Source organism: Streptomyces sp. NPDC043680 (assembly GCF_056436685.1).
Map to the genome: position 1 here is coordinate 1 of NZ_JBWKCE010000019.1, position 56,151 is coordinate 56,151.

Here is a 56,151-nt window from a genome sequence, read left to right on the forward strand (position 1 = left end):
CGTCGACGCCTACCTCCGCCGCATCCGCGCCAAGCTGGGCATCAACAACACGGCCGAGCTGACCCGCCTGGCCATCTCCATGGGGCTGTGACACCCGGCCACTCCACCGGAACCACCAGGCCTACCACTGCCAGCGCAACTCGGGCCGATAGGGGCTGCACGCTTTCAGACCGAGCCCGGGGTTCAGCATCGCCAGGTCGTCCTGATGCAGGCAGCGGCCGCCCGATCCGATCCTTCCGTCGGCGTCACGCCACCACGTCTGGGCGCTCGACCCGCTGCACGGTGACAGGCTGACCTGCGTGGAAGCGGTGAGACAGGCCCCGGACCCGGCGGCCCGAACGGTGGCGCCCACGAACGCCCACCGCTGGGCCGGCCCGCCGTCGCAGTCCGCCGTCGTGACGGCACCGTCCGCAGGGCGGCGGCGGTCCTGCGCAAGGCAACGCTCGACCGCGACCTTCGTATTCGTGCGGCCTATCGCCGACACGATCTCGCCGGGACGGGCCTGCCGATGCGTCCTGCGGTGTTCCCTCGCGATCCACCGGCGAAAATCCTGGCTGAGGGTGAGTCCGGCCGGGCAGGGAGCCGTGAAACATCCCGTGTACCTGAGGTACGCGTCGTAGACGGCTTCCTTGTCGCGCCGCTGTTGGGCAGTGAGATTGGCCGGAAGCAGCGAGAGGCCGTAGCCGACGTAGGAGGCGACGGTCGGGCGGGTGCGAGCGAGGAAGGCGGCCTTCCGGAAGAACCGCCCTGTCATCTCGTGATCGCTGTGATCGGCCGGATTCGGCGGGCCGACCCCGAAGGTGGCACTGTCGTAGTCGAGCGTCAGGATGCGTTCGGCCTTCCGGAGGGAGAGGACGTCGGAGAGCACCGAGGTCAGCTCTTCCCTGGTGTAGGGCTTCGCTCCGTCCACCGGCTTGATCGTGGCGATCTGCCCGCGAAACAGCTTCAGCAGGCTCTGGCCGGCGTACCGCGTGCTCCCGGCGCCCTTCGCAAACCCGTCGGGCAGCCGGAGGAAGACGAGCCGTACGTCGGGGCGGCCGTCCAGGACGAAGGACACGAGGCGGTGGCCCCGTACGGTGAGATCGCTGCGGTGCCAGCGGTCGGGGACACCCGCCATCGTGGCGTAGGACGCCTGTAAGCCCTCTTCGCGTCGTCGTACGTAGGGGTCCTCGGTGAACGAGCGCCCAGCGTCCCCGGCGGTCAGGTAGACGGTGCCGACGGAGCACCGGTGACGGATCAGCCGCTGGACTTCGGGGTTGATGAAGAGCAGGTCATCGTCCTGGTGTGCCACACCGATCAACGTCGGTCGGCATTCGGTGCCCGGCTCCACACCTCTCCGGGCTCCGGTCTGCTGCCCACCGTAGGCATGCGCGACGTCCAACTGGAGGAACGAAGCGATTCCACTCAGCACGATGCCCAAGGTCAGGGGAAGCGCCCGCCAACGGCGCCACCACTCGCGGGGGATGCGGCGCACCGCCTGCGGTGGGGAGCTCGCTCCGAGACCCGGTGCGGAGGCCGGGGCTTTCCCCCTACCCGCGCGTATCCGGCTGTCGACCGACTCCGACCCTGACCTCACCTCGGACCCCTTCGGCGGACTCGTCCGTCCCTGCGCCTGCGCGCCTGCGCCCCGCGCCGGTAAGCGGGCGCGCAAGCTCTCGGTGTGCTGTGCCCGATGCTAGGGGCGAGTGCGGCGTGCCAGCGACACGGGCGGGCCGATCGGTGGATCGGCGAGGAGCCGGCGTCGACGCCGACGGCGCCGCCTGCCCCTGATCAGCGGCATCTGGTAGGCCGTCGAATATTTCCGTGCCATGGCGTCGGGGGAAGTGGAGACTCACCCCATGGACATCAAGGCGTTCCGGGACGCGGTGAGTGGCTGGGCGAACGGCGGTCCCGGTGGGGCGGCGAGGGACCTGGCGGTGCGGCTGGGGTTGCGGACGGCGGTGCTGCTGGAAGGACCGAGCGACCTGGCGGCCGTCGAGGCGCTGGCCGTACGCCGTGGCCGGGACCTTGCCGCCGAGGGGGTGTGCGTCGTGTCGATGGGCGGGGCGATGAGCGTCGGCCGCTACGCCGGCCTCCTCGGGCCGCCCGGCCTCGGATTGCACCTGGCGGGGCTGTGCGACGAGCGCGAGCAGCCCTTCTACGACCGCGGCCTGAAACGGGCTCGGGCGCCTCACCAGGGCTTCTTCGTATGCGTGGCGGACCTGGAGGACGAGCTCATCCGCGCGCTCGGCACGGCGGCCGTCGAGGAGATCGTCCGGGCCGAGGGCGATCTCCGGGCCTGGCAGACCTTCCTGTGCCAGCCCGCGCACCAAGGTCGGCCGCGGCAACAGCAGTTGCGGCGTTTCCTCGGCACGAAGAAGGGACGCAAGATCCGCTACGGTCGCCTGCTCGTCGAGGCCCTCGGTCCCGGACAGGTACCGGCCCCGCTCGACGATCTCCTCGTGAGCCTGTGAAGCCCCTCGGCTGAAGGCCCTCGTCGTCGCAGCGGCCGCCGCGCGGCGCGACGTTCGCCAACTCCCGGCGCTCCCCCGGGGTCAGGGCTTGGAGGTGGTGACAGTCCGGAGACGCCGATGGCGGGTATCGACAGGGTGGCTGCCTGGATCTTCGCCATGGAGGCGGCGGTCAGGTCCGCATGCCCAGTGGGAGCCGTCAACAGGACGGCGAGGGCAGCACTGGCGAGCGCCAGTGGCCCGCTGCGCGTGCAGCGTGGGAGGCGGTCATGGGGGTGTCCGAGGGTCTGCCGGGTTCTTGTACGGGGCACTCCGGCCGGTCGGCTCTTCCCGCGTGCCACAGGGCGGGACGCACGGCAGCCGGACACGACCCCCTTACGCGCCCGGTGTTCACGGCGCGGTGAGCGGGTCCCGGGCCGCGGTGTGCGACTCCCCGGTGAACGCGATGCCCGTGAGGTGGCCGCGGGAAGACCGGTCCAGCAGTACGACGGAGGCCGCCTCGGGCACGGCGTCACGGCCGCGGTCGGCCAGCGCGGCGAACAGCCGCTCGAGTCCCCGGACGTGCCCGGCGAAGGTCCGGCGGGAGACGTGGCGGCCGCGGGACCGCTGCCCCGACAGCGCGGCGGCGGGTCCGACGTCTATGAGGACCAGGTGGACGCCGCCGGTGCGGCCCGCGCGGAGCGCCGCCGCGCGCAGCCATGTGCGCATCCACGCACGGCTTCCGCAGTCGTGCACGAGGAGGGGCTCGCCGCACGCCACTGCCGCCCTCAGCCAGGTGAAGTGCCGCAGCCGGGCCCACGGCCGGTACACCGCGTAGGGCAGCCATGCCGGCATGCGGGACTCGCACTGCACATGGGTGACCCGCGGCTCGACGACCCGCACGCCCGCAGCCCGCGACCAGCGCTCCAGCAGCGTGCTCTTGCCGCTGCCCGGCAGACCCGAGACGACCACGACGGCGCCGGGGGGATACACGACCGTGCGCGCGGGGACCGGGAGCACGCCGCGCAGGTCGACCAGCCCGCGGGGGCGGAGTTCACCCGCGGCGGCAACGGTCCCCGCGGAGGGCAGTGGTGCACGCAGCGCAGGCCCCGGTCCCTGCGCGGGGGCGCAGCTGCGGACGGGGCTTCCCGCCGGCTCTCCCGCGGCGCGCAGCGGCTGCTTCGCCGTGCTGTCCCGTTGCGCGGACTGGAGGCCGGTTATCCGGTCGGCGGGCGGAGTGGGAGGGACATCCCGGTTTCGATCGATCACCCGGTGAACGCTATCGGCCCGCGAGGCCGGCGCCGGCTGCGAAGAGGCGGGCGCAGCGCTGCGTCATCTCCGCCGGGGTCTGCTCCGGGTGTTTGGCCCACCAGCGGACGAGGGTGGCGACCAGGTCCCGCCAGACGTACTTGAGGGCGTCGGCGTCCAGCGGGTCGGTGGATCCGGCCGTGCGCAGCAGTTCGGCGGTGCCACCGGCCGCGAGGTCGTCGATGGCCGCCCAGTACTCCGCAGCCCGGCGTGCGGCCTCGCCGCCCGACGGCAGGGAGGTGTCGTACAGCACGAACCACGCCTCCCGCTGCCCCTCCAGCGCGGTGAAGATGCTGTCCAGTACGCGCAACGGGGTGTGCGGCGTGGTCCCGTCCGGCCCCATCGCCGTCCGGATCCCGTCCAGGAGCCGGTCCCCGACGGGGACCAGGCAGGCCAGGTACAGGTCCTCCTTCGTTCCGAAGTACTGGTGCAGCAGCGTCTTGGTGACACCCACGCGCGCGGCGATCGCGGGGAGCGACGCAGCCGCGTAACCGCGAGTGCCGAACTCCTGCGTGGCGGCCTCCAACATCTGCCGGCGGCGGTGCTCCCGGGGAACTCCCTTGGTGCCGACCTTCGTAGGGGGGGTTGCCATGGACAGATATTATCAGTAGGTAATTTACCTCAAGGTAAATTACTGCGAACCCTGGAGCCCTCCATGGCCGGCACCCCCACGCAGCCGACGTCCCGCACCCGCTCCTGGTGGGGCTGGGGTTGGACCGACGCACAACCCGACGACGCGGAATGCACCGCCATGGGCGCCCTGCTCCCCGGCACCCTCAGCCGCCCGCTCCCGCTGCCCCGCATCCGCGACCTGGCCATCGCAAGTCCCGCCGTCGAACCCCCGCGGAGCCTCGCCGGCCTGGTCAGCGACGAGCCCCGTGACCGCGCCGCGCACGCCATGGGAAAGGCGTACCGCGACGTGGCGCGGGCCCTTCGGGGGCGGCCCGGCCGCATCCCCGACCTCGTCGCCCGCCCGACGGACGAGCGCGGCGTCGCCGACCTGCTGGACTGGGCCGGCGACCGGCAGGTCGCCGTCATCCCGTACGGCGGGGGCTCCTCGGTCACGGGGGGCGTGGAATACCGCGGCGACGCCCACCGGGCGGTGATGTCCCTCGACCTGACCGCCATGGGACGCGTCCTGGAGGTCGACGCCGAGGGGCGGGCGGCACGGATCCAGGCCGGTACCCTCGGGCCGAGCCTGGAGGACCAGCTTCGGCCCCACGGCCTCACCCTGAGGCACTTCCCGCAGAGCTTCGAGTTCTCCACGCTCGGGGGCTGGCTCGCCACCCGGGCCGGCGGGCACTACGCCACCGGCCGCACACACATCGACGACTTCGTGCAATCGCTGCGCGTCGTCACCCCGGTCGGCGCGAGCAGTTCGTGGCGGCTGCCCGCCTCGGGGGCGGGCCCCTCCCCCGACCGCCTGTTCCTGGGCTCCGAAGGGGCCCTCGGCGTCATCACCGAGGCATGGGTCCGCCTCCAGGAACGCCCGCGCTTCAAGGCTTCCGCCGCGGTCGCCTTCGCCGACTTCCACGACGCGCTGCGGGCGGTGCGCACCCTCGCGCAGTCCGACCTCTCCCCCGCCAACTGCCGTCTCCTGGACGCCGGCGAGGCCGCGCTGTCGGGCTCGGCGCAGGATGGCTCCGCCGTACTGGTGCTGGGGTTCGAGTCGGCGGACGAACCGGTGGCTTCCCGGCTCGAACGGGCGGTCGACCTGGCCCGCTCACACGGCGGCCGGTACGGGGGGAGCGCCGGCCCGGACGGCTCCCCGGCAGGCGACGCGGCCGTGAGCGCCTGGCGCTCGGCCTTCCTGCGCATGCCGTACCTCCGCGACGGCCTGGCCAGGATGGGTGCCGTCGCGGAGACCTTCGAGACGGCGGCCACCTGGGACCGGATCCCCGCCCTGATCGAAGCGGTGCGCACCGAGATCGGCGAGGCGGCGCTGAAGGCCACGGGTCACCCCGCGACCGTCAACTGCCGTCTGACGCACGTGTATCCGGACGGCGCGGCACCCTACTTCACCGTCCTGGCAGCCGGCCGCGCCGGTGACGAGGTGGCCCTCTGGGACGACCTCAAGGCCGTCGCGGGCGAGGTCCTGCACCGCCACCGGGCCACCATCACCCACCACCACGCCGTGGGCCGGGACCACCGGCCCGGCTACGACCGCCAGCGCCCCGAACCCTTCGCCCTCGCACTGCGGGCCGCGAAGGGGGCGCTCGATCCGCGGGGCATCCTCAACCCGGGTGTGCTCGTGGACTGACCGCAACCGCGACAGCGGGTCCCCTGTTACGGCCGAACGAGCCACCGCACGATCTCGGGGGCCGCCGTCAGCGGCAGCGCATGATGGGACACCCCGGGGAGTACGTCGATCCGCGCGCCCGGCAGCATCGCGCGTGCGGCCCGCGCCGCCCGGGCGGCGTCGTGGCAGTGGGCATCGGCGGCGAACAGCGCCTGCACCGGCAGCTCCCCGAGGCCGCGGAGGTCGGGGCGCGGTCCGGTGACGGGCCGGGCCGTGGGGAAGCGGGCCGTCTCGTCCTGGAGCCGCAGCCACTGTGGGTCCAGGGCCGCCCCGCCGGTCTCCCACGCCAGGAAGCCCCGGATCCGGGCGGGGGTGGGCCGCACCAGCATGGGCAGGGCCCGCAGTACGTATCCGGGCCGGAGCCCGGTGAACACCCGGGTCGGGTCGAGCAGAACCAGCCGGGTGAGCCGCCCGGGGCGCCGGGCCGCGTAGTGTGCGGCGATCCACGCCCCGTACGAGTGCCCGCCGAGGGCGACGGGGCCGCCGCCGAGCCCGTCGAGCACCGCGTCCAGCCACCGCACGACGTCCTCGACGGCCCGCAGCGGCCGCCCGGCCGCCGGCACGCTGAGCCCGGGATCCCCGACCAGGTCCACGGCGTGCAGCCGGTACGCCTCGGTGGCGGCGACCGCGCCCCACACGGCGGAGGTCGCCCCGCCGCCGGGGAGCAGCACGAGGGGCGGGGCGTCCGCGGCTCCGCTGCTGTTGACGCGGGTGATGCCGTACGGCGTGGGCAGCCTGGTCGCTTCCACCGGGCCGGGCCACTGCTGCAGGACGGCCTCGTAAGCGGCGCGGAAGGAGGCGGGCACAGCGGACTCGGACGTGACAGGCATGGCACACATGGCCGCCCCCAATCCCTCGACAGGCGATAATCTCGCTCAGCGAGAGATATTAGGCGGAGGCGATGTGGACGACAACACGGCAGACGGCACCATGGAACTGGTGCACCTCCTGCGCGCCGTGAGCGTGGAATTCGGGCTGCGGCAGGCGGAGTTCGCCGCCCGCAACGACATGCACCCGACCGATGTACGGGCCTTGATCTGCCTGTTGGACGCCGCCCGCGCGGGCGAACCCGCCACTCCGGGCCTGCTCGGGACCCGGCTCGGCCTCAACTCGGCCGGGACGACGGCCGTCATCGACCGGCTGGAGCGGCTGGGGCACATCGCGCGCCTGCGCGACGAGCAGGACCGCCGCCGCGTCCTGCTCGGCGTCGAACCGCAGGCGGTGCGCCTGGGCTGGGAGTTCTTCGGCCCGCTGATCGAGGGGGTGCTCGACGTCCTGCACGGGTTCACCCCCACCGAACGGGAGACGGTCCGCCGCTTCCTGTCGGCGACCCACACGGCCCTTGCTCCGCAGCCGGAACCGTGATGCGGGGCCTGGCGCACTTCCGGAAGCGGCCAGGGACCGGCATGAACGAGGCCCGCCCACAGGGACGGCGTCACGGGCGAAGCCCCGCAGGGCTCGGATGCGTGCTGTCGTTGCGGTGAAGACTCGTGTCAAGGCCTGCCTGGCGTGCCGGTCTTCTTCACTGACGGCGGTTGTACGCGGTTGTTCGAACATGACGTGCATCCTGCAAGGCCGCGGTGACCTGATCGAGCTCACCTCGCCCGAGCCGCCGACCGCTGCGTGAATGCCCGCCCGTCCTCCCGGCCGGTCACCCGCCCTCCCCGCCCGGCGGGGCGGCCGGGAGGGTGAGGGTGAACACCGCCCCCCCTTCGGGGCCGTGGCCGGTGGCGGTGAGGGTGGCTGCCAGCCGGGTGGCCAGGCGGTGGGCGATGGCCAGGCCCAGCCCGCTGCCGACCGGCCGCTCCGCGCGGTAGCGCTCGTGCAGCGCCCCCCGTTCGAAGGCCACCGCCACGTCGTCATCCGTCAGTCCCGGTCCGCCGTCACGGACCTCGATGCGCATACCGCCGCCCGGGACCGCCGCGAGGGCCAGGACCACCGGCCGGCCCGCCGGAGTGATCCGCAGGGCGTTCGCCAGCAGGCAGTCGGCGAGCTGCCGGACCCGGAAGCCGTCGGTCCGTACGGGCCGGGAAGGCACACCCGCCGCGGGCGGTTGCCACCGGAAGACGACCCCGTGCCGGGAGCACCGGTCCCGCCACACCTCGGCCGCCTGCTCCAGGAGCGCGACCAGGTCGGTGTCGGCCGGTTCCAGCCGGAAGTCGTCGGCTTCCAGCCGGGCCAGGTCGAGCAGGTCCGACAGGAAGCGGTCCAGCCGCTGCGCCTCGGTGACCAGCACCCTGCCCGTCTCGGCAACCCGGCCCGCGGGGATCACGTCGTCGGCCAGGGCCTCCGCGTAGCCGCGCATCGTGGTGAGCGGGGTTCGGATCTCGTGGGAGATGGAGAGCAGGAACTCGCGGCGGCCTTCCTCGCTGCGCAGCAGGGCCCGGTCCAGGACGGCCATGGCGCGGTTGAGCTCCACCACCTCGGCGGGCCCGCCGCCCCGCTCGCCGCCAGGTACGCCGCCCGCCCTGTCCTCCCGTACCGCGTCCGGTCCCGTCGCCGCGATGCCGCGCCGGCCGTCGGCCAGGCGGCGCGCGATCTCGGCGGCGCGGGTCAGCGGGCGGGTGATGCGGCGCGCCAGCAGCAGCCCGGCGCAGGCCGCCCCGACCAGCCCGGCGCACAGCGGAAGGACGAGGCTCCGCCGAATGCGCGCGGCGGCCTCGTCCACCTCGGCCATCGGCTTGGCGAGCACCACCCCGCCCGCCCCGAACGTCCGCCCCTCGACAATGACCTGCTCCCCGCCGAGGGTCCCGGTCGCCGACAGCGGCCGGCGCGTGAGCAGCCGGTCCCGCTGTGCGTTCGTGACCGCTGCCGAGGCCGGACCGTGGAGCGTGCCCGACGCATCGAGGACGGCGAGGCGCAGCCCGTTGGAGCCGGCGATCAGCTGCTCCCCCTCCACCAGCAGCACGGACAGCCGCGGGATCCGGCTCAGTGCGGTGGCCTGCCGGGCGAGCCGGCCGCGCTCCTGGGCCTCCGCACTGCCCCGGGCGGTGTACCAGGCGGTGAGCCCGCTCATCAGTACGGCGACCAGGGCGATCAGCCCCGCGAACAGGACCAGTTCCCGCGCGAGGGTGCCCCGTCGTCGGGGCCGTCGCCCGGGGCCGGCGGCGCTCACGCGGTCTCCTCGGCCGCCGCGCTGTAGCCGACTCCCCGGACGGTCCTGATCGGTCCGGCGTCGCCGAGTTTGGCGCGGATCTGGGAGACGTACACGTCGACCACGCGCTGGTCGCGGTGGGCCGAGTCGCCCCACACCTGGTCCAGCAGCTGGGTACGGGTGAACACCTGCCCGCGGTGTTCGAGCAGGAAGGCGAGCAGGTTGAGTTCCAGGGCGGTGAACTCCACCGCAACGCCGTCGACATGGACGGTGTGCCGGGCGGGGTCGACCCGCAGCCGCCCCACCGTGTGCACGGCCGGAGCCGTCGCGGGGCGGCCCCCGCGGCGGAGCACGGCGTTGACGCGGGCCACGAGCTCACCGGGCGAGAACGGCTTCGTCAGGTAGTCGTCGGCGCCGAGCTCCAGCCCCAGGATCCGGTCCGCCTCGTCACCGCGGGCCGTGACCAGCAGGACAGGGGTCCAGTCGTCCCGCTCGCGCAGCCGGCGGCACAGCGTCACCCCGTCCATGCCGGGCAGCCCGACGTCCAGTACGACCGCCGCCGGCGCGAGCCGTGCCACCGCGTCCAGACCTGCGGGGCCGTCCTCGACCGTCTCCGTCCGGTAACCGTGCCGCTCCAGGTACAGCCGCTGCAGCGCGGCGATGTTCGGGTCGTCCTCCACGATGAGGACGAGCCCCTTGCGGGTGTTCATGACGACTCCGGTGACCTGTGCGCGGAGCGGAGCCGCGGAGTGCGGGCGGGGGACGCGACCCATGCTAGCCAGCCGGCGCCCCACGTCCGGGGTGCGCGGCCCGCCGCCCGTGCGGCCTCACACAGCCCTAACAATCCCCTCATGGTGGCCGGGCAATCAGCGGCCATGATCGGTGCCGGGTGCCGCGTGCCACCGACGGCACACGCGCGCCCCGCCGTACCCCGTTCCCTTCCTCTTCGTACCGATCCCCGGCAAGGACTCCCGCGATGAAACCCAGTGACCAGGCCGCACCACCCGGCTCCGCCCCGGGCGGGCTGCTGTACAGGACCGGCCGGGCCTGCGCCCGCCGCCCCTGGCTCGTGATCGCCGTCTGGCTCCTCGCGCTGCTGGCGGCCGTCGGGGCCGACCGGGCCTGGGGCGGGCAGTACCAGGACGACTTCGCCCTGCCCGGCACCGCGGTGCAGACCGGCGCGGACCTGCTCGACGCCCACGGCGGCCCGGCCCACCGCGGAGTCCCGGCGCAGGTCGTTCTCTCGGCCGGCGGGGAAGGCCTGGCCGGGCACCGGGATGCCGTGGAAGACGCGGGGCAGCGGCTCGCCGCCCTGCCCGGGGTGATCGGCGTCGCCGACCCGCTCGCCACTCCCGCCGCCGTGACCGGGGACGGCCGCACCGGCTACTACACCGTCCGCTTCGACTCGAACCCGGCTCAGTTCGACACGTCCTACCTGGAACGGGTCGACGCCGCCGTCGAGCCGCTGCGGGCCGGCGGGGTCACCGTCGAGTACGGCGGACCGCTCGGCAAACTCGCCGCCCCGGCCGGCGCCGACCGGGCGTCCGAGGTCATCGGCATCGCCACGGCCGTGATCGTCCTGCTGCTGGGCTTCGGCAGTGTGGCGGCCGCCGGGTTCCCCCTGATCAGTGCCGTAGTCGGACTGCTGGCCGGGCTGGCGGGACTCGGCCTGCTCGCCGCCGGGTTCGACTTCGCCGCCGTATCGCCCACCCTCGCGGTGATGATGGGCCTCGGCGTCGGGCTGGACTACTCGCTGTTCCTGGTCACCCGGCACCGCAAGCTGCTGCACACCCTGCCCGACCCGGCCGACGCAGCCGGCCGTACGGTTGCCACCAGCGGCCGGGCCGTGCTGGTCGCCGCGCTGACCGTGACCGCGGCCCTGGCCGGACTGTTCGCCTCGGGCGTCGGCTTCATCGGCATGCTGGGCGTCGCCGCGGGCACCACCGTACTGACCGGCGCGCTGGCCGCGCTCACCCTGACGCCCGCCCTGCTGGGCCTGGCCGGCCGGCGTATCGACCGGCTCCGCGTCCGTACCCCCGTCGACGAACCCGGCGACGAACCCGGCGGCGAGCCGGGCGGCGACGGCGACATCTGGCAGCGCTGGGCCGCCGCCGTCGGGCGCCGGCCCTGGACCTTCCTGCTGCTGGGTGCCGCCGTGCTCGCGCTGCTCTCCGTACCGGCCGCGTCCATGCGGCTCGGCCACGTCGACGCCGGCGCCTCGCCCGTCACGGCCACCGAACGCCGGGCGTACGACCTGCTCGCCGACGGATTCGGTCCTGGCGCGAACGGACCCCTCACCGTCGTGGTCACCCTCGACAAGGCCGGCGCCGCCCCCGACCAACGCACGGAGCTCGCCGGGCGGCTCCAGCAGGCACTCACCGACACCCCGGGCGTGGCGTCGGCCACCCCGCCCGCCCCCACCCCGGACGGCACCCTGCTCGTCTCCACCGTCGTACCCGACAGCGCCCCGCAGGACCGGGCCACCGCCGACCTGCTGCACCGGCTGGCGGAGGAGACCTTGCCCGGCGCGCTCGACCCGTACCACGCCACCGGCTACCTCACCGGGCAGAGCGCCGCCCAGCAGACCTTCCGCGACGTGCTCGCCGACCGCCTGCCGCTGGTCGTCGGCCTCGTGGTCGCCGCCGCGTTCGTCCTCCTGCTGGTCGTGTTCCGCAGCCCGCTGATCGCGCTGAAGGCGGCCCTGCTCAACCTGCTCTCGATCGGCGCCTCGTTCGGCGTCGTCGTCGCCGTCTTCCAGTGGGGCTGGGGATCCCCGCTGTTCGGCGTGGACGAGACCGTGCCCGTCGAGTCGTACGTGCCGATGATGATGTTCGCCATCGTCTTCGGACTGTCCATGGACTACGAGGTGTTCCTGCTGGCGCGGATCCGGGAGTACTGGCTGGCGGGCCGCGACAGCCAGGCCGCTGTCGCCGCCGGCCTGGCGTCCACCGCCCGCGTCATCAGCTGTGCGGCGCTGATCATGACCAGCGTCTTCCTCGCCTTCCTCCTCTCGGCGAACCCGGTGGTCAAGATGCTCGCCCTGGGCCTCGGCGTCAGCGTGGTGCTCGACGCCACCGTGGTCCGGCTGCTCCTGGTTCCGGCCACGATGCACCTCCTCGGCCGTGCGAACTGGTGGATTCCCGCCTGGCTGGACCGGATCCTGCCGCACCTCGACCCGGAGGGCGGCCACCCGGAGGAATCCCGGCCCGGCGACCGGACGCGGGAGGTACGGGCATGAGCCGGGCCACCACCGCAGGCGCCGGCGGGCGCCCCCGCACCGCGGCCGCCGGACCCGCGGCGGGCGCTCCGCCGTCGCGCTCCCGGCGCGGGACATGGCGGGCCCGGATCCTCGCCGGGGTCCTGGGCACTGCGCTCCTGGCCGGCGGCGCCGAAGCCGCCGCGACCGCGGTCGTCGAGAACGGCATCGAGGACGCCCTGCGACCACGCCTGGGGCGGACCGAGGCGGACCTCGCGGGGTCGGGCCTGCTGGCGCTGGCCCGGGGACGGGCCGGCCGCGTGACCGTCACCGGGGACGATGCGGCACTCGGCCGGGTGACCGGGGCCTCGGTACGGCTGGGCCTGGACGGAGTCCCGCTGGGCGGGGGCGGCAGGAAGGCCGTGGACGCCGTCCACGGCCGGATCACCGTACCGACCGAGGCCGTCCGCACCTGGCTCACGACGGGGGAACCGTCCCTGCCCGTCAGCGAGGTGACCACCGATCCGGCGACCGGCGTCCTGCACCTCGGGCTCGGGCCCAGCGGCGCCCTCGGCATCGCCGTCCGTCCGCAACTGAACGACGGACGCGTCGAGTTCACCCTGGATGCGGCCACCCTGATGGGCTCGCCAGCCCCGGAGCGGCTCACCCGGGGGATCCGCGACCGGCTGGCCGCCCGGCCGGGGGCCCAGGCCCCGGCGCCGGCCCTGAAGCCCACATCGGTACGGGTCACGGACCGGGGCATCGAGGCCGTCGTCGACGCTCGTCATGTCAGCCTCGCCGCAACAGCGGGTCCCTTGCGGCCGTGACCTCGCTTCGAGCGCCCCCAGAAATAGTAGCCATGGACATAGTATCCATGTACTGTATCCGTTGTGAGTACAGCACCTGAGGGCGCCACGGCGGGATTCCTGGTCTGGCGCTTGTCGATGAAGTGGCGGGTGGCCGTCGACCGGGCGGTCGCGCCGCTGGGCCTGACCCATGCCCAGTACGCGGTGATGGCCTCGCTCCACGGCATGCGGCGCTCCGGGCTGCAGCCCAGTCAGCGTCAGCTCGCGGACACCACCGGGCTCGAACCTTTGTACGTCTCCAAGCTCTCCCGCGCCCTGGAGACCGCCGGACTCGTCGCCCGCACCCGGGACCCGAACGACCCGCGCGCCATGCGGCTGTCACTCACCGAGCAGGGGTGCGACGTCACAGGCCGTGCGGTCAGGGTGGTCCAGGGGCTACTGGACCAGTTGCTGGAGCCGCTCGGAGGACAGGCCAGCCCGCGCACGCGGCAGTTCACCCGCGAGCTGGCGACCCTGCTCGATGCACCTCTTGATCCACACACCGAGAGCGAGAAGGAGCAGTCATGACCACCACCGCACCCCCGGTCAACGCCCGTGTCATCGCCCTGGCCCACCATGCCGGGCGCGCCCTCGCGGAGGGCGTGTTGGCCCGCCACGGCGTCACGTTCCACCAGAGCGTGACGCTCCGGGCCGTCGTGGTCGCAGGCGAGTCCATCGGCCGCGAGGAGCTCGTCGCCGAGGTCACCGGCTCGCTGAAGACCGACGAGTCGTTCGTACGCGGCGTCATGGCGGAGCTGACGGCCGCGAAGCTGGTGGAAGAGGACCCGGCGCAGGCGTCCCGGCTCCGGCCCACGGACGCCGGACGGGACCTGTACGCGACCACGGCCGCTGCGACCGCCGAGATCGCCGCCCGGCTGTACGCCGGCATTCCGGCCGAGGACCTGGCGGTCGCGGGTCGCGTGTTGGCACTGGTCACGGAGCGGGCGAACGTCGAGTTGGCCGGCGCCTGAGGTCCGGTCCGGCCCTGCACGGCCACACCGGGCGCCACCCCGGCGGAACCGCGTGCGGCAGCGGCCCGGGTATGCGCCTGGGCTGAGAGGGCGCGGAGCCCTCGGGCGGGGCGTTCAGCGCACGACCTTGATGCCGAAGTGGCCGCCGCACTGCCGGCCCAGGCCGAAGCCGATGGCCGAGTGCCTGTGGGCGTCCATCTCCATCCCGCGGGCACACACCAGCGGGCCGAGGTCGAGGATGTCGGTCCGGCCGTAGGTCTTCAGCAGCTCGGTGACCTGCTTCTTGGCGTCCGCGTGGTCGCCGGCGACGAACATGGTGTGGTCGCCGCCCCCGACGGCCTGCGGGTTGACGACGGTGTCCTGTTCCTGCTGACGAAGGACTTGACCACCTTCGCCTCGGGCAGGGCCCGCTGGATCTGCTCGCCGAGGCTGTCGGTGTCACACGGATCGAGCTTCGGCATGGTCCCCCACGGCGTCGGCCACGGATGCTCGACCTCGGGGTCGCAGATGAAGGGGACGGCGTAGTCGACGAGCACCTTGCCGGCGAGGGAGTCGCTGATGCCGGTCAGCGCGGTGACGGCGTTGCGCCCGTCGATGCCGTTGACGACAAGCTCGTCGGCGGCGGCCGCGGCCTCGCGGAAGGTGCCCGGGGTGATGCCGGGGTGGTCAGCGGCAGGACCGGTTGACCCACCGGGTCCCGGCCCAACCCAACCCTCCCTACGGCCAGTGGCTCGTCGGGCTCACCGCACGGCCGAGGTCCACCCCTGGCGGTGGAGGCGGTCGAAGCCGTCCAGGAGGAGGTCCAGGGCGAACTCGAACTCGAACTGGTCGTCGCAGCCCGGGCCGATGACCGAGCCGTCGTCGTGGGCCACCGCCGCGGCCAGCTCCATGACGTGCGGGTACGGGCTCGGACCGGCCGGGGCGGGCGCCGCAGCGGGACCCGCCGGGGCGTCGAACAGCTCCTGGGTGAAGCCCAGGACCCGGCTGCCCAGGGCGTGCATGACGTGATGCGTCAGGTCGATGGAGAGCCCCCCGGCCCGGAACATGCCGATCACCGAGTCCAGGTACGCGAGGACGGCCGGGGTCGGGCCGGTGCGCGAGCGGATCACCTCGGCGGCCCACGGGTGGCCCAGGAGGGCAGCGCGCGCGGAAAGGATGCGGTGGCGGACCGCACTCTTCCAGTCGGCGCCGGAGGCCGGGGTCTCGATCTCCCCGACGACCGCTTCCACCATCGCATCGAGGAGTTCGTCCTTGTTGGCGACGTGCTTGTAGAGCGCCATGGGCACGACGCCGAGCTCCTGGGCGAGCTTGCGCATGCTGAGCGCTTCGATCCCGATGCCGTCGGCCAGCGCCACCGCGGCGCGCAGCACGCGCTCGCGGTTCAGGGGGGCGCGGCGCACCTGTTGCGTATTCGCCATGTTGACGAGTGTACGCAGTACACCTACGGTAGGGCCCAGGTGTACGCCGTACACCGCAACAGGGGGTGCCCATGAACGCGAGCAGAAGAACCGCGATCGTGGCGGGGGTCTTCTTCCTCGTCACCGAGATCGCCGCGATCGGCGGACTGGCGCTGTACGGGCCGGTGTTGAACGGGCTGAACGGTGCCGACTACGTCCTCGGCCCCGGCGCCGACACCCGCGTCCTCGGGGGCGCGCTGTGCGAACTCGTCCTCGTGGCCGCGGTCATCGGGACCGGCGTCACCCTGTACCCGGTCATCCGGCAGCTGAACGAAGGCGCCGCCCTGGGACACGTCTGCGGGCGACTCCTGGAAGCCGCCGTCATCCTCGTCGGCATCATCGGCGTGCTCTCGGTCGTGACCCTGCGCAGGGACTACGCCGGCACCGACACCGCGTCCTTCACCACCACCGGCAAGGCCCTGGTGGCGATCCACGACTGGACGTTCCTGCTCGGGCCGAACGTCGCCCTGGGGGCGAACACGCTGGTGCTGGCGTGGCTGATGTACCGCTCGCGGCTCGTGCCGCGGCCCATCGCCGTCCTGGGGCTCATCGGCGGCCCGCTGATCTGCGCGTCGGCGGCCGCCGTGATGTTCGGGCTGTACGAGCAGGTCTCCCCCGCAGGATCGCTCGCGGCCCTCCCGGTGTTCGCCTGGGAGGTGTCCCTCGCCGTCCGCCTCATCACCAAGGGCTTCGACCGGCAGGCCGTTCGGGCGGTTCAGCCGTCGTGACACACCGAGCCGAACGCACATGAGCTGCCGGCCGGCGAACACGAACACGGCGTAGAGGTCCGCGCCCGCCTCCCCCGGCCCTCCGCCTCCGCAACGGTGGCCGGAGGGGTCGGCGCCCTCAGCACCCCTCAGGGTCGCGGGAGCACCGCATCCACGACCTCGGCTGCGAAGCCATCCGGCAGCGGTTCGCGGCGCAGCAGCACCCGGACCCAGACGGCGCCGGCGACGAGGTCGACGAGCAGCTTGGGGTCCGTCGCCGGCAACTCACCCCGGGTGCGGGCACGTTCGAAGACGGGCTGCTCGCGGGTGAAGCGTTCGGCGAACAGCTCCCGGGTGAGTTCCGCCAGTTCCGGCCGGCCCGATCCGCCTGCCAGGGCGCGCACGACCGGTTCGGCGTACGGCCCCGTGAGCAGCCCGATCACCTGCTCGACGAGCGCAACCAGGTCTCCGCGCAGGCTCCCGGTGTCCGGGACGCAGATGTCGAGAGCCCGGGCATGCAACACGGTGGCGCGCACCAGGGCGGGCTTGGAGGGCCACCAGCGGTAGAGGGTCGTCTTGTTCACGCCTGCAGCCCGAGCGACGCCCTCGATGGTGAGGCCGTCGTACCCGTGCTCGGCCAGCAGTTCGAGGGTGGCGTTGAAGATGGCGGAGGCGGCGCGGGGACCTCTGGTGTCGCTCATGGAGGCATCGTACAGTGATATGCAACGCAACGTTGCGTTGCATATCACTGTACGTCGAGGGAGAGGTTGCCGATGCCCGCCAAGAGTGCTGTCCCCGCCACCGTGACGTGGGGGCTGCTGGCCGCCTGGGTGCTGAACGACGCCGAAGAGCTCGCCACGATGGCGCGCTTCTCCCGGGCGCCCCAGCGCCGGGTGAACGTCGCGATCGGGCTCATGGGCTGCGTCGTGGCGGCGGCCTCGGTCGCGGGTGCCCGCACCGGTGGGCAGAGCCGCTTCTTCCGCACGGCCGTGACGGGCTTCGGCCTGCACGGAGTCACCCACCTGGCCTCGGCCGCCGCCTTGGGCCGCTACACGCCGGGCGTGGCGACGGCGCCGACCGTGGTGATTCCGTACGCCCTGTGGGCTGCCCGACAGATGCGTGCAGCAGGCGTTCCGTTGACGAACGGCAATGCGCGCGAGGCGGTGCTGCACGGCCTGGGCCTGGCCGCCCTCACGACGGCAACGGTCCACGGAGTGGCCTTGCTTGCCACCCGACGCACCGCCTCGACCGCCCACCAGCGGGGCAGCGGCATCTGAACCGGGGGGCGACGTACCCCTAGACCACCGGGGGGTTGAGCCGGGCGAAGCCCTCCTGGCGCTGGTACGGGAAGTACGGGTAGGGGGCCGTCCGGCTGCTCGCCGCGTCGAGCCTCGCCATCTGCTCGGGCGCGAGCGTCCAGCCCACGGCTCCGAGGTTCTGGCGCAGCTGTTCCTCGTTGCGGGCGCCGATGATGACGGAGGACACGGTCGGCCGCTGCAGCAACCACCGGAGGGCGATCTGCGGGATCGCCCTCCCGGTTTCCTGCGCGATCTCGTCCAGGGCGTCGACCACGTGGTAGAGGTGCTCGTCCTCCACGGGCGGCCCGTAGTCGGCGGTGTCGTGCAGCCTGCTGCCGGCCGGCAGCGGCCGGCCCCGGCGGACCTTGCCGGTGAGCCGCCCCCAGCCCAGGGGGCTCCAGACGATCGCGCCCAGCCCCTGGTCGAGCCCGAGCGGCATCAACTCCCATTCGTAGTCGCGGCCGATGAGGGAGTAGTAGACCTGGTGGGCGACATAGCGCTCCCGGCCGCGGCGGTCGGCGGCGGCGAGCGACTTCATCGCCTGCCAGCCGGAGAAGTTGGAGATGCCGATGTGTCGGATCTTCCCGGCCCGCACCAGGTCGTCCAGGGTGGACAGGACCTCCTCGACCGGGGTGCCGGCATCGAAGGCGTGCAGCTGGAAGAGGTCGATGTGGTCGGTGTCGAGGCGGCGCAGGGCGTTGTCGACGGAAGCGATCAGGCGGGATCGCGAGGTCCCCGCGTCGCCGGGGCCGTCTCCCATGGGCAGGCCGGCCTTGGTGGAGATCAGGACCCGGTCCCGGCGCCCCCTGAGGGCGGCCCCCAGGACCTCCTCCGACGCGCCGCCGGAGTAGACGTCGGCGGTGTCGAACATGGTGATCCCGGCGTCGATGCAGATGTCCACGAGGCGACGCGCCTCCTCGACACCCGTAGTGCCCCAGGCACCGAAGAGCGGCCCCTGTCCGCCGAAGGTCCCGGCGCCGAAGCTGAGCGCCGGAACCTGAAGCCCGGACGCACCCAGTCGCCTGTACTCCATGACGAATCCCCTCTCCCGCACCCCGCTAATGGGGCTATGGTTCCGTTAAGATGATTGCAGCGTAGCAAGCAGCCGCAGCTAATGGAACTGGAGACCCGTTATGGAGTTTGCGGAAGTCGAGTCGGACCCGGGCACCTCCCGGCCCGGAGGGCGTACCGCGCGCGTGCGGGCGTCCGTGCTGCGCGCCGCCGCGGACGTCCTGGCCGAGCAGGGCTTCGCCCACCTGGACCTCGCCGACATCGCGCGCCGGGCGGAGGTCGGGAAGACGACCGTCTACCGCCGCTGGGGCACGACCACCGGACTCGTGGCCGACCTGCTGCTGGACATGGCTCAGCAGTCGGTGCCCCGCACGGAGACGGGCTCACTGCTCGGGGACCTGAGGGCCAACACCCGCCTGGTGCAGCGGACGCTGGCCGATCCACGGCAGGGGGCCCTGTTCAAGGCGGTGATCGCGGCCGCCACCTGCGATCCGAAGGCGGCGGAGGCCCTGCAGGGCTTCTACACCGCCCGCGTCGACGCATGGGCGCCCTGTGTCGAACAGGCCGCCACCCGCGGGGAGGTGCCCGAGGGCACGGACCCGCACGAGGTGATCCGCGCGGCGTCCGCCCCGCTCTACTACCGCCTCCTGACCACCGCCCTCCCCCTCGACGAGGACGCCGCCGACCGCGCCGCCATGGCCGCGGCGGCGGCCGCGCGCGCGGGGGCGTACGTACGGGAGGCGTAGCCGGCTTACGGGGTACCCATCGCGGTTGCGAGGTGCCGACCGCGACTACGGGGTGGTACGGACCGGGAAAGTGAAGGTGTAGCCCTGCTTGGTGAGCCAGGGCAGGTACTTCTTGAGCGCCGCGACCGTCTCGCTGCGGTCGCCGCCCCCGTCGTGGAACAGGACGGTCGGCTGCCGGGGCAGCTTGCCCTCCAGCGCGGCGACGATCGCCCTCAGGCCCGGCCGGCTCCAGTCCTTGGGGTCCACGCTCCAGCCCAGTGGCCGCATCCCGTTCGCGGCGGCTATCGCACGGCTGTCGGGGGTGAAGGCGCCGCCCGGTGCACGGTAGTAGGTGACGGCGACGCCCGGCACAGCCTTCTCGATCATGGCCTTGGCGTCCAGGATCTGCTGCCGCTGGTACGCGACGGGTTTGTGGTCCATCGTCACGTCGTGGTCGACGGAGTGGTCACACAGCTGGTGCCCGTCGGCGGCGACCGCGCGCACCAGCTCCGGGTACTTCTGCGCCCGCGTTCCGACCATGCAGAAGGTGGCCTTCACGTGGTTCTGCCGCAGCACCTGGAGGACCTGCGGAGTCCAGCGCGGGTCCGGACCATCGTCGATGGTGATGGCGACGTCGTGGCCCGAGCCCTGGGCCAGCCGGGAAATCCCCAGCGGAACCGGGGCCGCGCCGTGGGCGGACCCGGAGGGGTTGGCGGCCGAGGACCGGGCCGCCGAGCCGTCCGCGGCGGCGAGGGCCGGTGTGCCGGTGGCCGCCAGGAGGCCGAGGACGGCCGCCGCCACGGCGGAGCCCGCCCGCCGACGGCGCACGGAACTGCTGGTGATGCCCATGGACGCGCTCTTCCTTTGCGCTCGGCCCCCGGATCTCGCGTGTCCGAGCCAGGGTAGGCCACGCGTACCGGACCCTTCTGTGGTGCGCGGCACATGCGGTGCGCCGGGCCGCAGCCGGCTCGTGCCCGCCCGCCCCGCAGCAGCTCCCGTCCCCGGACACCGGGGCACGCCGCGGCCCCCGGCGGTGTCAGTGCCCGGCTCCGTTCAGCTCCCCGCCGCCCCCGCCCTGGCTCCGGAGGCCGAGTCGGCGGTGCGTCAACTGTCGGGACCCGCGCAGCCGTCGACCGGCGCGGCCCGGGCGCGACGACCCGCTGGTGTACCGCGCGCCCGGCAGACCCCCCGGCCCTGCGTTGTCAGCGCCTGGCTGTAAGTTGCCTCTCACCGTCTGTGCAAGGAGCGCCACCCGTATGTCCATACCCCCGCAGCCACCGTCCTCCCCCGAGCCGTACCCGCAGTCGGGCCCGTACGGAGAGTCGGGGCAGCCCGGGCCGTACGGCAGTCCGCAGGGCTGGTACGCACCGCCCCCGATGCCGCCGGCGCTGCAGAAGACCAACTCGCTCGCCATCGTCTCGTTCGTCATGTCGATCCTCTGCGCGGTACCGCTGGTCCCGCTGATCCTCGGCATCATCGCCCTCTCCCAGATCCGCACCCGCGGCGAGAAGGGCAAGGGCTTCGCCATCGCGGGCATCGCCATCCACGGCGCGACCATCCTCTTCTACGTGATCCTGCTCGTCCTCGGGCTCTCCGGAGTCCTGGACGACGGCCCGTCGCCGAAGCGCGACACCAGTGGCCAGGTGACCACCCCGGGTTCCAGCGCCGTGGAGGACATCCGCAAGGGCGACTGCTTCAACACGGGCGGAGACCTGGAGGAGTACGACGACGCGGACGGCGGGCAGGCCGGCTTCACGGTGCGCATCGTGCCGTGTGCCGAGGCTCACGAGGGCGAGGCGTACCACGTCTTCAACCTGGAGGACGGGTCGTACCCGGGCAAGGACAAGGTCATCTCGATCGCCGAGGAGAAGTGCGGCGGCACGGCGCTCACCGACTACGTGGGCGATGACGCGAAGCTCCCGAAGACCATGGAGGTGTACTACTACTTCCCGCAGGTCACCACGTGGATCCGGGGCGACCGCGAGGTCACCTGCTTCCTGGGCAGCACCAGCGGCACGAGCACGGGATCGGTCCACACCACCGGTTCTTCCTGAGGTGCCGCCGAGGGTCGGCGTCGACGCGGGCCGGCGCTGACGACGGTCGGAGCCCGCCGTCAGCGCCGCCGTCACCGGGGGGCCGCGGCCGTGGCGCTGCCGAGGTGTTGTTCCATCCAGTCGGCGGCGGCCCGCCGGTACAGGCGGCGGTTGTCCGCCCGCAGGAACTCGTGTCCCTCGTTCCGCAGGGTCAGCAGTTCGGCCGGTACCCCCCGCTCACGGGCGGCCCGGACGAACTGCTCCGACTCCGTCGGGGGCACATTGGTGTCGTGCTCTCCGTGAACGGCCATCACCGGGGCGCGCAGCTGGTCGATGCGGCTCATCGGGGACAGGGCCCGCAGCAGGTCCCGGTCGCGTTCGGGGTGGCCGTACTTGGCCGCGGCCGACTGGGCGATCCACGGCTCGGTGCCGGTGAAGAAGGTGGCCAGGTCCGACATTCCGCAGACGGCGACGCCCGTGCGGAAGAGGTCGGGGTGCCAGACCAGCGAGGCCATGGTGAGGTAGCCCCCGTACGAGCGGCCCATCACGGCCAGGCGCAGCGGATCCGCGTACCCGAGGGAGACCACGTGCGCGGCGCAGTCCGCCACGTCGTTGATCGCCGCGAACCGGCCGGTGCCGAGGTCGGCGTCCACGAAGGACCGTCCCCAGCCCGAGGAGCCGCGGACGTCGGGGGCGAACACGTCCATGCCGCGACCCAGCAGCTCGTGGTAGAGCGGGCTGAACACCGGCCGTTCCTGCTCTTCCGGGCCGCCGTGCAGGTGGATCACGCACGGCCCCGGCCGCCCCGGGTCGCGTTCCGGCGCCCGGTAGTACCAGCCGCCCAGCATGAGCCCGTCCCGGGCACGGCATCGCAGCGGAACCGGGGTGGCCGGGGGCCGTCCCGGTGGCCTCGCGTCCTCGTCACTCGCCGACCAACCGGTGCGTACCGGGGCGAAATCGCCGGTCAGGTCCCAGATGCCGGGCCTGCGCCGGGAGCCGGAGAGCGCGGCGAACAACCCGCCCCGTCCGACCGGTGCCATGCGGGTCACCACCTCGTGCGGCAGGTCCGACCGGTGGTGCGGGCCCACGGGCTCGTCCGTTTGCGTGGCGGGCAGGCCCACGGTCTCCAGTTCGCTTGCGCCGTGGACGTTCCAGGCCAGCAGGGCCCACCGGCCGTGGTCGGGAAGGGTCAGCAGGTCGAGCGGGGTTTCCTCCCGTTCGGCGGCCACGACCAGGTCCTGGAGGGCGCCCTCCTGGTCCAGCTGGGCCCTGAGGAGGGCGGCGAACTCGCGGTCGGCGTCGCTGCGCAGCCACAGGACCCGCGAGTCGGCGGAGAGCCGGCCGATCCACGGGTCGCCGTCGGCGACGGGGAGCCTGAACGTGATGCGACCCGCCGAGGCCGTGTCCAGCAGGAGTGCCTCGCGGCGTCCGCGCGGTCCGCGGCGCAGCAGCGTGAACCGGCCTTCGGAGCCGATGTCGCACACGCGCAGTGAGGCGGCGCCCGCTTCGCTGTAGAGCAGGGCGGGCGCCCGGGTGCCGTCCGGGTCGATGAGGTAGGCGGCCAGGCCCCCGCTCATCGTCGCTCCGGCGTGGGCGTCGACGGGGGCGTGGGCGTCGGCAGGGGCCGTGGCGGGCGCGCCTGGGGCCGCCGGTGCCAGGATCGGCAGGGCCGTCCCTCCAGGGGCCAGGATCGGCAGCGCTGTCGCCCCGTATGCCGCGCCCTCGCGGGAGCCCGCAGCCCGGGCCGGCGGATCGAGCAGGGTCGCGTGGCCGTCGCGTTCGGTCCACGCCTCCCCTGAAGGGCCGGCGGGGACGGCCGGGTCGGCGTCCTGCGGCAGGTGCCCCGCGCCGCTGTGCGCTCCGGCCACCCCCGACGGCTGGGCGACGGTGACGGCCAGCGCCGCTCCGTCACGGGTCCAGCAGCCCAGGTGGGCGGAAGCCCCCGGCTCGGCTCCGGCGAGCACCCGGCGGCCGGTCCCGTCCGGGCGTACGACCAGGACCCGGGTGTGCTCGCCGCCTCCCGGCGCCGCGGTGTACGCGATCCACCGGCCGTCGGGCGACCAGGACACCTCGGTCACCGGGTCGGGGTCGGCGTCGAGGACGTGGGCCTCGCCGCCGCGGGCAGGCCCGCTCCACAGCTGTGGCACACCGGCCCGGTCGCAGATGTACGCCACGTGCTCGCCGGTGGGGTCGGCCGAGGGGTACCAGCACCCGTGGGCGGCGAGCACCGGCGGCGGGTCCACCGCGCCCGAGTCGGCCAGGTGGACGGGGACGGGCGCCAGGGCCGGGCCCGGCGGGGACGCGGCTCCGGGCGCGGACGCGGGGCCCGGCGGAGCGGCGTGGCCCGGGTCGGGGCGTGCGGTCCGACCGGGCGCCGCCGCGCCGTCGGGCCGAAAACGGTGCCGGCGTGCGGAGCGATCCAGGGGCATGGGGGCCTCTTCGAGGGCTTCCGGGGACTCTCACCGTTCAGTGTTCGGGGTTCGGCGTCGGGGGTTCGGTGTCAGGTTATGCCGTGGGTCTGCAGCCAGATCTCCAGCGAGGCCACCTGCCAGAGGGTGCTGGCTCCGCGCTTCGTCCGGTGCCCGGTCGGGTCCGCGAGCATCTCGGCCACGCGGCCCTGGTCGAAGAGGCCCCGTCGGCGCGCTTCCGGAGCGGTCAGGGCCTCCCGTACCCGGTTGAGCACCGGCTCGGCCATGTGCCGCACCGCCGGCACCGGGAAGTAGCCCTTGGGTCGGTCGACGACCTTCCGGGGCAGGATCTGCCGGCCGATGTCCTTCAGCACCCCCTTGCCGCCCTGGGCCAGCTTCAGCCCCGGAGGGCAGGCGGCGGCCAGTTCGACGAGCTCCTGGTCCAGGAACGGCACGCGCGCCTCCAGACCCCAGGCCATCGTCATGTTGTCGACCCGTTTGACCGGGTCGTCGGTCATCAGCTTGTGGATGTCCAGGCGGAGGGTGGCATCGAGGGCGCTCTCCGCGCCCGGGGCCGCCATGTCCCCGCGGACGAACTCACGCGAGGCGTCGTGGTCGGGGGCCGCGTCCTCGTGCAGCAGGGCGGTCACGTCGTCGTGCGTGCGGTCGAAGTAGGCCTCCGCGTACGCGTCCGGCGCATCGGTGCGCCCGGCCGCGGCGATCCGCGGGTACCAGTGGTACCCGGCGAACACCTCGTCCGCGCCCTGCCCGCACAGGACGACCTTGACGTCCTTGGCGACCTGTTCCGCCAGCAGGTGGAAGGCCACGGCGTCGTGGCTGACCATCGGCTCGCTCATGGCGCCGATCGCCGACTCCAGTGCGGCGGGCAGCCGGTCGGAGGGGATCAGGAACTGGTGGTGCTCCGTGGAGTACCGCCGCGCGACCAGGTCCGAGTACGGGAACTCGTCTCCTTCCTCCCCGCTCTCCGACTCGAAGCCCATCGCGAAGGTGGCCAGGTCGCTCTGCCCCTGTTCGGCGAGCAGTGCCACGATGAGGCTGGAGTCCAGCCCGCCGGACAGCAGCACGCCCACCGGCACGTCGGCGACGGTGCGGCGCTTCACTGCTGTGCGGAGGGCCTCGTGCACGGCTTCCTGCCAGAGCGCCGGATCGCGGCCGAACTCGGCGCGGCGGGTGTACGACGGCTGCCAGTAGCAGTGGTCACGGTGCGTGCCGTCCCGTTCGATGACGCGGACGGTCGCCTGCGGCAGTTTGCGTACGCCGGACAGCACGGTCCGGGGCGCCGCCACGGTGCCGTGCCAGCTCAGGTACTGGTGCAGCGCCACCGCGTCGAGGGACGTGTCGACGCCGCCGCCCGCCAGCAGGGCGGGCAGGGACGAGGCGAAGCGGAGGCGGTCGCCGTCCTCGGTGAGGTACAGCGGCTTGATGCCGAGCCGGTCACGGCCCAGCACCACACGGCCCGTGCGGTGCTCCACCAGGGCGAAGGCGAACATCCCGACCAGGAACTCGACGCACTCCCGGCCCCACTGCCCGTAGGCCCTGAGGAGGACCTCGGTGTCGGAGTCGGAGTGGAAGCGGTGCCCCAGCCCTTGGAGGCGTCCGCGCAGCTCGCGGTAGTTGTAGATGCAGCCGTTGAAGACGGCCGTCACGCCCAGTTCCGCGTCGGTCATCGGCTGTGCGCCGTTCTCCGACAGATCGATGATCTTCAGTCTCCGGTGGCCCAGCGCCACCGCCCCCTGGGACCACAGACCCCTGCCGTCAGGGCCCCGCTGTTCCATTTCGTCGGTCATGCGCTCGACCGCGGCCAGGTCCGGCCGTCCGCCGTCGAAACGTACTTCCCCGCTCAGGCCACACATGCGGCACCTCCAGGTCGGTTCGCACCTCGGGACCGCCGCCCTGTGGGCGCCTGTCTCACGCAGGCCTCGGACGCCTCCTCCAGCATGTGCATTCACTCCCGTGCTCTGCCTGCCCACGCCGTACGACCTGGGCCGAACAGGCGATCGACATGCTGGGCGACTGCCCGCACACACGCCTCTTAAGCCCCTGTGTTCGATCTCTGACTCTCGGTGCAGGGGCCGGACGGGCCCCGGCCCGCCACGCCACCCTGAGAAGCGGGGCAAAATTCCCTCATCGGACATCGACTGGAATACTCGTCCAGGTGATCACTGTCGGGGTCGAGGAAGAGTACTTGCTGGTGGATCCGGACACCGGGCTCCCGGTGCCCCGGGCGGATGCGGTCCGCGCGGCCGCAGGCCTGGATCCGGTCAGCGAGGAGGACGAGGTCCAGACCGAGCTCCTCCAAGCACAGGTCGAGATCGCCACTCCGGTGTGCACCGAGCTCGACGAGGTCGGCGGCCACCTGCTGCGCCTGCGGCACGCCATCGGCTCCGCCGCCGAGCAGATCGGCTGCCGGGCGGCCCTGACGGGGACCGCCCCGGTCAAGGCCGCCGAGCCGGTGCCCGTCACCCCCAAGGCGCGCTACCTGGAGATGCGCTGCCAGGCCCGCCGCCTGGTGGACGAGCAGCTGATCAACGGCATGCACGTCCACGCGGGCGTCCAGGACCGGGACATGGGCATCGAGGTGCTCAACCGGATCCGCGTCTGGCTCCCGACGCTGCTGGCGATGTCGGCGAACTCCCCCCTGTGGGAGGGGCGCGACACCGGTTTCGCGAGTTGGCGCACCCTCGTCTACGGGCGCTGGGCGGTCAGCGGTCCCCCGCCGGTCTTCGCCGGTGTCGCGGACTACGACCGGCGCGTGGCCGGGCTCGTGAACTCGGGCGTCATCACGGACGCAGGCCAGCTGTACTGGCAGGCCCGACTCTCGGAGAAGTACCCGACCGTCGAGATCAGGTGCACCGACGTCCAGCTGCGGGCCGACGACGCGGTGATGTTCGCAGGCCTCGTGCGCGCGCTCGTCGCCACCGCCGTCCAGGACGCGAAGTCGGGGGCGCCGCTCCCGGACTGCCCCCAGGAACTGCTGCAGGCCGCGACCTGGCAGGCCGCCCGATACGGCGTGAGCGGCCCGCTGGTGGGGTGCGAAGGGGGGCGGCACAGCGCCCGCGACGCCGTGGGCCTGCTCATGCGACACGTACGGCCGGCTCTGGACGAGGCCGGTGACTCCCGCGAGGTGACCGCCCTCGTCCACCGGCTCCTCCGGGACGGCGCGCCGGCCGACCGGCAGCGCCGGGCGATGGCGGAGGGCGGCCTGCCGGCTCTGATCGAGCTGATCACCACCCAGAGCACCGCGCCCTAGGGCCTGGCGACGGCCTGCGGGCGGACCTCGCAAAACCGGGGGTGCCTGCCCGCGTGGACCGCCGTCGGCGTGGCGGCCGCGATGGGAGGGCAGTCATGACATGTGACGCAGGACCCGTCCGTACCTCGTGCAGCTGAAGGAGTCGTCGTGCGTATCGTCCTGCCGGCCGGGGTCCCGGAGCGGCGGCGTGCGTGCGCGGAGACGACCCTCCCGGACGGGCGCGGGGTGGAGGTGGTCCGGTGAGCGCGGCAGACCCGGCCACCGCGTCCCGGGAAGCACTCCGGGGACTGCTCGCCGAGGCGCACGCCCTCCTGCCCGACACGGTCGCCCTGCGTCGGAGTATCCACCGCTTCCCCGAGCTGGGCCTGCACCTGCCCCGCACCCAGCGCGCCGTGCTGGAGGCGCTGGACGGGTTGGGGCTGGACCTGGCCACCGGCTCCCGCCTCAGTTCCGTCACGGCCACCCTCGACGGCGCCCGGCCCGGCCCCGCGGTCCTGCTGCGCGCCGACATGGACGCCCTGCCGCTGGACGAGGAGACCGGCCTGGACTTCGCCTCCCGGGTGCCGGGGGCCATGCACGCCTGCGGACACGACATGCACACCGCCATGCTCGTCACGGCCGCCCGGCTCCTGTCGGCCCGGCGCTCGCAGCTGGCCGGGCGCGTCGTGTTCATGTTCCAGCCCGCGGAGGAATCCGACGGCGGCGCCCGGCACATGATCGACGAGGGCGTACTGGAGACCGCCGACGGCCGCGGCGTGCGGTCCGCGTTCGCCCTGCACGTCACGACCCGCTTCGACAGCGGCACAGTCCATCTGCGGCCCGGTCCGACCTTCGCCGCCTCCGACCGGCTGCACGTCACCGTCCGCGGCCGCGGCGGGCACGCCTCCGCCCCGCACCTCGCCCTGGATCCGGTCCCCGTCGCATGCGAGATCGTCCAGGCCGTGCAGAGCATGGTCACCCGGACCGTCTACGTCTTCGATCCGGCCGTGGTCACCATCGCCTCCCTCCACGCCGGTACCGCGGGCAACGTCATCCCCGAAACGGCAGAGCTCCGCGGCACCTTCCGCACCCTCTCCCCCGCCACGCGGCAGCTCGTGCGCGAGGGCATCACCCGCGTCGCCCACCACGTCGCCGCCGCGCACGGAGCCCGCGTCGAGGTGGAGCTGTCCGAGGGTTACCCGCCCGTGGTCAACGACGACGCCCGCACTGCGGCCCTGCACGACACCGCGGCCGCGCTCCTCGGCCCCGACCGGGTCCACCGCCTGCCCCAGCCGTTCATGGGCGCCGAGGACTTCTCCTACGTCCTCCAGCAGGTGCGGGGCACGATGGCCTTCCTCGGCGCCCGCCCGCCCGGGGTTACGCCAGAGGAAGCCCCCGACTTCCACTCCAACCGCGTCGTCTTCGACGAGGAGGCACTGGCCACGGGCTCGGCCCTCCACGCGGCCGCGGCCCTGTGCCGCGAGTAGACCGGACCGGGAGCGCCGACCGGGAGCGACCCGTCGTGCGGGCGGACCCGACGGCCGGATCCCCGGTGGCCGGACCGCTCAGCGGCGCAGGGCGGTCTCCCGCTGCATGTGCGACAGCCTCTGGGGGATGGCGCAGGGCGTAGCAGCCGGTGACGAGGCCGTCGCCGCTGGGCAGAGTATCCGTGGACCTGCGCCGGCCGCAGCGACCCCTCGGCGCTGGCCCCTGCCGAATCCGGCGGCCGGCAGGCGGGCTACGGTTCGGCGCCCGTGACGGGCCGCGGGACGGCCTCCGGGGAAACGATCCCGCGCGGGCCGGTGCGCCGCGGCGTGTGGCCGTTCCCGGTGCGCGATCCGGCGGAACACCGCCGAGTGCGCAAGCACTGCGACGACGGCCAGACCGCCGCGCTGGTCTGCCTGGGTCGCCCTGAGCAACGCGGCCAACCGGCCGGCCGGGGTCGGGCACCAGCGGGGAGGCTCCCACGAGCCCGGCATGGTCGCCGCCGCGCTCGGCTGATCGGGATGCGGATCCGGGCCGGGGCGGCCCGGGAGGCGGGTGGTGTCAGGGCGGTGGGGGCCCGGGGGGTCCTGCACGGGGTCGTTCGACGGTGGAGACCACCCGCACCAGTGCCGGCCTCGCGGGGGCCGACCCGAAACCGAACCGCACGGGCGGGACGACGGCGGCGAGCGGACCGAGGTCGACCCCGTCGAAGGATGCAGCGGCGCCCGTGATCGGCCGGAGGTCGCGTGCCGCGTACCACTGGCGGTATCCGGGGCGCGAGCTGCCCCGCGTCCGTACGCCGGGCAGCAGGCGCGCGGGCACGTCGGCCAGCGCCGCCCAGCCCGGCCGCCGGGCGAGCGCCCCCGGGACGGCGCGCAGTGCGAGGCCGAGGGCGCCCCGTCCGCCGGTGGTGAAGCGCAGGACCAACGGCCCCGCCGCAACGTCCCACGCGGTGTCCCGCCTCCGCACGCTGACGGGCACGGTGCGGACCTCGTCGAAGTGGTAGATGTCCGCGACGCACTCCGCGATACGGGCGGTGGGCGCGAGGAGGATGCGCCGTCCGTCGGCACGCTCCAGCATCACGTCGCTGAACGGCCCCAGGGGCGAGCACGGCCAGTGCCCGACGACCACGCGCGTACCGGACTCCGTTCCGACGGCCGCGATCCACCCGTCGAACGTCAGCCGCTCACGTTCCACCCCGTGGGGCTACCCCGGCCGCCGCAGCGTATGCAGGGCCGGGCCTCAAGGGGCCCTTCCGTGCGCGGACCGGGGACGGGACGTCGAGCCGTCAGGCCGTTCTGTCCGGCGGGGGGATGACGCCGATCTGTTGGAGGAATCCGAACAGGTCCTTGTCGGACCACTTCTCGGCGAGCTTCCCGTTCTCGATCCGGTGGATGACCGTGCCCGTCATGGTGATCGGCTTGCCGGTGGCGGGGATTCCGGGGAGGTCCTTCTCGAAGACGCCGTGTGCGGTGAGACGGGTCACGACCTTGTCGCCCTCCGCGATCTGGTCCTCGATGTCGTGGGTTCCAGGGGTGCTCTCCCAGAACAACCGGAAGGCTTGTTTGAGCCCCTCCCTGCCCGGCGCCCCAAGCCCCGGGAACGGAGGCGGCGAGTGGTCCTGGTAGTCCTCGGCGACCAGTTCGTCCATGGCGTCGACATTTCCCGCGTCGATCTCCTGGTAGAAGCGGCGGACCAGTCTCTTGTTCTCCTCGGGGGACACGGCTGTTTCCTTCCGACCGGGTGACGCTGCCCGCGGGACACGCCCATGGTCGCCCCGCGGTTGTTCCCCCCCTCCCTCGACGCTCCGGCGGTCCGCCGCGTTCACTCCGCGGACCGCCTGCCGACCGGGTGAGGGTCCGGGGGGACGCGGACCGGGTCGACCCTACTCAGCCGACCGTGTCGAGCAGCAGCTTCGCGGCCACCGTCGCCCCGTCCGTGCGGACCGTGTCGGCCACTGCGGCTGCGCGGACGCGGGTCTCGGGGGCCAGGGCCGTCTCCAGCGCGGCGGACAGGGACTCGACGGTCGGGGCCGGACCCTCGTGTGTCCCGCCGATGCCCAGGTCAACCACCCGGTCGGCCCAGTACGGCTGGTCCGCCCCCTGGGGCACCACCACCTGGGGTACGCCGATGCGGGCGGCCGTGGTCGTGGTGCCCGCGCTGCCGTGGTGCACGACGGCGGCCACCCGGGCGAACAGCGCCGCGTGGTTGGTCTCGCCCACGACGAAGCAGTCGTCCTGGTCGTCGACCAGCTCCAACTCGGCCCAGCCGCGGGAGAGGACCGCCCGGCGGCCCTGAACCCGGACCGCCTCGACGGCCGCCCGGGCCACGCCCTTCGAGTCGCCGAGGGGCATGCTGCCGAAGCCCACGTACACCGGCGGTGTGCCGGCGTCCAGGAACGCCACCAGCTCGGGCGGGAGCGGACGTTCGTCCGGCCGGATCCACGCGCCGGTCTGTACGACGCCGAGGTCCGTCGGCTGCCACGGGCTCAGGGAGGGGTCCGTCGCCAGCCACGGGCTCTCGGTGAAGGCGTAGTCGCGCACGTTGTCCACCGGGGGCAGGCCGATCGCCGCCCGGTGGGCGTTGAGGGCCTCACCGAACATCTCGTTCGCGTTGCGGGCGTCCAGGTCCCACAACTCCCGGTTGTCGGCCACCCCCGGCGGCATCGGCCGGCCCCGCCGAGCGGGCGGAGGCTGGTGGGGCGAGGGCATGCTGACCGGCGTGTGACTCGCGTGCACGTAGCGGATGCCCAGCTTCTCGGCCACCGACCGTCCGCCGGCCGTGACCGGCAGCGGTCCGGTCGCCACCAGCGCGTCACACCCCTCGGCCGCCGCGGCGACCGTGCCGAACTGGGCGGCCATCAGATCGGCCGCACGCTGCGCCAGGCCCACCGCCGAGCCCGGCACGACCGTGGTCACCAGCGGGCGCACCGGCGCACCGGCCGGTACCAGCGGCACGCCGGCACCGGCCAGCAGATCCGCGTACTCCTCGTCCGGCGGCGCGCACACCCGCACCTCCGCGCCGAGTTCCCGCAACCGCACCGCGAGTCCCACCATCGGTTCGACGCTCCCGCGCGCCCCGTACGTCGACAACAACACTCGCATTTGCGGCTCCCCATGTCAGCAGCTCCTGGCTTCGGTCGGCGATTCTGCGCCACGACCCGGGTCTTGCCGCAAGCCCCTCGGTGGGCTATAAGTTGATCATGGAAGAGTGACCGTACGGCCGAAGCGGCGCTCCTCACACACCCGGCGCGGGCCGGTGGCCCTGCATGCTCATTGACCGCGGCGGAGCTTGTCGAGCTGTTCGGCGAAGGCCTTCGTCTCCGCGATCAGTTGGTCGCGCGCGTTCTCCTGGTTCTCGTCGCCCCGGTCCTTGAACGCCCCGCGGAAATGCGCCTTGAGCTGGGTCCACCAGCCGTAGTCCAGCATCGCCCACGCTTGCGACCACAGCGGGGCGCGGGTTTTCGGCAGGTAGCCCGCACCGACCAGGGGCCCGGAGAACCTCTTCGGATCGCTCCCCTCCAGGTAGCAGAGGAAGTGGGCCCCTCCTTGCGGGCGAGCTCGTCGAAGAGGAGCACGGCCGCCAGCGACGGCTCCGGCCCACCTCGTTGACGGTGTAGAAGGATGCAAACCCGTCGGCGGCGTCCTCTTCCAGCCCGAGGTTCGACGACAGGAGCTGACGCTGCAGGGCGTGGCCCAACTCGTGGCCGAAGATGAACCGGGTCGACAGCGCGGTTTCCTTCGTCAATCGGGCTGCCGGCCGGCGGGGGTGAAGGTCACCGGCAGGCTTTCGGGGCCGCGCAGGCCGCCGGTGCGCCAGCGGATCTCCTCCGGCGGTACGGCGAGGGCGAGACCCGGGAGTCGGCGCAGGGCGGTACCGATGGCGATCTGGCCCTCCAGCCGGGCCAGCGGTGCGCCCAGGCAGTAGTGGATGCCGTGCCCGAAGGCGAGGTGGGCGTTGTCCTGCCGGGTGATGTCCAGGCGGTCGGGGTCGGGGAACCGCGCGGGGTCGCGGTCGGCGATGGCCGAGGCGATCAGCACGGTCGCGCCGCGCGGAACGGACGCGCCCGCGATCTGGACGTCCTCGCGGGCGAACCGGGCGATGCCGGGGCTGACCGGGCCGTCGTAGCGCAGGAGCTCCTCGATCGCGCCGGGCAGCAGCTCGGGGGCGGAGCGCAGGAGGTCCAGCTGGGCGGGGTGGGCGAGCAGCGCGGCGATGCCGCCGGCGATCAGGTTGACGGTGGTGATGTAACCGGCGGCCAGCAGCAGGAACACCATGGCGATCAGCTCGTCCTCGGTCAGCTGCTGCTCCTCGTCGCGGGCGGCGATGAGGCCGCTGAGCAGGTCGTCACCGGGGTGTTCCCGTTTGGCCCGGATGAGCTCGGCCACGTAGGCGCGCATGTGGTGCCACGCTTCGCTCACCACCACGGGGTTCGGCGGCTCGTTGCCCCGCATGATCAGGAGGTCGGTCCAGCGCTGGAAGTCGTGACGGTCGTCCACCGGCACCCCGAGCAGTTCGCTGATCACCGTGACCGGGAGCGGCAGCGCGAAGTCCGCTACCAGATCGGCATGGCCGGACGGGGCGATCGCATCCAGCAGCCGGTCGGTGAGGGACTGGATCCGGGGGCGCATCCCGGCCACTCTGCGGGCGGTGAACGCCTTCGAGACCAGGCGGCGTAGGCGGGTGTGATCGGGCGGGTCGCTGCGGAGCATGGTACTCAGCATCGATTCGCGATCGGATTCGGGAAGCTGCCGCAGGAGCCGGGTGTCCGAGGCGTCGCGTACGTCGCTGCTGAGGCGGGAGTCGGACAGGGCTTCGAGCCCGTCCTCGTAGCGGGTGACGAGCCAGGCGTCCAGGCCGCCCGCGAGGACGACGCGGCGCACGGGGCCGTCCTCGCGCAGCTGCCGGTACAGCGGGAACGGATCCGCGACGAAGGCCGGGTCCGCGTAGGGCAGAAGGACCGGTCGCTCACTCACGATGCCTCCCGGAGTACGTCGTCCTCGTCGCTCTGCGGAGCGAGGCTATACGCCGGAATCCGCTATGGGGTGGATTGCTGCTTTGAGCCGGTTTGAGCCCGGTTGCAGCCGCGGCAGGGCGCGCGGCACCCGGGGCCTTTCCGAGCCGCCCCGATCGGGGGTGCCGACGGGCACCCATGGGCGTGGCGACGTCGTCCGCGCGGGCAGCCGGTCACCATGGGGCGGGGAAGGAGATCTGCCATGCCGGCACAGGGATCCGCGAAGCAGCCCACGACCGAGCTCGACGCCCGTTACAGCTCCGCGCTCCGGCCCCGTCCGGGTGCCGCGGACGTCACCGCCACGGAGTGGGCCGAGGCACAGCGGCAGCTGGAGGCTGCCGAGATCTTCTGGGTGTCCACGGTGCGGCCCGACGGCCGGCTGCACGTCACGCCCGTGATCGCCGCCTGGCACGAGGGGGTGCTGTACTTCTCGACCGGCGTGGGGGAACAGAAGGCGAGGAACCTCGCTCAAGACGGTCATTGTGCGCTGACCACCGGGGGGAACTCGCTCACCGAAGGGCTCGACCTCGTGGTCGAGGGTACGGCGGAGCCGGTTGCCGATGCGGCGGTGCTGGAGGAGGTGATCGCGGCGTACGAGGCGAAGTACGGAGCGCACATCACCTCGCCCGAGGGCCCCTTCCACGGGATCGGGGACGCCTTCCGGAGGGGGGACGTGGTGGTGTTCGCGGTGGCTCCGGCCACGGCGTACGGCTTCGGTCGGGACGACGGCGTGTACACGCACACGCGGTGGGCGTTCTGACGCCCCCCGTGCCGTCTCGCCGTATCGGCCTGCGTACGGGCCGTCCTTGCGGCCGTGCGGCCGGGCGTTCCGGCCCCCGGGCCTTCGCCGTGGCCGGGCGGGCCCGTACGGCGACGGCCGGGGCGCCCGGTTCGGGTCACCGGCGTCCGACGGCGGCGTCACACCTTGTAGTAGAGGTCGAACTGACGCGTCCCGCCGGCGGAGTTGTTGGTGATGCCGAAGCAGAGACGCAGCCCCTGGGAGCCGGTGTACACGGCCATGCCCTCCGGTTCGCGGGGGTCGGCGCTCGCGTCGGCCTCCGAGTGCGTGCGCAGGATGTAGCCGGTGGCCGGGTCGTTGAGCACTCCGTTGAGGTCCATCGACGTCGTGTGGATGGTCCACTTGTCCACGCCGGACAGCGGCTGCGAGGGGTCGCTGGTGCGGGGGTCGCCGTCCAGCATGTAGACGTACCGGCCGTGCGACGCGAAGCCCTGGAACGTGGCGGCCGTGGTCGTGGGCGCGCCGTTGGCGTCCGCCTTGGGCAGGAACGGCTGCTGGATCCGGGCCAGCGGGGTCGGCAGGGCGGAGCCGCCGACGGCTGCCGTCCGTGCCGCCGCCAGGTCGTAGGCGGCGAACCAGTGCTCGCCGCCGAGTGCGTAGCGCAGCAGGAGGATGCCGCGGGCCGCGTCGACGTACGGGGTCATCGCGGTGGCGGCGGGGTCCGGGGAGGCCAGCCGCTGGACGGAAGGGTGGCTGGTCCACAGCACGGTCCGGTCCGCGAACGGGAACCGTACGATCTCCTGGCCGTAGCCGCTCCTGGCCGCGTTCGCCTCGGTCCACACGTAGGCCGGGGTGCTCGCGGTGGCCGGCTCGATGCCGAGCGACACGCCGTGCCCGAAGCCGAGCAGGTACATGTAGCCCAGGACGTTGCCGTCCAGGTCGTGCCGGGTGAGGCACAGATCGCCGGAGGTGTCGTGCTGGTTGCCGCCGATGGCCGGCGTGATGGCGGCCTGGCTGCCCGCCTTGAGGTAGGCGACCTGGCTCGCCCCGGCTATCTGCAGGGTGTAGAGGTGCCCGTTGACGGAGTCGTACGCGATGCCCTGCAGCGTGGTCGAGGTGTCCTGGTTGACGATGGGGGCGGAATTCCACCGGGTCGACGGGTGGTCCACCGCGATGAGCGGTGCCCCGTCGGGAATGTTCGCGGGGTTCACCGCGGTGTCCGCGCGCGCGGTGCCGGCCGCCGCCACGGGCGTCGCCGCAGCCGCGGCGACCCCTGCTCCGGCGAACATCAGTCGACGTCGGGACACTCCTGGCGATGGCATGGGAACTCCTCATCCGCTGTACGGGGGTGGTGGCCGGCGCGGCCTGCAGGGCCGATCCGGCGGATCACTGTAGAGGAGCCCGACCCCACGGGCGGGGCGAGGGTCCGGCGGTGCGGCTTCGCGAACTCGGCGCGGTCATACGGGTGGGCGCGCCGTCGGCTGAGGAGTTCGCGAAGCGGCCGGCCGGGGCCGGTGTGGAGCCGGCGCCGACCGGGCAGTCGGTGCGCGCGTGGGGCACCGGAAAGACGCCGCCGTCGACGGCAGGCGTGCCCCGGCGCGCGGCCGAGGACGCCCAGGACGCGCAGGCGGCGTCCGGCGAGGCGGTCAACACCCCCGGGCGTCGACCGGTCTGGCGCCGTTGGGTAACGTCCGCGACCACGTCTTCACCGACCGCCCGTGGCAGGCTGCGGACCTGGTGCCGGCGCCGCGGCAGCAGCAGGCGGACCTCGACGTGTACAGACCGGTGCGCGGCTCCTGCCGGACGATCGGCCGCTCAGCCCCGCCGCACTGACGGCCTTCCGGATGCCGGGTCACCCTCGGTGTACGGGCGCGACGGCGACCGCCACCCGGGCCGGTGCGCCTCAGGGGTGGCACCCCAGGGGCGGACCAGCCGTACCTCGCCGGTCGGGCGGCTGACCTGGGCATCGGCGCGGCGCACGACGGTCCGAACCCGGCCGACGGGTCCCCTCGGCCCCGCTCAAGACGGCCCTGACCGCCGAGACCGCCGCACGGTCCGCATCGACGGGGCCGCGGTGGCCGCGAAGCTGCTGCTCGACGCCGTCGGCTGAGCGGGCCCGGTGCCGCCTGGCGACGGTCGTGGGCTGCGCGCCCCGCGGCAGGCCGCACCGTAGAGCTCCTCCCGCTCGGCTCCGCCAGGCCGGGACCCGGTGCGTGACGGGTCCCGGGGCGGGACGAGCTCGCCCGTACCGGGCAGGTGTCCCACACTGGTAGCGGGCACCCCCGTGCCAGGCGGTGCCGCCCCGGATCCGGGTGAGCGGGAGGCGGACCATGGTCATCACCCACCACATCACCGAAGACACCCTGCACGTGAAGGTCCTCAGGGATCTGGACATCGACAACAGAGCCGCGGCCGCCCTTCAGATCGAGGCCCTCATCCACACCCAGCGCCCCGGTCAGGTCACCATCGAGCTGCCGACGCAGGACCCCTCACCCATGACCCTCAGTGCCCTGGCCCGTACCCACCGGATGTGCCAGAGCCTCGGCATCCCCCTCACCGCGATCGGGCCCGGCGGGCAGCCGCGGCGGCTCCCCGTGGGCGACCCGGCCCGCGCAACCCGTTCCCAGCGGATCGAACACGGAGCGCGACACAGCCGCTGACCTCGCCGAGCCCGCAGTTCGGCGACGCCTGCACGGCGCGCGTCACGCGGACGCCCCGTCGACCACGGCGTCCACTTCCACCTCGACGAGCCAGTCCGGGTCGATGAAGCGGGACACCTCGACGAAGGTGGTCGCAGGCCGGACGGATGCGAACCGTTCGCCGTGCGCCCGGGCGGCTTCCTTCCACTGCGTCACGTCGGTCAGCATGATCCGCGTCCGCGTGACGTCCGCCGGCGATGCCCCGGCTGCCTCCAGCGCACGCTCGGCGATGTCCAGACACCGCACCGTCTGCGCATATACGTCGCCCGGCCCCACGGTGGAGCCGTCGTCCCCGATGGGGGCCGTGCCGGCGACGGCTACGTGGTTGCGCACGCGAACGGCCCGGGAGAAGCCGATCTGCGGTTCCAACGGGGATCCGGAGCTGACGGTCTGTCGATTTCCCATCCCGTCATGCTGCCAGAGGGTGCGCGCGGACCGACCACGGGTCCGCGGGGGGGGGGACGCCGGCCGGTGACGCCGACCCGTGACGCGTCCACCGGCTCAGCGGCGGTGGATCCGGTCGACGCCGTACCACTTCGACACGCAGGCGGCGACCCAGTCGCGTTCGTAGTCCGCCGTGAAGAAGGGCTCGGCGAGACCCCCGATGTACAGGGGCCCGTAGCCCACGTCCGCGGCGCCCTGCGCTGCTTCGGCGCGGATGCGGGAGTTCTGGGCGTCCCAGGCCACGGCGCGGGCGACCGTGACGGTCGTGAGCTGCCGGACGTTCGGGACGAGCGCGGCCACCGACGCCAGCACCAGGCAGGCCGCCGCCACGGTGCAGGCCGCGAGGAGCGTGCCGCTGTTGCGGCGGCCCGCCGACCACCGGCCGCCCCGGGCTCCCAACAGGGCGCCGTAGCCGCACAGCGCCAGTTCCATCGGGACGAGGTAGCTCGTCCAGGTACGGGCGTACGTCCACCCGCTCGGGCCGTAGCCGCTGCGCAGGCCGACCACCACCGCGAACGACCCCAGCACCACCACGGGCACGGGAAGCAGCAGCAGCATGACCAGCATGTGCCGCGGGACGGCCCGCCGTGTTTCCCGCCCCGCGGCCGCAGGGCCCAGCGGGCCGTGGAGTCTGCTGCCCAGCCCCAGGAGGACACCGACGGCGGCGGCTCCGAGGTAGGCCCACTGGCCGGTGACCGAGTGCCACATGTGCAGCCAGTCCTCGAAAGTGCCCCTGAGTTCGCTCACGGCGAGCGGGGACTCCTTGTCCGGCTGCTGGGCGCGGCGCCACCGCGCGCCGGGGGACGTGTACAGCACGACCAGTCCGCACACCAGGCCGGAGCACCAGAGCAGGCACCAGGTGGACGGGCGCCGGTTCCGCGCCAGCCCGAGGCGGGGCAGGGTCAGCAGCCCGGCCCCGGCCGCGAGCAGGCCGCTGACGAGTGCGAACGGCTCGCTCAGGGTGCCGAGCGCGAAGCCGATGAAGAACGCGGCGACGAAGCCACCCAGACGGACGGCGGCACGGGGGTGGCGGACGGTCCGTATGCCCAGGAGGAGCGCCCACACGCCGATGATGCTCGGAACGGTGTGGGAAATCGTCGCAGGGGCCCACAGCAGCACCTGATAGCTGCGGGTGCCCGCGTAGTAGAGCAGTGCCTGGACGACCAAGGCGCAGGCGGTCAGGATCAGCAGCGGGGGTTTCCCGCCGAGGAGCCGGATGAACTCCCGCCCCAGCAGGACCAGGCCTGCCGTGAAGGTGAGGGCGATGACGGTCGGAAGGATCTTGATGCCGGCCAGTCCGTCACCGTAGAACACACCGCTCAGGAAGGCATTGGCGACCCTGCCGTTCTGGGTCCGGTAGAAGTCGGACGTGATGCCGAGGACGCCGAGGTCACGGGATTTCCAGGCGGCGCACCAGTCATCGGACGTGGGCCGTACGTACAGCCCGAGGAAGCACCCGACGGCGATCAGGGCACCTGCCGCCGCGACGAGGATCCCGGCGGCTCCCGGCAGGAGCCCTCTCCCCACAGGGCGGCCGGTTGCCCGGTCCGCCGCCCGGGGGCGTCTGCCGAGGTCCTCGCCCTCGATCGAAGCCGTGCTCATTCACCACCCCTGTGCAGGAGGCCCGGTCGGACGGGCGTGCGGATCCGCCCGCCGGTTCCGGTGACCGCAGGCCTGCGAACACCCATGATGTGCACCGTTCACGGCCCCCGGCATCCCGGGCACGCCAGGACGGGTACCGAGCCGCGTCGGTCACGGGGCCTCCCGGTGCCCCGGGCTCACCCGGGCGGCGGACCTTCCGTGGCGGCCTCCGCACGGCTCTTCCAGGATGGGGAATCCGGATCCACGCGGATGCACAGCCCGGCGGAGGGAGCGGTGATGCCCGGTCTCCCGCTCCTTCGGTGGGCGGTCGTCGCGGCGTCCCTGGCGTGCATCGCCCTTCCCCTGTGCACCGCGGGGGACCATGCCCGGCGGCACGCCGGAGAAGCGCGGCCGGTGTTCTTCGTCAGCCCGGTGGGGCACCAGGGGCGCGGTGACGCCGAGGGCAGCTACGCACCCCGGTCGATGCTCGCCGCACTCGCCGCCCCCACCGTCGGCCTCCTCTCCAACACGACCGCCGCCGAAGGGGTCCCGCCGTCCACCGCAAAGGGCGCACGGTACGTCGAGCGGAGCAACGTCCTGCGGTTGCCCTCCGGCCGGTGGAACTACCTCCCAGCCGCCAGGACGGCGTCGGTCGTGGTCGCCCCCGACCATCCGGCCGCGCGCGAGCAGATCCGGCAGAGCCGCGCCTGGCTGGCCGCCGGGAGGGTCCCGGGCAGGTCCCCGGCACAGCGCGCGGCGGCCGAACGGGCCCTCTTGGCCATGCGCGCCCTGCTCCGGCCGAACGGCGCCCTGGCGGCGGGATGGACTCCCGGCTGGACCTACTCCTGGCCGCGTGATTCCAGCTTCGTCTCCGCCGCCTTCGCACACACCGGCCATGACGCCGAGGCCTACCGTATCCTCCGCTTCAGCGCCGCGACCCAGCGGAAGGACGGCACATGGGAGGCGCGGACCAAGCTCGACGGATCCGGCCCGCCGGACGGCAGACCGTGGCAGCTCGACGCCAACGGCTGGGTTCCCTGGGCGACCTGGCAGTGGTACCAGGCAGCTCCTCGGGCCACCCGCCGCATCCGGCTGGCCGCCCTCTACCCGATGGTCCGCAAAGCGGCCGACCACGCGGCGGGCTCCTTGCGGACGGACGGGCTGCCCCCGGCGTCACCGGACTACTGGGAGCTGACGACGACCACGGCGAACATCGGCACGGCCGCGCCCCTGCTCGCCGGGCTCAACGCCGCCGCGGACCTCGCCCGGGAGGTGAACCGGACCGACGACGCGGCGCGCTGGGCGAGTGCCGCGAGGCGGCTCTCCTCCGGGATCGCGGCGAAGTTCGCTCCCCTGGACTACCAGCGCACCGTGGACGGGCAGCACGGACACGACAGCGCGGTGGCGTTCATGGCTCCTCCCTTCAACGCGGCCCCCGCCGGCCTGCCCCGGGCGCTCGATGCCACGTACAAGGCCCTGCTCCTGCCCAACGGGGGCCTGACTCCCGGTAGCGACCCCGCAGCGCCCTGGGGCGGCAACGCCTGGACGCCGAGTACGTCGTTCTTCGCGCTGGCGTGGGCCGGTACGGGGAGGCCGGCGAAGGCCGGTCAGGTCCTGGACTGGGTGCTCGCCAAGCGGAACTCGCTCGGCGAGCTGCCGGAGAAGGTGGACAAGGAGGGCAGGCCCGCATCGGTCGCCCCGCTCGCGTGGACGGACTCGATCGTCGTGCTCTCCCTCGTGGCGCTCGACGGAACGCCACTCCCCACTCCGCCCTTGCGGCTGTAGTGCCACGCGGTCCCGGCCTTGCGGCAGGACTGTCAGGCGCTGCGGGGGCAAGTCCTCAGACGGGCTCCGTCGCGTCACCCGGCGGTGGAGCGGTACGGACGCCCTCCAGCGCCGCCAGAAGGCGCCGGCAGGCGAGCCTTTCCGCCGCCACCGCGCGCCTGAACGGGAGGTAATGCGGATCGCGCCGCGCCCGGGCTTCTTCCGCGGCGGCGGCGCGGAGCTCTCGCGCCCGGTCCAGCTTGTTCTTGGCGTCGACGTAGCGGCTGTCGAGGAGCCGGTGATCGAGCACCTCGCCGAAGGCCCGGTCCGCCAGCTCGCCGAGCCGGTCGAGCTCGGCGACGCAGCTCTCGGGGGTCGTGTCGTCGCAGCCTTCTTCGAGGGCCCGGGACAACGAGCCCAGGGTCGTTCTGAGCTCCGGGTACCCCCATGCTGGCGCGGAATCGTTCCTGCATCCCGTCGCGAAGGCCGCCAGCACGGCGAAGGAGGCCACGGCGCGAACCGTTCCCGGTATCGCGCGCCCGCACCCTGTGGAGCAAGGGGTCATGGGAGCCCCAATCGCCGGTGGTCAGGACCTTGGTCACGAGCCTTGGCCACGGACTTTGGTCAGGAGCCGACCTCCGTCGGGCCGCGACGTGGTCTGTCCGCCATCCTCGCCCGCGCCGATCAGCGCTGCCACCTGAAGGGCCGGGAGCAGCGCGACGCGCCCGCGGGACCGGGCCCCGCGGCAGCTACCCCCGGGAGGGGGCTGCGCCGGCCTGCGCGACCGTCGAGGCCTGGACCGCCCGGTGCCACGGGGAGGGCGGTCGGCTGCCGAGCGGCTCGGATCCGGCCGAGGGAGCCGTCGTGACGTGCAGACCGGCGTCCAGGCCGAGCGCCGCCGCAAGGGCCGTGCCGTCCGGCTCGGCCACGGCCGCCGGCGCGCCCGTGTAGAACATCTGGGACTCGTACCAGGACTGCGTGCCGTCCGCGTCCGACACGCTGACCGTGCCCTCGCCCGCGCGCCCCGCGAGCAGCCGGCCCGCGACGCCGACGGCGCCGTAGCCGCCCTGGCCGCCCACCTCGGTGACCGGGGAGAACTCCGGCGCGCCCACGCCCGCCGCGGTGGCCAGGCTCGTGGCGACGGCGCCCGTACCGGGCCGGCGGAAGTACAGGCGGACGCCGTCTCCCTGCGGGCTCACCGACAGCGGGCCCGTGGTCGCCGGCAGCCCGGTCCGGAAGGGGCCGCTGTACGGGGCGTCCGGTGCCGGCTGGACCCAGGCCAGTACCGTCCCGGCCGTCGCCGCGTACACGTGGCGCCGCCCCGACCCGTCGGTCGCGGTGACCGGATCACCCAGCAGACCGGAGCCGCCCAGGGCCTGCCACGCACCGAAAGCGCCGTCGGGGGTCTCCTGCGCACGGGCGCGCAGGGTGCGCCGGGAGTCCCGTACGTACACCGTCATCCGGCCGGTGGGGTCCACGGAGACGGACGGTGCACTGATCGCCGAGGTCCCGGATATGTCCACCTTGTCGGGGGTGCCCAGCGACTGCCACGGGCCGAAGGCGCCGTCGGGCGCGTCCTGGACGGCGTACACGAGGTCCCGTCCGTACTCCTGGGCCGTCGAGCCCAGGGTGGTGCGGGTGCCGAACACCGCGATCCGGCCGTCGGGGAGCCGGACCGCCGTCGCACCCGCGTCGATGCCGGTGCCGGGAAGGAGCCGGGGGCCCTGCCAGGGCGCCTGGGGCCCGCTGCGCGACCAGTACGCCATACGGCCGTCCAGGACGGCGAAGGCCCACAGCCGACCGGCGACACCCTCGGCCATCCAGGAGGTGCCGTCGCCCCGGCCGTAGCGGATGGTCTGGCTCCAGCCGGCGCCGGCGGGCCGGGTCGCGGTCTTGCGGTCGCCGCAGCCGGCGGGGCTGCCGCACCAGTCCCGGTGGTCCAGCCAGGCGTAGGTCTTGAGGTAGCCGAGCTTCTCCTCGGCCGTCTGCGGGTCGAGCGTCGGGGGCAGTGAGGTGTTGGGGTAGCTCACGTAGTTCTGGACCGAGAAGTGCGGCCGGTCCGTGGACTTCGCGTAGCGTTCGGCCGCGGCCTGCACGAAGCGGGCGCCGTAGACGTGGTCCTGGTGGTCGAGGAAGACGCCGCTGCCCTCCGACCGGCCGGGCGTCGGGTCCTGCGTCCGTATCGTGGTCGGCTTGTACATCGCGAACACCTTCGCGATGGCGTCTATGACCTGGTCCTTGGTGTACGAGAACCAGGGCTTGACCGGCGTTCCGGAGGTCAGCTGGGCGCCGAGGGAGGGGACCTTGGCGTCCCACAGACCGCGGAGGCTCTCCGGGTTGTCGTCGGAGATGCTCCGCGCCTCCCGCAGCTGCATCCACACCAGGTTGACCTCGGGCCGGGCGACGAGGACGTCCACCTCCGCGCTCCCCCCGCCGACGGTGGGTACGGAAGTGCGCTGCCAGGCACTGGTGCGCTTGCCGGTGGCCATCTCCGCGTAGGCGGCCCGAATGCCGTTCTGCCGGGCCTCCGCGTAGGCGGCGCGGTCGGCGGGGCCGGCGGGGTCGTCCAGGTGCGGGCTGTGGGCCTCGTTCCTGCCGTCGGACTCGCCGGAGGTCAGGTAGACGGTGGCGACCTTGATGCCGGTTGCTATCGAGCGGCTCAGGTCGGGGTTCAGGAAGAAGAGGTCGTCGTCGGGATGTGCGACGACCTGGAGGACGGAGCCCTCGGTCACGCTCGGGCGGACGATCGCCTCGGGGGCCGCCGACTGCTGGGCGGTCGCGTACCCGTAGGCCCAGCTCGTCACACCGACGACGCCGACGCCGAGCGTGGCGAGCAGTGCCGCGAGGCGGGTGCGGCTGGCCAGGGACATCTACAACGCCTTGGGGATCGGTCCGTGCGGAATTCCGACGAGGGGTCAGTCGGCGCCCCGATGGCTCTACCGCTTCCGGAGACGACCGGGCCCGATTATGCCCCGCGCGTTTGCGGCTGACACACCATCAAGTGGTATATGGCGGGAAACCGAAGCTAATACGGCTTATGGGGTTCTTGTCCTATTTTTCGACGCTTGGTCGGTTCGGCCCGCGGGGCTCCACACGGCGGGCGTGAGCCGCCTGGCCTGCGCTTCAGGTGGTCGTGCGGGGCAGCGGCCGACGGCGGGGCGTCCGCCTCGGTGTGATGCAGTCCACGAGGCGCGGGGCGCGATGTGACCGGCGGCGGGTGAGTACTCGGCGGAGGCACCAGGGGCGGACGGCGTGCGCCCCCGGCGCGCTGCCGGGGGCACCTGGTCGTCCGCCGGTCGGCGCACCGGGGCCCGCGGGGCGGCGCGCCCGGGGCGGGCGGTGAACCCGGGCCCGCGGGGCGGCGCCGCGGGCTCCGCGGGCCCGGCCGGGCGGTGTCAGCGGGTCGCGCCGAAGTCCTGCGTCCAGTAGGAGTTCGGCCCCGCGAGGCCGACACCGATCTCCTTGAAGGCACAGTTCAGGATGTTCTCCCTGTGCCCGGGGCTGTTCATCCAGCCGGTCATGACCTGCTGGGGCGTGCTGTAGCCGTAGGCGACGTTCTCGCCGTAGGTCATCCAGGCGTAGCCGGCCCGGGTGATGCGCTCGCCCGGGTCGGAGCCGTCGGAGCCGGTGTGCGACATGTTGGCGTGCGCGGCCATGTCCTTGCTGTGGTTCAGCGCGGCACTCGTCAGCTTCGCGTTCACGGTGAGCGCCGGGCAGCCGGCCTTGGCTCGTTCCTGATTGACGAGGGCCACCACTTCGGCGGCCGGGCCCGAGGGCGCCTCGGTCGGGCTGGCCGTCTTCGGCGGGTTGACCGGCGTCGCCGGCCGGACCGGGGCCGACTTCGCCGGGGTCGCCGCCGTGGGGCGCCTCGTCGGCTCGGCGGACGGCTGCGCCTCCTGCGGAGCCTGGGTGGGCTGCGCGGCCGGCGGGGTCGTCTCGACCGGGGTGCCTGCGCTGCCCGTCAGGTTCTGGATCGGCACGCTGGGGAAGGAGGCGCTGAAGGAAGGTGCGCTGTAGGAGGGGCGCTTGTACTGCTTGCCGTCGGCTTTCGCCGCACCCGACCCCTGAGGACCCAGGCATGCCATGGCGGCCGTGGGTATGCCCACGATGCCCAGGGCGGCGGCGGCGATGAATATCTTCTTCTTGTGCTGCGTCCTCTTACGGTGCTTCCGCATGCGTGACCTCACTTGGTTTCTGCGAGCGCCCCTGCGGCTGAACTGCCGGAGCGCCGAGCGGGCCGCCATTGTGAGAAGGCCGGGAACGGGCTGGCAAGTTTCGCCGCCGGCCCGCGGGGCAGCACCGGAAGCCAGGCTTGAAATGGGCGCAGAGTCATGCTGACCGTGCGGCCTCCGATTTGCGTGAGACGAATGATCGGCCATCAGAAACACCCGTGACGTGGAAAGTTGACCCAAGGCGTCCCGCCAGGCGAGACGCCCAATTTCGACGGAGACGGGAATGACCGATTCCAATCGGACAAATCTCGACATGTCGGCGAGGTGTTCACGGACGTGATGCTTCCGTGATCTTCTGGGGTGCCGTGATGCATGTCACTGTTTCCCGCAGGGGCGCGGTCGTCCCGAGTGGAACCGGGCGCCGCATCCGGGACCGCGACGGGCGACGCACCCGCGCAGCGGGGCGACCTGCCCGAGCCGCGCGCTCCCTGGCAGAGGGTCAGCCCTCGGCGACCCACCCCGGCACCGTGGGGAGCACGGCCTCCGCGACGCGGAGCAGCACCGCGTCGTCCGGCACCACGCCGTCCGCGCGCCAGAGGGTCACGTCGAAGGAGCCGCCGCTGTCCTGGGGGTCCCTCGCCACGGTGAGGGTACGGGTCGGGACACCGGGCCGGCCGGCGGCGTCGCTTCCGTCGAGGCGGAAGGTGAGTCTGATGGTGCGGTCCGAGGAGAAGGCGGCCGGCCGGCCCAGGACCGTACGCTGCCCGCCGTCTCCCAGGGACGAGGCGGACGCGGCCACCGGGAGGTCGTCGTAGGTGGCCGTCAGCTCGACGGTGTAGGTGGCGGACTCGACCCGGGCCGACGGAGCTGCGATCTCCTCCCCGCCGGCAGGCCTGAAGGAGCCGTCGCCGCCCTCGGCACTCCGCACGGTCTGACCGGGCGTTTGCAGCAGTCCTGCGAGGTCGGGGCGGTTCAGCGCCGCGCAGAGCTGGGCACCCGAGAGGCGCCCGGACGCCTGCTCGGGCCGCCCGCCGGTGCATGCGGCAGGCGAGGCCCCCGCCGACAGCGACGCCTGCTGGAAGGTCCACAGACCGGCCCCGAGCGCCGCGACCATCACCACGGCCGCGACGGCCTGACCCCACGCGCCCGCTCTCGTCGTACGTCCGTCCCCGCCCTCGGCCATGTCCCCCGCTTGCTGTGATCCCCCGATACGTGCCCGGGGACCCTAACCCGTGATCATCTGGCGGACAAAGGAGATTCCGGCTCGTCACGGGGTTGCCGGACCCGAGGGTGGCGACGGAAGGACGACCCGTGCGGCGTGTCCACCGGCGGGCGGCAGCCCCGGCCCGGTCGCGCTGCCTACCGTGGCCGCATGAACGCACGCGCAGCGCTGCCGGCCGACGGATACGGGATCCGGCGCGCGCGTCCGGCCGAGTCGAGCACGGTCGCCGCGCTCCTGGCGTGCGCTTTCGCCGATGACCCGGTCATGGGGTGGATGATCCCGGACCCGTCCGACCGGGTGCACAGGGTCGCCCTGTACTTCGAGCTGGCCCAGCGGCAGCAGCGGCCGCGGGCCGGCGCGGTGCGGGTGGCCGCGACCGCCGACGGGCGGCTGCTGGCGGCCGCCCTGTGGTCGGGTCCGGGTCGCCGGGCGGCCTCCGCACTCCAGGAGCTGGCGGCGCTGCCGCGGTACGCACGCGTCTTCGGCGTACGGGGGATGGGACGGGCGGCCGAGGTGCAGAACACCCTGCACGAGGCCCATCCGGACGCTCCGCACTGGTATCTGCCGGTCCTGGGGACCGATCCGGCGGTGCAGGGAGCGGGGGTCGGCTCGGCCCTGGTGCGGGAACAGCTGGCCCACTGCGACCGGCTCGGGCAGCCCGCGTACCTGGAGTCCAGCCAGGCCTCGAACGTTCCCTTCTACGAACGGCTCGGCTTCCGCGTCACACGGGAGATCCGGCTCCCGGACGGCGGACCGGCCCTCTGGCCCATGTGGCGCGGCCCGGCCCCGCGACCCGGCCCGTCGGCTGGTGAGCGCACTGGTCGCGAGGACCGCGGCCCCGGGAACGGCCTGGCGCAGTAGCAGCGCCCTCGCCGTGAAGGCTTTCGCGGCTTTCGGCATGAGCGTGAGCGTGGCGCGAGCGCGAGCTGCCGCAGCCCCGAGACCGTCGGCGGCGTCGCGGGCACAGCCTTCTACCAAGATCGGTTATCGGGGTCAAGCCACGTATTCGAGGGGCATGACGCACGTCTCGCCGCAGGGTTTATTTGAAGTACGCCCTCACCGGGACAAACCCCCCGGAGACAACGAGGCCGAACCAATAGCCCGGTCCTTTCCCCGGGACGTCACACAAACCCCCTTTTTCTTATCCCGAATGGAGAATTCCCATGTTCCAGCGTTTCTCGACCCGTCGTATCGTTCTGGCCGGAGCTTCCGTGGCGCTGCTGGGTGGCGGCATCGCACTGCCGGCGACCGCGATGGCCGCTCCGGTCGCCGCCCCGCAGCACGTGGTCACCCTCGCCCCCGCGGACAGCGCCGACGGCATCGGTACCGGCGGCGAGTCCAACGCCGAGAACACGACGGCCGGCGGCACGGCCACCGGTGGCACCGCCAACTCCGGCGTCGGCGTCTGCAAGGGCAAGTGCACCATCACCACCGGTGCCGCCACCGGCGGCAGCGCCAGCGCCGACGCCATCAACCAGGGCGACGCCACCTCGGTGGGCGGCGACGGCAAGGGCACCGGCGGCACCGTGAGCAAGACCGACGTGAAGGTCCTCAAGGACCAGGTCAAGCAGCAGCTGAAGGCCAAGCTCGGCAAGTAGGCGGCCGACAGCCCCCTGACTCCCCGCGACGTCCCGGCGAGCCACCGCACGGCGAGCCACCGCACAGCGGATGCCGGAGAGGCCCCCAGCCTCTCCGGCATCCGCGCGCCGCCGTGGCCGCGGATCAGCCGGTCGTGGACCCACGACCAAGATGTCTGAAAAATCCCGGTCCAGGAGGTTTCATCCGCCGTCTGCGGGCTATGCTTCCCATAGGCCTACGAGGCGAGCGAGGGAGTTCGACCGGAGTAGCCGACTGTGGCGGAAGTAGGTTCTCCGCCGTGGCCGACGTCACCGGTAGGGCTGAGAGGCCAGACGGTCGGAAGACCCGAAGGCGACCCCCACCACCTGATCCGGACAATACCGGCGCAGGGAGCCCGTTTCGTAGGTCGTTTCGCGTTCCGAGCCCGTTCGGGCCGATCGAGGACGCCGTGCCGATCCAGGCCGGGCCCATCGACCGAGGACGCCGTCCCGAGCGCCGAGTCAGCCAGAGCGTCCGTCAGCCAGGGCGCACCCTCGTGCCCGCCGCGCTGCCGGAAGGCGCCGGCCGCACCCGCCCCTACGGCACCTCCGCGTCGTCCTCGCTTGCGATCCGGTCGACCAGGATGACCGCCACGTCGTCCACCAGACAGCCCTGCGTATGGCCGAGCAGCGCCTGCCGCAGCCCCTCCAGGAACGCCCGCCTGCTGTGTTCCCCCATCGCCGCCATGGCCGCGGGCAGGTCGAAGAAGGCGTTGGCGCGGTCGCGGGCCTCGATGACGCCGTCGGTGTGCAGCAGCAGCCGGTCCCCCGGCGTGAACGGATAGCTGTCCAGCCGCCCGGGAGGACCGCTGATGAACTCCTCAAGACCGAGCGGTGGCAGCGGGGTGGTGGGCATCAAGGGCCGCACGGCGCCGTCGCTCAGCAGGAGCGGCGGCGGATGACCGCGGTTGATCACCTCGATGGCGGGGCCGTCCGACACCTGTGCCACGAGCGCGGTGACGAAGGCTTCCCGGAGGGCGTCCTCACCGCCGCGCGTGCCCGAGCCCGCGATGACGGCGTCCCGGCGCAGGGCCGCTCCGCAGTGGTTGATGACCTCCACCAGGTCTTCCTCGTAGTGCACGGCCTCCCTGAACGCGCCGAGCACGACCGCGGCAGCCCGTACGGCGGGCAGCCCCTTGCCCCGGACATCCCCGACGATCATCCGGATCCCGTAGCGGGTCTGGACCGCGTCGTACAGATCGCCGCCGATCTGCGCTCCCTGCTCGGCCGCCATGTACATGCTGGCCGCCCGTACGGGGCCCAGGCGGGCCGGCACGGGCCTCAGCAGGACCTCCTGGGCCGCCACGGCGATACGGCGGAGCTGGTTGAGCTCGTTCTCCTGGCGCGTGCGGGCGGCGCTGCTCGTCATGAAGCTCGCCACCGACACCAGGAACAGGGCGAGGAAGTTCGTGTAGACCTGCTGGCCGCCCCAGGCGTTGTTGTGGGTGGCCGTGATCGCGCTGACGACGACGGCCACCCCGGCCGCCGCGAGCGTGCCCTTGGGACCCATCGTCACGGCCGCCAGAGCGGGCGTCGCAACCAGCAGGGGGCCGGTGTACAGCACGTGCGCGGGCGTGAGCTCGATCAGGAGCACCAGCAGGGCGACCGCGAAGGGCACGCACTCCGCGAGCAGGTAAAGGAGCTGGTGGTCGCCGCCGGCTCCCGGTCCCGGGGGCGAGCGCAAGGGCGCTCTCATGAGTACAGCCTGCCTCGCCCGGGCGCACGGCCGCCACTCACCGGACGGACGGCCGCCCCTCCCCCGACGCGGTCACCCCTCACCGGTTCACCGGTCCGGGTGCGGGCGACCGGCCGCCGCCCCGACCGGGTAGGGATGCGTAAACGGCGGGCCGGCCCGCCGACGCCCTTCACGACTGGAGCGCCGCATGCCCATGAGCAGCCAGCCGGCACAGGTCCCCCGGGTCTCCCGTCAGGAGTTCGACGCCCTCTTCGCCTCGGTCCGTACGTGGGGCCGCTGGGCCCCGGCCGACCGGGGCGCCTGGAACCGGGTGACCGCGGAGCACGTGCGGCGGGCCGCCACGCTGGTCCGGGACGGTACGGCAGTACCCCTGGGGCTGCCCTGGAACACCCGGCCCGGCCCCGACAACACCAGGCCCGCCCTGCACTACATGTCCGACCTCGGCGACATGGAGCCCCCGGAACCGGCCACCCACAAGGACTTCCTCGCCGTCGACTACCACGGCAAGGGCGTCACCCACCTCGACGCGCTGTCGCACATCGCCTACCGGGGCAGGCTCTACGAAGGGCACCCGGCACACGAGGTCATCGGCTCCGGCGGCGCCCGCTTCGGTTCGGTGGCGGCGCTCGGTCCGCTCGCCGCCAAGGGCGTACTCCTCGACCTGCCCGCCGTCCTCGGCGTCGACTGGCTGGAGCCCGGGCAGGCGGTCCACGCGCGTGACGTCCTCGACGCCGAGCGGGCCCTCGGCGTCGGGATCGACGACGGGTGCGCGGTGCTGCTGCGCTCCGGCCGGTTCCGGCGCCGCCGCGAGCTGGGACCGTGGGACGTCGACACGGCGAGCGCGGGCTTCCATGTGGACGCGCTGCCCCTGCTGGCCGAGCGGGAGATCGGTCTGCTCGGTGCGGACGGGGACAGCGACGTACGCCCCTCCCCGGTGGAGGGCCTCCACTCCCCCGTCCACACGCTCGCCGTCGCGGCCATGGGGGTGCCGCTGCTGGACAACCTGGAGCTGGAGGCTCTGTCCGCCGCGTGTGCCCAAGCCGGACGGTACGAGTTCATGATCGTCGTGACACCCCTGAACGTGCCCGGCGGGACCGGGTCGCCCGTCAATCCGGTCGCCCTCCTGTGACTGTGAAGGGCAAATCGCCAGGAATATACTCGGAACGCGCTTATTCGACTTCACACCACGGACCCGAGCGATCATCCCGATACGGCCGAGGCGCACCGGCAAGGGAAGTGATGCAGATGGCGGTCACGGGAGGACAGATCGGTCCCGCACGCTCCCGTGAGCGGTTCCTCGTGGGCGAGTCGGTCGGGACCGGGGTCAGGAGTCCCATCCTGAACTCGTGGCTGCGCTGCCGGCTGCTGGGACTGTCCCCGGACCAGACCGAGCTTCCCTTCACGGACGACTTCGATCCGGACAGCCGGCTCGTACGTGCGGCCGGACCCGTGCTCGACCAGTTGCAGTCCCGGTTCTCGGGCAGCCAGATGAACATCTCGGTCGCCGACGCGAACGGCACGGTTCTGCAACGCCGCTTCGGCGATCCCTCCCTCGCCCGGAAGCTGCCCCCGATCCAGAGCGTGCCCGGCTTCGTCTTCGCCGAGCGCTGCGCCGGAACCAACGGCATCGGCCTCGCGCTGGCCGAGCGGCGCCTCATCCAGGTCTACGGCGCCGAGCACTTCGCCGAACGCTCCCAGGCGAACGCCTGCTGCGCCGTCCCCATCCACGACCAGCTCAGCGGGCGCATCGTGGGCGTGCTCTGCTTCGGGTACCCGTACGCCTACGAGCGCGCGGCCCTGACCGTGCTGGTCCGCCGGGCGGCGGAGACGATCGAGCGACGGCTGATGGAGCAGAGCTCGGCGCGTGAGCGCGGGCTGCTGCGCGCGTACCTCGACGCCGAACGGCGCGCCCGGGCCCGCCGGGCCGCCGGGGACGGGCACCACACCGGGCCGACCGTCCCGGCCGGGCCGCCCGAGCTGGACCGACTGGTCGATCTTGAGCTGGACCAGCACGACCAGACGGTCCTCAAGGAGAAGGCGACCGAGCTCCTCTCCGCCTCCCGGCGGGCCGCCGTCGAGGTGGCGCTCCCCCACGGCCGGGAGGCCACCTTGCTGAGCCGCCCGGTCACGAGCCGTTCCGGAGTGGCGGGCATGGTCGTCGAGGCGGTGCTCAGCAGCGACACGCCGCCGGTGCACCACCTCCCCGTCTCGCCCCGCTCCGGACCGCAGCCCGCCCAGCACCCGCCCCTCCAACCCCTGCCCGGGCCGGCCGAGCCGCCCGAGCCCCGGCCCGGCACGGTCCGGGGCCTGGTGCTGGTGGGCGAGCCGGAAGTCGGGAAGTACGCCGTCGAGGCACGGCGCCGCCTGGAGCTGCTGGCCGAGGCCAGCAGCCGTATCGGCACCACCCTGGACGTGAGCCGCACCGCCTGGGAACTCGCCGAGACGGCGGTCCCGCGCCTGGCCGACTACGTGACCGTCGACCTGCCCGATGCGGTGCTGCGCGGCGACGAGCCCGCCGATCCGGGGACCGGGCTGCACCGCACGGTGGTCCACGGCATCCGCGAGGACTGCCCCTTCTACCCGGCCGGACAGCACGTGGAGCTCCTCCCGGGAACTCCCCACATGCGCTGCCTGACCGGCGGGCACGCGGTTCTGGAACCCGAGCTGCAGTCCTCGGCCGGCTGGATCGCCCAGAGCCCCGAGCGCGCCCGCCGGATCCTCGGGCACGGCGTGCACTCGCTCATCGCCGTCCCGCTGCTCGCCCGGGGCGTCCTGCTCGGCATCGCGAGCTTCTACCGCGCGCAGGACCCCGCCCCCTTCGGGGACGACGACAGCCGGCTGGCCCAGGAACTCGCCGCCCGCGCGGCCCTGTGCATCGACAACGCCCGCCGCTACACCCGGGAGCACACGCTGGCCCTGGCCCTGCAGCGCAGCCTGCTCCCGCGCGGCCTGCCCGAGCAGGGCGCCGTCGAGGTCGCCCACCGCTATCTGCCCGCCGAATTCGAAGTGGGCGGCGACTGGTTCGACGTCATCCCCCTGTCCGGCACCCGCGTCGCCCTCCTCGTCGGCGACGTCGTGGGCCACGGCCTGCACGCGGCGGCCACCATGGGGCGGCTGCGGACCGCCGCACGCAACTTCGCCGAACTGGAACTCGCGCCCGACGAGCTCCTCACCCACCTGGACAACCTGCTGGTCCGCCTGGACCGGGAGGAGGGCGGCGACGAGGCCAGCGGCAGCAGCAGCATCGTGGGCGCCACCTGTCTGTACGCCATCTACGACCCCATCTCGCGGCAGTGCACCATGGCCCGGGCCGGCCACCTCCCGCCGGCGCTGGTCCACCCCGACGGCAGCGTGACCTTCCCCGAACTGCCCGCCGGGCCCCCGCTGGGCCTGGGCGGCCTGCCCTTCGAAACGGCCGAGGTCGAGCTCCCCCGGGACAGCACGCTGATCCTGTACACCGACGGGCTCGTCCACGACCGCCACCGCGACATCGACCTCGCCCTCGACCAGCTGCAGCGGGCCCTGGCCCACCCGGGCCGGAGCCCCGAGGAGACCTGTCAGGCGGTCATCGACGCCATGGCGCCCGAGCACCCCTCCGACGACATCGCCCTGCTCGTCGCCCGTACCCACACCCTGCCCGCCGACCGGATCGCCGTATGGGACCTGCCGGCCGATCCCGCGCGGGTCTCCGACGTCCGCACCGCCGCCACACGCCAGCTGGCGCACTGGGGACTGGACGAACTCGCGTTCTCCGCCGAGCTGATGCTGAGCGAGCTGGTCACCAACGCGGTCCGCTACGGCACCGAGCCGATCCAGGTGCGCCTGATCCGCGACCGCGTCCTGATCTGCGAGGTCTCCGACGGCAGCAGTACCGCCCCGCACCTGCGGAGGGCGGCCGGCACGGACGAAGGCGGACGCGGCCTGTTCCTCGTCGCGCAGCTGGCCCAGGCCTGGGGCACCCGCTACACCCCCCAGGGCAAGGTCATCTGGGCCGAATGCGCCGTGGACGCGGCCTGATATCCGCCACATCCATGAATGTCCCTTGACTCCCAGTAGCATCCTTTCTGTCCCACCCTCCCGTGAGGGAGATCCGAGGTCGCCCCCGGAGACGTCCGTGCATGACGCCCATGACCCTTCCGACACCTCGACGGGCCTCCCGCGCCGGAGTTCCGGCGGTGAACCGCTCGTACGGATACAAGGCCTCGGCAAGCGGTTCGGCGGAACCGTCGCGCTGGCCGACGTCAGCCTCGACCTCCACAGGGGCAGCGTCCTCGCCCTCCTCGGCCCCAACGGCGCCGGGAAGTCCACGCTCATCAAGGTGCTCGCCGGGGTGCACCAGGCCGACGAGGGCGAGGTGACGGTGGCCGGGCACCGGCTCGGGTCAGAGGCCGCCACCGGGAAGATGTCCTTCATCCACCAGGACCTCGGCCTGGTCGAGTCGATGACGGTCGCCGAGAACATCGCCCTGGGGACGGGCTACCCGCGCCGCCTCGGCCTGATCTCCTGGCGGCAGACCCGGGAGCGCTGCGCCGAGGCCCTCGGGATCGTCGCCGGACACCTGGACGCCGAGGCCCGCATCGCCGACCTCGCGCCGGCCGAGCGTTCCCTGGTGGCCATCGCCCGCGCGCTCGCGCGACGGGCGGAGCTGTTCGTCCTCGACGAGCCGACCGCCACGCTGCCCGCCGCGGACTGCGCCCGGCTCTTCGACGTCCTGCACGCGTTGCGCGACCGGGGGCACGGCATCCTGTACGTCAGCCACCGGCTCGACGAGGTGTACCGGGTCGCCGACGCGTTCGCCGTCCTGCGCGACGGCCGCCTGGTCAGCCAGGGGCTGCTCGCCGGGTACGGCCCTGCCCGTCTGGTCCATGACATCGCGGGCGCCGCACCGGCCGGGCGCGGGCCGGGCGCTGCCGTGTCCCGCGACCGTACTCCCGTGCTGCGTCTCGACGCCGTGACGACCCGGCACACCGGGCCCGTCAGCCTGGAGCTGGCGCCCGGGGAGATCCTCGGCATGGTGGGGTTGACCGGCGCCGGCCACATGCACTTGGGGCGCGCCCTCGCCGGTGCGCTGCCGCTGCTCGGGGGGCGGGTTCTGCTCGACGGCCGTCCGTACCGCCCCCGTTCGGTGGCCGCCGCCCTCGGCCGGGGAGTCGGATTCGTCGCCGCCAACCGCCAGGAGGAGGGCTGCCTCCCCGATCTGACGGTCCGGGAGAACTTCCTGGCCAACCCCCGGGCGTCCGGTGTCCCGGCGTGGCGCTGGCTCGGTCCCCGGCGTGAGCGGCGCGAGGCCGCCGACCTGATCGCACGGTTCTCGGTGCGCCCCCGCGACAGCGAGGCACCCCTCGCCACCCTGTCGGGCGGCCACCAGCAGAAGGTCGTCCTCGGCCGGTGGCTCCGGGGCGGTCTGCGGCTGCTGATCCTCGAAGAGCCGACCGCGAGCGTGGACGTGGGCGCCAAGGCGGCGATCCACCGGCTGCTCGACGACGCGGCGGCCGAGGGCCTCGCGATCCTGCTGGTGTCCACCGACTTCGAGGAGGTCGCGGACCTCTGCCACCGGGCCCTGGTCTTCGTACGCGGATCGGTGGCGGCCGAACCGGCGGGTGCCGCCCTGACGCCTGCCGAACTCACCCGCGCCGCCTCGGCCATGCCCGCGATCACCGGAAGCACGACGGCCCCGTGACCCACCGGTCCCCGCGCGGGCATCACATCCTCGGGAGCTACGGGCTGCTGGGCCTGACCGCCCTGCTCTTCCTGGTCTTCTCCGTGGCCCTGCCGGACACCTTCCCCACGCGGGACAACGTGTCCTCGATCCTCTCCAACCAGTCGATCCCCGCGCTCCTCGCGCTCGGTGCGACGATCCCCGTCGCCGCAGGCAAGTTCGACCTTTCCATCGGCTACGGGCTGGGCCTGGCACACGTCCTGGTGATGCAGCTCATCGTCGAGGAGGGGACGCCCTGGCCGCTCGCCTGCCTCGCCGTCATCGCCGGAGGGGTGCTGGTCGGGGCCCTGAACGGGGTCGTCGTGGAATTCGCCCGGATCGACTCCCTCATCGCCACGCTCGGCACCGGCAGCATCATGTACGCCCTCACCGGATGGCTCACGGACGGCAGCCGGATCGTGCCCGGCCCGGACGGCCTGCCGGCCGCCTTCACCGGCCTGTACGACGCACGGTTCCTCGGCCTGCCGGTGGCCGCCTTCTACGTGCTCGCCGCCGTCCTCGTCCTGTGGGTGGTGCTGGAACGGCTGCCGCTCGGCCGGTACCTGTACGTCATCGGCTCCAACCCCCGCGCCGCGGACATCCTCGGCATCCCCACCCGCAGGTACTCCGTCTTCGCCTTCGCCGGATCGGGGCTGGTCGTGGGCATCGCCGGAGTGCTGCTCGCCGCGCAGCAGCAGATCGGCAACCCGAGTGTCGGCCTGGACTACCTGCTGCCCGCCTTCGTCGGCGCGCTGCTCGGCTCCACCACGATCAAGCCCGGGCGCGCCAACGCGCTCGGCACCCTCGTGGCCGTCAGCGTGCTCGCCGTCGGACTCGCCGGGATCGGCCAACTCGGTGCCCAGTTCTGGGCCACCCCGCTGTTCAACGGCGGCACGCTCCTGGTGGCGGTCGGCCTGGCCGGCTACACGGCGCGGCGGCGGCTGCGGGCACGGGCCACCCCGGACCGGGACCCGCCCGCCCGGCCGGCCG

General features: G+C 73.2%; 49 protein-coding genes (1 of these 49 only partly in view). 23 read left to right on the top strand and 26 right to left on the bottom strand.

Annotated features, from left to right (window positions below; translation table 11 throughout):
- Positions 1-121: 121 nt before the first annotated feature.
- A complete protein-coding gene (locus AC0666_RS28030) occupies positions 122-1,291 on the bottom strand; it encodes a PIG-L family deacetylase (protein WP_468964011.1) in 1,170 nt (389 codons plus the stop codon).
- Positions 1,292-1,838: 547 nt separating this feature from the next.
- Here AC0666_RS28030 and AC0666_RS28035 point away from each other — a divergent pair.
- Complete coding sequence (locus AC0666_RS28035; RefSeq protein ID WP_478708560.1) at positions 1,839-2,453, top strand: TOPRIM nucleotidyl transferase/hydrolase domain-containing protein; 615 nt, start codon at positions 1,839-1,841, stop codon at positions 2,451-2,453.
- Between the two features lie 387 nt (positions 2,454-2,840).
- Here the strand turns inward: AC0666_RS28035 and AC0666_RS28040 are convergent, their stop codons facing one another.
- On the bottom strand, positions 2,841-3,698 hold the full coding sequence (locus AC0666_RS28040) for an AAA family ATPase (protein WP_478708561.1): 858 nt from the start codon (positions 3,696-3,698) through the stop codon (positions 2,841-2,843).
- A gap of 10 nt (positions 3,699-3,708) precedes the next feature.
- Entirely contained in the window at positions 3,709-4,329 is a 621-nt protein-coding gene (locus AC0666_RS28045; RefSeq protein WP_478708562.1) for a TetR/AcrR family transcriptional regulator, read from the bottom strand.
- A gap of 63 nt (positions 4,330-4,392) precedes the next feature.
- Between AC0666_RS28045 and AC0666_RS28050 the strand changes: the two genes are divergently transcribed.
- On the top strand, positions 4,393-5,997 hold the full coding sequence (locus tag AC0666_RS28050) for an FAD-binding oxidoreductase (protein WP_468964008.1): 1,605 nt from the start codon (positions 4,393-4,395) through the stop codon (positions 5,995-5,997).
- A 26-nt stretch (positions 5,998-6,023) separates the two neighbouring features.
- On the opposite strand, the gene AC0666_RS28055 is transcribed toward AC0666_RS28050, so the two are convergent.
- On the bottom strand, positions 6,024-6,866 hold the full coding sequence (locus tag AC0666_RS28055) for an alpha/beta hydrolase (protein ID WP_468964007.1): 843 nt from the start codon (positions 6,864-6,866) through the stop codon (positions 6,024-6,026).
- 100 nt (positions 6,867-6,966) lie between these two features.
- On the opposite strand from AC0666_RS28055, the gene AC0666_RS28060 reads away from it, so the two are divergent.
- Positions 6,967-7,401, top strand: a complete 435-nt coding sequence (locus AC0666_RS28060; protein ID WP_468964317.1) for a MarR family winged helix-turn-helix transcriptional regulator — start codon at positions 6,967-6,969, stop codon at positions 7,399-7,401.
- A gap of 286 nt (positions 7,402-7,687) precedes the next feature.
- Here AC0666_RS28060 and AC0666_RS28065 read toward each other — a convergent pair whose 3' ends face one another.
- Complete coding sequence (locus AC0666_RS28065) at positions 7,688-9,151, bottom strand: sensor histidine kinase (protein WP_468964006.1); 1,464 nt, start codon at positions 9,149-9,151, stop codon at positions 7,688-7,690.
- Positions 9,148-9,840 (bottom strand): response regulator transcription factor, encoded by a 693-nt coding sequence (locus tag AC0666_RS28070; RefSeq protein ID WP_468964005.1) that lies wholly within the window; start codon positions 9,838-9,840, stop codon positions 9,148-9,150. The genes AC0666_RS28065 and AC0666_RS28070 overlap by 4 nt, the downstream gene beginning before the upstream one ends.
- Positions 9,841-10,106: 266 nt before the next feature.
- On the opposite strand from AC0666_RS28070, the gene AC0666_RS28075 reads away from it, so the two are divergent.
- From AC0666_RS28075 to AC0666_RS28090, 4 genes are all read left to right on the top strand, one after another.
- Entirely contained in the window at positions 10,107-12,368 is a 2,262-nt protein-coding gene (locus AC0666_RS28075; RefSeq protein ID WP_478708563.1) for an MMPL family transporter, read from the top strand.
- Positions 12,365-13,153 (top strand): hypothetical protein, encoded by a 789-nt coding sequence (locus tag AC0666_RS28080; RefSeq protein WP_468964003.1) that lies wholly within the window; start codon positions 12,365-12,367, stop codon positions 13,151-13,153. Before AC0666_RS28075 ends, AC0666_RS28080 begins: the two co-directional genes overlap by 4 nt.
- A 63-nt stretch (positions 13,154-13,216) precedes the next feature.
- On the top strand, positions 13,217-13,699 hold the full coding sequence (locus AC0666_RS28085) for a MarR family winged helix-turn-helix transcriptional regulator (protein ID WP_468964001.1): 483 nt from the start codon (positions 13,217-13,219) through the stop codon (positions 13,697-13,699).
- Positions 13,696-14,142: a MarR family transcriptional regulator gene (locus tag AC0666_RS28090; RefSeq protein ID WP_468964000.1), complete on the top strand. Its 447-nt coding sequence runs from the start codon at positions 13,696-13,698 to the stop codon at positions 14,140-14,142. Before AC0666_RS28085 ends, AC0666_RS28090 begins: the two co-directional genes overlap by 4 nt.
- Positions 14,143-14,256: 114 nt before the next feature.
- Here the strand turns inward: AC0666_RS28090 and AC0666_RS28095 are convergent, their stop codons facing one another.
- Entirely contained in the window at positions 14,257-14,457 is a 201-nt protein-coding gene (locus AC0666_RS28095; RefSeq protein ID WP_468963998.1) for a hypothetical protein, read from the bottom strand.
- Positions 14,458-14,627: 170 nt separating this feature from the next.
- On the opposite strand from AC0666_RS28095, the gene AC0666_RS28100 reads away from it, so the two are divergent.
- Positions 14,628-14,828, top strand: coding sequence for a hypothetical protein (locus AC0666_RS28100; protein ID WP_468963997.1), 201 nt, complete (start codon positions 14,628-14,630; stop codon positions 14,826-14,828).
- A gap of 54 nt (positions 14,829-14,882) precedes the next feature.
- Here the strand turns inward: AC0666_RS28100 and AC0666_RS28105 are convergent, their stop codons facing one another.
- Entirely contained in the window at positions 14,883-15,560 is a 678-nt protein-coding gene (locus AC0666_RS28105) for a TetR/AcrR family transcriptional regulator C-terminal domain-containing protein (protein WP_468963996.1), read from the bottom strand.
- Positions 15,561-15,631: 71 nt separating this feature from the next.
- On the opposite strand from AC0666_RS28105, the gene AC0666_RS28110 reads away from it, so the two are divergent.
- The gene (locus AC0666_RS28110; protein ID WP_468963995.1) at positions 15,632-16,327 is read left to right on the top strand and encodes a DUF4386 domain-containing protein; all 696 of its coding nucleotides are present in this window, start codon (positions 15,632-15,634) and stop codon (positions 16,325-16,327) included.
- Positions 16,328-16,455: 128 nt separating this feature from the next.
- On the opposite strand, the gene AC0666_RS28115 is transcribed toward AC0666_RS28110, so the two are convergent.
- Positions 16,456-17,007, bottom strand: a complete 552-nt coding sequence (locus AC0666_RS28115) for a TetR/AcrR family transcriptional regulator (protein ID WP_468963993.1) — start codon at positions 17,005-17,007, stop codon at positions 16,456-16,458.
- 72 nt (positions 17,008-17,079) lie between these two features.
- Here AC0666_RS28115 and AC0666_RS28120 point away from each other — a divergent pair, with 72 nt between their 5' ends.
- A complete protein-coding gene (locus AC0666_RS28120; RefSeq protein ID WP_478708564.1) occupies positions 17,080-17,583 on the top strand; it encodes an HXXEE domain-containing protein in 504 nt (167 codons plus the stop codon).
- Positions 17,584-17,602: 19 nt separating this feature from the next.
- Here AC0666_RS28120 and AC0666_RS28125 read toward each other — a convergent pair whose 3' ends face one another.
- The gene (locus AC0666_RS28125; RefSeq protein ID WP_468963991.1) at positions 17,603-18,637 is read right to left on the bottom strand and encodes an aldo/keto reductase; all 1,035 of its coding nucleotides are present in this window, start codon (positions 18,635-18,637) and stop codon (positions 17,603-17,605) included.
- A 100-nt stretch (positions 18,638-18,737) separates the two neighbouring features.
- Between AC0666_RS28125 and AC0666_RS28130 the strand changes: the two genes are divergently transcribed.
- Complete coding sequence (locus tag AC0666_RS28130; protein ID WP_468963990.1) at positions 18,738-19,361, top strand: TetR/AcrR family transcriptional regulator; 624 nt, start codon at positions 18,738-18,740, stop codon at positions 19,359-19,361.
- Positions 19,362-19,406: 45 nt separating this feature from the next.
- Here the strand turns inward: AC0666_RS28130 and AC0666_RS28135 are convergent, their stop codons facing one another.
- Positions 19,407-20,189: a polysaccharide deacetylase family protein gene (locus AC0666_RS28135; RefSeq protein ID WP_468963989.1), complete on the bottom strand. Its 783-nt coding sequence runs from the start codon at positions 20,187-20,189 to the stop codon at positions 19,407-19,409.
- Between the two features lie 407 nt (positions 20,190-20,596).
- On the opposite strand from AC0666_RS28135, the gene AC0666_RS28140 reads away from it, so the two are divergent.
- Entirely contained in the window at positions 20,597-21,394 is a 798-nt protein-coding gene (locus tag AC0666_RS28140; protein ID WP_468963988.1) for a DUF4190 domain-containing protein, read from the top strand.
- 71 nt (positions 21,395-21,465) lie between these two features.
- Here the strand turns inward: AC0666_RS28140 and AC0666_RS28145 are convergent, their stop codons facing one another.
- Both AC0666_RS28145 and AC0666_RS28150 read right to left on the bottom strand, forming a co-directional pair.
- Positions 21,466-23,802, bottom strand: coding sequence for a S9 family peptidase (locus AC0666_RS28145; RefSeq protein ID WP_478708565.1), 2,337 nt, complete (start codon positions 23,800-23,802; stop codon positions 21,466-21,468).
- A 71-nt stretch (positions 23,803-23,873) separates the two neighbouring features.
- Positions 23,874-25,655 carry an N-acetylglutaminylglutamine amidotransferase gene (locus tag AC0666_RS28150; RefSeq protein ID WP_468963986.1) on the bottom strand — a complete coding sequence of 594 codons (1,782 nt, stop codon included), beginning with the start codon at positions 25,653-25,655 and terminating at the stop codon, positions 23,874-23,876.
- Between the two features lie 302 nt (positions 25,656-25,957).
- Between AC0666_RS28150 and AC0666_RS28155 the strand changes: the two genes are divergently transcribed.
- Both AC0666_RS28155 and AC0666_RS28160 read left to right on the top strand, forming a co-directional pair.
- Positions 25,958-27,052 (top strand): carboxylate-amine ligase, encoded by a 1,095-nt coding sequence (locus tag AC0666_RS28155; RefSeq protein ID WP_468963985.1) that lies wholly within the window; start codon positions 25,958-25,960, stop codon positions 27,050-27,052.
- Between the two features lie 239 nt (positions 27,053-27,291).
- Positions 27,292-28,518, top strand: coding sequence for a M20 metallopeptidase family protein (locus AC0666_RS28160; RefSeq protein ID WP_468963984.1), 1,227 nt, complete (start codon positions 27,292-27,294; stop codon positions 28,516-28,518).
- A 559-nt stretch (positions 28,519-29,077) separates the two neighbouring features.
- On the opposite strand, the gene AC0666_RS28165 is transcribed toward AC0666_RS28160, so the two are convergent.
- The 5 genes from AC0666_RS28165 to AC0666_RS28185 form a co-directional block, all read right to left on the bottom strand.
- Positions 29,078-29,713: a hypothetical protein gene (locus tag AC0666_RS28165; RefSeq protein ID WP_478708566.1), complete on the bottom strand. Its 636-nt coding sequence runs from the start codon at positions 29,711-29,713 to the stop codon at positions 29,078-29,080.
- Between the two features lie 91 nt (positions 29,714-29,804).
- The gene (locus AC0666_RS28170) at positions 29,805-30,239 is read right to left on the bottom strand and encodes an ester cyclase (RefSeq protein ID WP_478708567.1); all 435 of its coding nucleotides are present in this window, start codon (positions 30,237-30,239) and stop codon (positions 29,805-29,807) included.
- A 166-nt stretch (positions 30,240-30,405) separates the two neighbouring features.
- Positions 30,406-31,620: a glycosyltransferase gene (locus tag AC0666_RS28175; protein ID WP_468963981.1), complete on the bottom strand. Its 1,215-nt coding sequence runs from the start codon at positions 31,618-31,620 to the stop codon at positions 30,406-30,408.
- Positions 31,621-31,788: 168 nt separating this feature from the next.
- Entirely contained in the window at positions 31,789-31,944 is a 156-nt protein-coding gene (locus tag AC0666_RS28180; RefSeq protein WP_468963980.1) for a hypothetical protein, read from the bottom strand.
- A 315-nt stretch (positions 31,945-32,259) separates the two neighbouring features.
- Positions 32,260-33,492 (bottom strand): cytochrome P450 family protein, encoded by a 1,233-nt coding sequence (locus tag AC0666_RS28185; protein WP_468963979.1) that lies wholly within the window; start codon positions 33,490-33,492, stop codon positions 32,260-32,262.
- A gap of 240 nt (positions 33,493-33,732) precedes the next feature.
- Between AC0666_RS28185 and AC0666_RS28190 the strand changes: the two genes are divergently transcribed.
- Complete coding sequence (locus AC0666_RS28190) at positions 33,733-34,290, top strand: pyridoxamine 5'-phosphate oxidase family protein (protein WP_468963978.1); 558 nt, start codon at positions 33,733-33,735, stop codon at positions 34,288-34,290.
- Between the two features lie 158 nt (positions 34,291-34,448).
- Here the strand turns inward: AC0666_RS28190 and AC0666_RS28195 are convergent, their stop codons facing one another.
- Positions 34,449-35,591, bottom strand: a complete 1,143-nt coding sequence (locus AC0666_RS28195) for a phage baseplate protein (RefSeq protein ID WP_478708568.1) — start codon at positions 35,589-35,591, stop codon at positions 34,449-34,451.
- Positions 35,592-36,599: 1,008 nt separating this feature from the next.
- On the opposite strand from AC0666_RS28195, the gene AC0666_RS28200 reads away from it, so the two are divergent.
- Positions 36,600-36,929 (top strand): hypothetical protein, encoded by a 330-nt coding sequence (locus AC0666_RS28200; RefSeq protein WP_478708569.1) that lies wholly within the window; start codon positions 36,600-36,602, stop codon positions 36,927-36,929.
- 42 nt (positions 36,930-36,971) lie between these two features.
- Here AC0666_RS28200 and AC0666_RS28205 read toward each other — a convergent pair whose 3' ends face one another.
- Together AC0666_RS28205 and AC0666_RS28210 are read right to left on the bottom strand one after the other, a co-directional pair.
- On the bottom strand, positions 36,972-37,373 hold the full coding sequence (locus AC0666_RS28205; RefSeq protein WP_478708570.1) for a RidA family protein: 402 nt from the start codon (positions 37,371-37,373) through the stop codon (positions 36,972-36,974).
- Positions 37,374-37,469: 96 nt separating this feature from the next.
- Positions 37,470-39,014: a DUF6056 family protein gene (locus tag AC0666_RS28210; protein ID WP_468963973.1), complete on the bottom strand. Its 1,545-nt coding sequence runs from the start codon at positions 39,012-39,014 to the stop codon at positions 37,470-37,472.
- Positions 39,015-39,290: 276 nt separating this feature from the next.
- Here AC0666_RS28210 and AC0666_RS28215 point away from each other — a divergent pair, with 276 nt between their 5' ends.
- The gene (locus tag AC0666_RS28215) at positions 39,291-40,778 is read left to right on the top strand and encodes a glycoside hydrolase family 15 protein (RefSeq protein ID WP_478708571.1); all 1,488 of its coding nucleotides are present in this window, start codon (positions 39,291-39,293) and stop codon (positions 40,776-40,778) included.
- 55 nt (positions 40,779-40,833) lie between these two features.
- Here AC0666_RS28215 and AC0666_RS28220 read toward each other — a convergent pair whose 3' ends face one another.
- The 4 genes from AC0666_RS28220 to AC0666_RS28235 form a co-directional block, all read right to left on the bottom strand.
- On the bottom strand, positions 40,834-41,169 hold the full coding sequence (locus AC0666_RS28220; RefSeq protein WP_478708572.1) for a hypothetical protein: 336 nt from the start codon (positions 41,167-41,169) through the stop codon (positions 40,834-40,836).
- 337 nt (positions 41,170-41,506) lie between these two features.
- Positions 41,507-43,627 carry a PIG-L family deacetylase gene (locus tag AC0666_RS28225; protein WP_478708573.1) on the bottom strand — a complete coding sequence of 707 codons (2,121 nt, stop codon included), beginning with the start codon at positions 43,625-43,627 and terminating at the stop codon, positions 41,507-41,509.
- Positions 43,628-44,152: 525 nt separating this feature from the next.
- Complete coding sequence (locus AC0666_RS28230) at positions 44,153-44,932, bottom strand: CAP domain-containing protein (RefSeq protein ID WP_478708574.1); 780 nt, start codon at positions 44,930-44,932, stop codon at positions 44,153-44,155.
- 496 nt (positions 44,933-45,428) lie between these two features.
- Positions 45,429-46,112 carry a DUF6215 domain-containing protein gene (locus tag AC0666_RS28235; protein ID WP_478708575.1) on the bottom strand — a complete coding sequence of 228 codons (684 nt, stop codon included), beginning with the start codon at positions 46,110-46,112 and terminating at the stop codon, positions 45,429-45,431.
- Between the two features lie 189 nt (positions 46,113-46,301).
- Here AC0666_RS28235 and AC0666_RS28240 point away from each other — a divergent pair, with 189 nt between their 5' ends.
- Positions 46,302-47,012, top strand: coding sequence for a GNAT family N-acetyltransferase (locus AC0666_RS28240; RefSeq protein WP_478708576.1), 711 nt, complete (start codon positions 46,302-46,304; stop codon positions 47,010-47,012).
- Between the two features lie 302 nt (positions 47,013-47,314).
- Positions 47,315-47,749, top strand: a complete 435-nt coding sequence (locus tag AC0666_RS28245) for a hypothetical protein (protein WP_468963965.1) — start codon at positions 47,315-47,317, stop codon at positions 47,747-47,749.
- Positions 47,750-48,305: 556 nt separating this feature from the next.
- On the opposite strand, the gene AC0666_RS28250 is transcribed toward AC0666_RS28245, so the two are convergent.
- The gene (locus AC0666_RS28250) at positions 48,306-49,463 is read right to left on the bottom strand and encodes a PP2C family protein-serine/threonine phosphatase (protein ID WP_468963964.1); all 1,158 of its coding nucleotides are present in this window, start codon (positions 49,461-49,463) and stop codon (positions 48,306-48,308) included.
- Positions 49,464-49,650: 187 nt separating this feature from the next.
- Between AC0666_RS28250 and AC0666_RS28255 the strand changes: the two genes are divergently transcribed.
- From AC0666_RS28255 to AC0666_RS28270, 4 genes are all read left to right on the top strand, one after another.
- On the top strand, positions 49,651-50,592 hold the full coding sequence (locus AC0666_RS28255; protein ID WP_478708577.1) for a cyclase family protein: 942 nt from the start codon (positions 49,651-49,653) through the stop codon (positions 50,590-50,592).
- A gap of 116 nt (positions 50,593-50,708) precedes the next feature.
- A complete protein-coding gene (locus AC0666_RS28260) occupies positions 50,709-53,480 on the top strand; it encodes a SpoIIE family protein phosphatase (protein WP_478708578.1) in 2,772 nt (923 codons plus the stop codon).
- Between the two features lie 97 nt (positions 53,481-53,577).
- Positions 53,578-55,143 carry a sugar ABC transporter ATP-binding protein gene (locus tag AC0666_RS28265; protein WP_478708579.1) on the top strand — a complete coding sequence of 522 codons (1,566 nt, stop codon included), beginning with the start codon at positions 53,578-53,580 and terminating at the stop codon, positions 55,141-55,143.
- On the top strand, positions 55,140-56,151 hold the 5' portion of the coding sequence (locus AC0666_RS28270; RefSeq protein WP_478708580.1) for an ABC transporter permease. 56 nt of this gene lie beyond the right edge of the window; 1,012 of the gene's 1,068 nt are visible here — the first part of the coding sequence; it begins with the start codon at positions 55,140-55,142; its stop codon lies off the right edge, out of view. Before AC0666_RS28265 ends, AC0666_RS28270 begins: the two co-directional genes overlap by 4 nt.

What these genes read in the sequence shown, in the direction of transcription:
- AC0666_RS28035 (WP_478708560.1), top strand. Translation starts at nt 1,839, where the DNA reads ATGGACATCAAGGCGTTCCGGGACGCGGTGAGTGGCTGGGCGAACGGC.
- AC0666_RS28045 (WP_478708562.1), bottom strand. Translation starts at nt 4,329, where the DNA reads ATGGCAACCCCCCCTACGAAGGTCGGCACCAAGGGAGTTCCCCGGGAG.
- AC0666_RS28050 (WP_468964008.1), top strand. Translation starts at nt 4,393, where the DNA reads ATGGCCGGCACCCCCACGCAGCCGACGTCCCGCACCCGCTCCTGGTGG.
- AC0666_RS28055 (WP_468964007.1), bottom strand. Translation starts at nt 6,866, where the DNA reads ATGCCTGTCACGTCCGAGTCCGCTGTGCCCGCCTCCTTCCGCGCCGCT.
- AC0666_RS28060 (WP_468964317.1), top strand. Translation starts at nt 6,967, where the DNA reads ATGGAACTGGTGCACCTCCTGCGCGCCGTGAGCGTGGAATTCGGGCTG.
- AC0666_RS28070 (WP_468964005.1), bottom strand. Translation starts at nt 9,840, where the DNA reads ATGAACACCCGCAAGGGGCTCGTCCTCATCGTGGAGGACGACCCGAAC.
- AC0666_RS28075 (WP_478708563.1), top strand. Translation starts at nt 10,107, where the DNA reads ATGAAACCCAGTGACCAGGCCGCACCACCCGGCTCCGCCCCGGGCGGG.
- AC0666_RS28080 (WP_468964003.1), top strand. Translation starts at nt 12,365, where the DNA reads ATGAGCCGGGCCACCACCGCAGGCGCCGGCGGGCGCCCCCGCACCGCG.
- AC0666_RS28090 (WP_468964000.1), top strand. Translation starts at nt 13,696, where the DNA reads ATGACCACCACCGCACCCCCGGTCAACGCCCGTGTCATCGCCCTGGCC.
- AC0666_RS28095 (WP_468963998.1), bottom strand. Translation starts at nt 14,457, where the DNA reads ATGTTCGTCGCCGGCGACCACGCGGACGCCAAGAAGCAGGTCACCGAG.
- AC0666_RS28100 (WP_468963997.1), top strand. Translation starts at nt 14,628, where the DNA reads ATGCTCGACCTCGGGGTCGCAGATGAAGGGGACGGCGTAGTCGACGAG.
- AC0666_RS28105 (WP_468963996.1), bottom strand. Translation starts at nt 15,560, where the DNA reads ATGGCGAATACGCAACAGGTGCGCCGCGCCCCCCTGAACCGCGAGCGC.
- AC0666_RS28110 (WP_468963995.1), top strand. Translation starts at nt 15,632, where the DNA reads ATGAACGCGAGCAGAAGAACCGCGATCGTGGCGGGGGTCTTCTTCCTC.
- AC0666_RS28115 (WP_468963993.1), bottom strand. Translation starts at nt 17,007, where the DNA reads ATGAGCGACACCAGAGGTCCCCGCGCCGCCTCCGCCATCTTCAACGCC.
- AC0666_RS28120 (WP_478708564.1), top strand. Translation starts at nt 17,080, where the DNA reads ATGCCCGCCAAGAGTGCTGTCCCCGCCACCGTGACGTGGGGGCTGCTG.
- AC0666_RS28125 (WP_468963991.1), bottom strand. Translation starts at nt 18,637, where the DNA reads ATGGAGTACAGGCGACTGGGTGCGTCCGGGCTTCAGGTTCCGGCGCTC.
- AC0666_RS28130 (WP_468963990.1), top strand. Translation starts at nt 18,738, where the DNA reads ATGGAGTTTGCGGAAGTCGAGTCGGACCCGGGCACCTCCCGGCCCGGA.
- AC0666_RS28135 (WP_468963989.1), bottom strand. Translation starts at nt 20,189, where the DNA reads ATGGGCATCACCAGCAGTTCCGTGCGCCGTCGGCGGGCGGGCTCCGCC.
- AC0666_RS28140 (WP_468963988.1), top strand. Translation starts at nt 20,597, where the DNA reads ATGTCCATACCCCCGCAGCCACCGTCCTCCCCCGAGCCGTACCCGCAG.
- AC0666_RS28145 (WP_478708565.1), bottom strand. Translation starts at nt 23,802, where the DNA reads ATGCCCCTGGATCGCTCCGCACGCCGGCACCGTTTTCGGCCCGACGGC.
- AC0666_RS28150 (WP_468963986.1), bottom strand. Translation starts at nt 25,655, where the DNA reads ATGTGTGGCCTGAGCGGGGAAGTACGTTTCGACGGCGGACGGCCGGAC.
- AC0666_RS28175 (WP_468963981.1), bottom strand. Translation starts at nt 31,620, where the DNA reads ATGCGAGTGTTGTTGTCGACGTACGGGGCGCGCGGGAGCGTCGAACCG.
- AC0666_RS28180 (WP_468963980.1), bottom strand. Translation starts at nt 31,944, where the DNA reads ATGCTGGACTACGGCTGGTGGACCCAGCTCAAGGCGCATTTCCGCGGG.
- AC0666_RS28190 (WP_468963978.1), top strand. Translation starts at nt 33,733, where the DNA reads ATGCCGGCACAGGGATCCGCGAAGCAGCCCACGACCGAGCTCGACGCC.
- AC0666_RS28195 (WP_478708568.1), bottom strand. Translation starts at nt 35,591, where the DNA reads ATGCCATCGCCAGGAGTGTCCCGACGTCGACTGATGTTCGCCGGAGCA.
- AC0666_RS28200 (WP_478708569.1), top strand. Translation starts at nt 36,600, where the DNA reads ATGGTCATCACCCACCACATCACCGAAGACACCCTGCACGTGAAGGTC.
- AC0666_RS28205 (WP_478708570.1), bottom strand. Translation starts at nt 37,373, where the DNA reads ATGGGAAATCGACAGACCGTCAGCTCCGGATCCCCGTTGGAACCGCAG.
- AC0666_RS28210 (WP_468963973.1), bottom strand. Translation starts at nt 39,014, where the DNA reads ATGAGCACGGCTTCGATCGAGGGCGAGGACCTCGGCAGACGCCCCCGG.
- AC0666_RS28215 (WP_478708571.1), top strand. Translation starts at nt 39,291, where the DNA reads ATGCCCGGTCTCCCGCTCCTTCGGTGGGCGGTCGTCGCGGCGTCCCTG.
- AC0666_RS28225 (WP_478708573.1), bottom strand. Translation starts at nt 43,627, where the DNA reads ATGTCCCTGGCCAGCCGCACCCGCCTCGCGGCACTGCTCGCCACGCTC.
- AC0666_RS28230 (WP_478708574.1), bottom strand. Translation starts at nt 44,932, where the DNA reads ATGCGGAAGCACCGTAAGAGGACGCAGCACAAGAAGAAGATATTCATC.
- AC0666_RS28235 (WP_478708575.1), bottom strand. Translation starts at nt 46,112, where the DNA reads ATGGCCGAGGGCGGGGACGGACGTACGACGAGAGCGGGCGCGTGGGGT.
- AC0666_RS28240 (WP_478708576.1), top strand. Translation starts at nt 46,302, where the DNA reads ATGAACGCACGCGCAGCGCTGCCGGCCGACGGATACGGGATCCGGCGC.
- AC0666_RS28245 (WP_468963965.1), top strand. Translation starts at nt 47,315, where the DNA reads ATGTTCCAGCGTTTCTCGACCCGTCGTATCGTTCTGGCCGGAGCTTCC.
- AC0666_RS28250 (WP_468963964.1), bottom strand. Translation starts at nt 49,463, where the DNA reads ATGAGAGCGCCCTTGCGCTCGCCCCCGGGACCGGGAGCCGGCGGCGAC.
- AC0666_RS28255 (WP_478708577.1), top strand. Translation starts at nt 49,651, where the DNA reads ATGCCCATGAGCAGCCAGCCGGCACAGGTCCCCCGGGTCTCCCGTCAG.
- AC0666_RS28260 (WP_478708578.1), top strand. Translation starts at nt 50,709, where the DNA reads ATGGCGGTCACGGGAGGACAGATCGGTCCCGCACGCTCCCGTGAGCGG.